57 protein-coding genes and 1 pseudogene (2 of these 58 only partly in view) are annotated in these 55,418 nt (G+C 66.5%); 27 read left to right on the forward strand and 31 right to left on the reverse strand.

Going from position 1 to position 55,418, the window contains the following annotated elements; translation table 11 throughout:
- A protein-coding gene (locus AB4Y75_RS06940; RefSeq protein WP_441435108.1) for a LysR family transcriptional regulator crosses the window boundary here: on the reverse strand, positions 1–718 show its 5' portion. The gene continues 188 nt to the left of window position 1, outside the view; the window shows 718 of its 906 coding nt (coding positions 1–718); the start codon lies at positions 716–718; its stop codon lies beyond the left edge, outside the window.
- Positions 719–788: 70 nt separating this feature from the next.
- Here AB4Y75_RS06940 and AB4Y75_RS06945 point away from each other — a divergent pair, with 70 nt between their 5' ends.
- Positions 789–1,784 (forward strand): YeiH family protein, encoded by a 996-nt coding sequence (locus AB4Y75_RS06945; protein ID WP_441435109.1) that lies wholly within the window; start codon positions 789–791, stop codon positions 1,782–1,784.
- 21 nt (positions 1,785–1,805) lie between these two features.
- On the opposite strand, the gene AB4Y75_RS06950 is transcribed toward AB4Y75_RS06945, so the two are convergent.
- Positions 1,806–2,420 carry a TetR/AcrR family transcriptional regulator gene (locus AB4Y75_RS06950; RefSeq protein ID WP_441435110.1) on the reverse strand — a complete coding sequence of 205 codons (615 nt, stop codon included), beginning with the start codon at positions 2,418–2,420 and terminating at the stop codon, positions 1,806–1,808.
- Positions 2,421–2,492: 72 nt separating this feature from the next.
- Between AB4Y75_RS06950 and zapE the strand changes: the two genes are divergently transcribed.
- The gene (zapE, locus tag AB4Y75_RS06955) at positions 2,493–3,509 is read left to right on the forward strand and encodes a cell division protein ZapE (RefSeq protein ID WP_441435111.1); all 1,017 of its coding nucleotides are present in this window, start codon (positions 2,493–2,495) and stop codon (positions 3,507–3,509) included.
- 32 nt (positions 3,510–3,541) lie between these two features.
- Complete coding sequence (locus tag AB4Y75_RS06960) at positions 3,542–4,627, forward strand: AAA family ATPase (RefSeq protein WP_441435112.1); 1,086 nt, start codon at positions 3,542–3,544, stop codon at positions 4,625–4,627.
- 11 nt (positions 4,628–4,638) lie between these two features.
- Here AB4Y75_RS06960 and AB4Y75_RS06965 read toward each other — a convergent pair whose 3' ends face one another.
- Positions 4,639–5,517, reverse strand: a complete 879-nt coding sequence (locus AB4Y75_RS06965; RefSeq protein ID WP_441435113.1) for a LysR family transcriptional regulator ArgP — start codon at positions 5,515–5,517, stop codon at positions 4,639–4,641.
- A 70-nt stretch (positions 5,518–5,587) separates the two neighbouring features.
- Between AB4Y75_RS06965 and AB4Y75_RS06970 the strand changes: the two genes are divergently transcribed.
- On the forward strand, positions 5,588–6,205 hold the full coding sequence (locus AB4Y75_RS06970) for a LysE/ArgO family amino acid transporter (protein WP_441435114.1): 618 nt from the start codon (positions 5,588–5,590) through the stop codon (positions 6,203–6,205).
- Between the two features lie 33 nt (positions 6,206–6,238).
- Here AB4Y75_RS06970 and AB4Y75_RS06975 read toward each other — a convergent pair whose 3' ends face one another.
- Positions 6,239–6,604, reverse strand: a complete 366-nt coding sequence (locus AB4Y75_RS06975; RefSeq protein ID WP_441435115.1) for a VOC family protein — start codon at positions 6,602–6,604, stop codon at positions 6,239–6,241.
- Between the two features lie 32 nt (positions 6,605–6,636).
- On the opposite strand from AB4Y75_RS06975, the gene AB4Y75_RS06980 reads away from it, so the two are divergent.
- Complete coding sequence (locus AB4Y75_RS06980) at positions 6,637–7,542, forward strand: DMT family transporter (RefSeq protein ID WP_441435116.1); 906 nt, start codon at positions 6,637–6,639, stop codon at positions 7,540–7,542.
- Positions 7,543–7,555: 13 nt separating this feature from the next.
- Here the strand turns inward: AB4Y75_RS06980 and AB4Y75_RS06985 are convergent, their stop codons facing one another.
- The 3 genes from AB4Y75_RS06985 to AB4Y75_RS06995 are packed head-to-tail and all read right to left on the reverse strand — an operon-like array spanning position 7,556 to position 8,775.
- Positions 7,556–7,882, reverse strand: coding sequence for an antibiotic biosynthesis monooxygenase family protein (locus AB4Y75_RS06985; protein ID WP_441435117.1), 327 nt, complete (start codon positions 7,880–7,882; stop codon positions 7,556–7,558).
- Between the two features lie 21 nt (positions 7,883–7,903).
- Entirely contained in the window at positions 7,904–8,629 is a 726-nt protein-coding gene (locus AB4Y75_RS06990; protein ID WP_441435118.1) for a hypothetical protein, read from the reverse strand.
- Positions 8,626–8,775, reverse strand: coding sequence for a ribbon-helix-helix protein, CopG family (locus tag AB4Y75_RS06995; protein WP_441435119.1), 150 nt, complete (start codon positions 8,773–8,775; stop codon positions 8,626–8,628). Before AB4Y75_RS06995 ends, AB4Y75_RS06990 begins: the two co-directional genes overlap by 4 nt.
- Positions 8,776–8,879: 104 nt before the next feature.
- Here AB4Y75_RS06995 and AB4Y75_RS07000 point away from each other — a divergent pair, with 104 nt between their 5' ends.
- Positions 8,880–9,470: a hypothetical protein gene (locus tag AB4Y75_RS07000; RefSeq protein ID WP_441435120.1), complete on the forward strand. Its 591-nt coding sequence runs from the start codon at positions 8,880–8,882 to the stop codon at positions 9,468–9,470.
- Here AB4Y75_RS07000 and AB4Y75_RS07005 read toward each other — a convergent pair.
- Complete coding sequence (locus AB4Y75_RS07005) at positions 9,436–10,344, reverse strand: helix-turn-helix domain-containing protein (protein WP_441435121.1); 909 nt, start codon at positions 10,342–10,344, stop codon at positions 9,436–9,438. The two genes, AB4Y75_RS07000 and AB4Y75_RS07005, sit on opposite strands and share 35 nt — an antisense overlap.
- A 228-nt stretch (positions 10,345–10,572) precedes the next feature.
- Between AB4Y75_RS07005 and AB4Y75_RS07010 the strand changes: the two genes are divergently transcribed.
- Positions 10,573–11,970 carry an MFS transporter gene (locus AB4Y75_RS07010; protein WP_441435275.1) on the forward strand — a complete coding sequence of 466 codons (1,398 nt, stop codon included), beginning with the start codon at positions 10,573–10,575 and terminating at the stop codon, positions 11,968–11,970.
- 24 nt (positions 11,971–11,994) lie between these two features.
- Here AB4Y75_RS07010 and AB4Y75_RS07015 read toward each other — a convergent pair whose 3' ends face one another.
- The 4 genes from AB4Y75_RS07015 to AB4Y75_RS07030 all read right to left on the reverse strand — a co-directional run bounded on the left by AB4Y75_RS07015 (position 11,995) and on the right by AB4Y75_RS07030 (position 16,856).
- Positions 11,995–12,462, reverse strand: coding sequence for a DUF3237 domain-containing protein (locus tag AB4Y75_RS07015; protein ID WP_441435122.1), 468 nt, complete (start codon positions 12,460–12,462; stop codon positions 11,995–11,997).
- Positions 12,459–12,953 carry a MarR family winged helix-turn-helix transcriptional regulator gene (locus AB4Y75_RS07020; RefSeq protein WP_441435123.1) on the reverse strand — a complete coding sequence of 165 codons (495 nt, stop codon included), beginning with the start codon at positions 12,951–12,953 and terminating at the stop codon, positions 12,459–12,461. The genes AB4Y75_RS07015 and AB4Y75_RS07020 overlap by 4 nt, the downstream gene beginning before the upstream one ends.
- A complete protein-coding gene (locus AB4Y75_RS07025; protein ID WP_441435124.1) occupies positions 12,950–14,200 on the reverse strand; it encodes a flavin-dependent oxidoreductase in 1,251 nt (416 codons plus the stop codon). Before AB4Y75_RS07025 ends, AB4Y75_RS07020 begins: the two co-directional genes overlap by 4 nt.
- A gap of 172 nt (positions 14,201–14,372) precedes the next feature.
- Complete coding sequence (locus AB4Y75_RS07030) at positions 14,373–16,856, reverse strand: glycogen/starch/alpha-glucan phosphorylase (RefSeq protein WP_441435125.1); 2,484 nt, start codon at positions 16,854–16,856, stop codon at positions 14,373–14,375.
- A 157-nt stretch (positions 16,857–17,013) separates the two neighbouring features.
- Here AB4Y75_RS07030 and AB4Y75_RS07035 point away from each other — a divergent pair, with 157 nt between their 5' ends.
- Positions 17,014–17,568, forward strand: coding sequence for a hypothetical protein (locus AB4Y75_RS07035; protein WP_441435126.1), 555 nt, complete (start codon positions 17,014–17,016; stop codon positions 17,566–17,568).
- A 120-nt stretch (positions 17,569–17,688) separates the two neighbouring features.
- Positions 17,689–18,600 carry a helix-turn-helix transcriptional regulator gene (locus AB4Y75_RS07040; RefSeq protein WP_441435127.1) on the forward strand — a complete coding sequence of 304 codons (912 nt, stop codon included), beginning with the start codon at positions 17,689–17,691 and terminating at the stop codon, positions 18,598–18,600.
- A 53-nt stretch (positions 18,601–18,653) separates the two neighbouring features.
- Here AB4Y75_RS07040 and AB4Y75_RS07045 read toward each other — a convergent pair whose 3' ends face one another.
- The 3 genes from AB4Y75_RS07045 to AB4Y75_RS07055 form a co-directional block, all read right to left on the reverse strand.
- Entirely contained in the window at positions 18,654–19,013 is a 360-nt protein-coding gene (locus AB4Y75_RS07045; RefSeq protein WP_441435128.1) for a cyclophilin-like fold protein, read from the reverse strand.
- A gap of 146 nt (positions 19,014–19,159) precedes the next feature.
- Positions 19,160–20,401 (reverse strand): MFS transporter, encoded by a 1,242-nt coding sequence (locus AB4Y75_RS07050; protein ID WP_441435129.1) that lies wholly within the window; start codon positions 20,399–20,401, stop codon positions 19,160–19,162.
- A 179-nt stretch (positions 20,402–20,580) separates the two neighbouring features.
- Positions 20,581–21,054, reverse strand: a complete 474-nt coding sequence (locus tag AB4Y75_RS07055; RefSeq protein WP_441435130.1) for a hypothetical protein — start codon at positions 21,052–21,054, stop codon at positions 20,581–20,583.
- Between the two features lie 339 nt (positions 21,055–21,393).
- Between AB4Y75_RS07055 and AB4Y75_RS07060 the strand changes: the two genes are divergently transcribed.
- Entirely contained in the window at positions 21,394–21,807 is a 414-nt protein-coding gene (locus AB4Y75_RS07060; RefSeq protein WP_441435131.1) for a DUF6924 domain-containing protein, read from the forward strand.
- 604 nt (positions 21,808–22,411) lie between these two features.
- Here the strand turns inward: AB4Y75_RS07060 and AB4Y75_RS07065 are convergent.
- The 3 genes from AB4Y75_RS07065 to AB4Y75_RS07075 form a co-directional block, all read right to left on the reverse strand.
- Complete coding sequence (locus AB4Y75_RS07065; RefSeq protein WP_441435132.1) at positions 22,412–23,011, reverse strand: hypothetical protein; 600 nt, start codon at positions 23,009–23,011, stop codon at positions 22,412–22,414.
- Positions 23,012–24,314: 1,303 nt separating this feature from the next.
- Positions 24,315–24,710 carry a hypothetical protein gene (locus tag AB4Y75_RS07070; RefSeq protein WP_441435133.1) on the reverse strand — a complete coding sequence of 132 codons (396 nt, stop codon included), beginning with the start codon at positions 24,708–24,710 and terminating at the stop codon, positions 24,315–24,317.
- Positions 24,711–24,896: 186 nt separating this feature from the next.
- Positions 24,897–25,319: a MerR family transcriptional regulator gene (locus tag AB4Y75_RS07075; RefSeq protein ID WP_441435134.1), complete on the reverse strand. Its 423-nt coding sequence runs from the start codon at positions 25,317–25,319 to the stop codon at positions 24,897–24,899.
- 81 nt (positions 25,320–25,400) lie between these two features.
- On the opposite strand from AB4Y75_RS07075, the gene AB4Y75_RS07080 reads away from it, so the two are divergent.
- The 4 genes from AB4Y75_RS07080 (at position 25,401) to AB4Y75_RS07095 (ending at position 28,135) form a co-directional block, all read left to right on the forward strand.
- Complete coding sequence (locus AB4Y75_RS07080) at positions 25,401–26,000, forward strand: DUF998 domain-containing protein (protein WP_441435135.1); 600 nt, start codon at positions 25,401–25,403, stop codon at positions 25,998–26,000.
- A gap of 373 nt (positions 26,001–26,373) precedes the next feature.
- Positions 26,374–26,868 carry a GNAT family N-acetyltransferase gene (locus AB4Y75_RS07085; protein ID WP_441435136.1) on the forward strand — a complete coding sequence of 165 codons (495 nt, stop codon included), beginning with the start codon at positions 26,374–26,376 and terminating at the stop codon, positions 26,866–26,868.
- A gap of 112 nt (positions 26,869–26,980) precedes the next feature.
- Entirely contained in the window at positions 26,981–27,361 is a 381-nt protein-coding gene (locus AB4Y75_RS07090; RefSeq protein WP_441435137.1) for a lipopolysaccharide assembly protein LapA domain-containing protein, read from the forward strand.
- A 333-nt stretch (positions 27,362–27,694) separates the two neighbouring features.
- Positions 27,695–28,135: a hypothetical protein gene (locus tag AB4Y75_RS07095; protein ID WP_441435138.1), complete on the forward strand. Its 441-nt coding sequence runs from the start codon at positions 27,695–27,697 to the stop codon at positions 28,133–28,135.
- 69 nt (positions 28,136–28,204) lie between these two features.
- Here the strand turns inward: AB4Y75_RS07095 and AB4Y75_RS07100 are convergent, their stop codons facing one another.
- The gene (locus AB4Y75_RS07100) at positions 28,205–30,193 is read right to left on the reverse strand and encodes a penicillin-binding transpeptidase domain-containing protein (protein ID WP_441435276.1); all 1,989 of its coding nucleotides are present in this window, start codon (positions 30,191–30,193) and stop codon (positions 28,205–28,207) included.
- Between the two features lie 158 nt (positions 30,194–30,351).
- Between AB4Y75_RS07100 and AB4Y75_RS07105 the strand changes: the two genes are divergently transcribed.
- The 4 genes from AB4Y75_RS07105 (at position 30,352) to AB4Y75_RS07120 (ending at position 32,587) form a co-directional block, all read left to right on the forward strand.
- Complete coding sequence (locus tag AB4Y75_RS07105; RefSeq protein ID WP_441435139.1) at positions 30,352–30,636, forward strand: GlsB/YeaQ/YmgE family stress response membrane protein; 285 nt, start codon at positions 30,352–30,354, stop codon at positions 30,634–30,636.
- A gap of 72 nt (positions 30,637–30,708) precedes the next feature.
- Entirely contained in the window at positions 30,709–31,839 is a 1,131-nt protein-coding gene (gene rlmC, locus AB4Y75_RS07110; protein WP_441435140.1) for a 23S rRNA (uracil(747)-C(5))-methyltransferase RlmC, read from the forward strand.
- A gap of 26 nt (positions 31,840–31,865) precedes the next feature.
- Positions 31,866–32,255 (forward strand): DUF3054 domain-containing protein, encoded by a 390-nt coding sequence (locus AB4Y75_RS07115; RefSeq protein WP_441435141.1) that lies wholly within the window; start codon positions 31,866–31,868, stop codon positions 32,253–32,255.
- 50 nt (positions 32,256–32,305) lie between these two features.
- Complete coding sequence (locus tag AB4Y75_RS07120; protein ID WP_441435142.1) at positions 32,306–32,587, forward strand: Lrp/AsnC family transcriptional regulator; 282 nt, start codon at positions 32,306–32,308, stop codon at positions 32,585–32,587.
- A gap of 112 nt (positions 32,588–32,699) precedes the next feature.
- On the opposite strand, the gene trpD is transcribed toward AB4Y75_RS07120, so the two are convergent.
- Positions 32,700–33,758 carry an anthranilate phosphoribosyltransferase gene (trpD, locus tag AB4Y75_RS07125; protein ID WP_441435143.1) on the reverse strand — a complete coding sequence of 353 codons (1,059 nt, stop codon included), beginning with the start codon at positions 33,756–33,758 and terminating at the stop codon, positions 32,700–32,702.
- 161 nt (positions 33,759–33,919) lie between these two features.
- Between trpD and ctaE the strand changes: the two genes are divergently transcribed.
- The 4 genes from ctaE to qcrB all read left to right on the forward strand — a co-directional run bounded on the left by ctaE (position 33,920) and on the right by qcrB (position 38,267).
- On the forward strand, positions 33,920–34,558 hold the full coding sequence (ctaE, locus tag AB4Y75_RS07130) for an aa3-type cytochrome oxidase subunit III (RefSeq protein WP_441435144.1): 639 nt from the start codon (positions 33,920–33,922) through the stop codon (positions 34,556–34,558).
- A gap of 85 nt (positions 34,559–34,643) precedes the next feature.
- On the forward strand, positions 34,644–35,432 hold the full coding sequence (gene qcrC, locus AB4Y75_RS07135; RefSeq protein ID WP_441435145.1) for a cytochrome bc1 complex diheme cytochrome c subunit: 789 nt from the start codon (positions 34,644–34,646) through the stop codon (positions 35,430–35,432).
- Positions 35,433–35,527: 95 nt separating this feature from the next.
- Positions 35,528–36,598: a cytochrome bc1 complex Rieske iron-sulfur subunit gene (qcrA, locus tag AB4Y75_RS07140; protein WP_441435146.1), complete on the forward strand. Its 1,071-nt coding sequence runs from the start codon at positions 35,528–35,530 to the stop codon at positions 36,596–36,598.
- Positions 36,576–38,267 carry a cytochrome bc1 complex cytochrome b subunit gene (gene qcrB / locus AB4Y75_RS07145; RefSeq protein WP_441435147.1) on the forward strand — a complete coding sequence of 564 codons (1,692 nt, stop codon included), beginning with the start codon at positions 36,576–36,578 and terminating at the stop codon, positions 38,265–38,267. Before qcrA ends, qcrB begins: the two co-directional genes overlap by 23 nt.
- Positions 38,268–38,442: 175 nt before the next feature.
- Here qcrB and AB4Y75_RS07150 read toward each other — a convergent pair whose 3' ends face one another.
- Entirely contained in the window at positions 38,443–39,237 is a 795-nt protein-coding gene (locus AB4Y75_RS07150; RefSeq protein WP_441435148.1) for a GntR family transcriptional regulator, read from the reverse strand.
- A 91-nt stretch (positions 39,238–39,328) separates the two neighbouring features.
- On the opposite strand from AB4Y75_RS07150, the gene AB4Y75_RS07155 reads away from it, so the two are divergent.
- Positions 39,329–39,604, forward strand: coding sequence for an HPr family phosphocarrier protein (locus tag AB4Y75_RS07155; RefSeq protein ID WP_441435149.1), 276 nt, complete (start codon positions 39,329–39,331; stop codon positions 39,602–39,604).
- 79 nt (positions 39,605–39,683) lie between these two features.
- Here the strand turns inward: AB4Y75_RS07155 and AB4Y75_RS07160 are convergent, their stop codons facing one another.
- The 5 genes and pseudogenes from AB4Y75_RS07160 to AB4Y75_RS07180 all read right to left on the reverse strand — a co-directional run bounded on the left by AB4Y75_RS07160 (position 39,684) and on the right by AB4Y75_RS07180 (position 44,610).
- Complete coding sequence (locus AB4Y75_RS07160) at positions 39,684–40,085, reverse strand: cytochrome c oxidase subunit 4 (RefSeq protein WP_441435150.1); 402 nt, start codon at positions 40,083–40,085, stop codon at positions 39,684–39,686.
- Positions 40,082–41,767 (reverse strand): aa3-type cytochrome oxidase subunit I, encoded by a 1,686-nt coding sequence (gene ctaD / locus AB4Y75_RS07165; protein ID WP_441435151.1) that lies wholly within the window; start codon positions 41,765–41,767, stop codon positions 40,082–40,084. Before ctaD ends, AB4Y75_RS07160 begins: the two co-directional genes overlap by 4 nt.
- 10 nt (positions 41,768–41,777) lie before the next feature.
- Positions 41,778–42,650 (reverse strand): aa3-type cytochrome oxidase subunit II, encoded by an 873-nt coding sequence (ctaC, locus tag AB4Y75_RS07170; RefSeq protein ID WP_441435152.1) that lies wholly within the window; start codon positions 42,648–42,650, stop codon positions 41,778–41,780.
- Positions 42,651–42,792: 142 nt separating this feature from the next.
- A pseudogene (locus AB4Y75_RS07175) lies at positions 42,793–43,050 on the reverse strand (HesB/IscA family protein); the annotation flags it as partial.
- A gap of 156 nt (positions 43,051–43,206) precedes the next feature.
- The gene (locus AB4Y75_RS07180) at positions 43,207–44,610 is read right to left on the reverse strand and encodes a dipeptidase (protein ID WP_441435153.1); all 1,404 of its coding nucleotides are present in this window, start codon (positions 44,608–44,610) and stop codon (positions 43,207–43,209) included.
- Positions 44,611–44,670: 60 nt separating this feature from the next.
- On the opposite strand from AB4Y75_RS07180, the gene AB4Y75_RS07185 reads away from it, so the two are divergent.
- The gene (locus AB4Y75_RS07185) at positions 44,671–45,252 is read left to right on the forward strand and encodes a DUF3043 domain-containing protein (RefSeq protein WP_441435154.1); all 582 of its coding nucleotides are present in this window, start codon (positions 44,671–44,673) and stop codon (positions 45,250–45,252) included.
- A gap of 131 nt (positions 45,253–45,383) precedes the next feature.
- Here the strand turns inward: AB4Y75_RS07185 and AB4Y75_RS07190 are convergent, their stop codons facing one another.
- Complete coding sequence (locus tag AB4Y75_RS07190) at positions 45,384–46,451, reverse strand: quinone-dependent dihydroorotate dehydrogenase (RefSeq protein ID WP_441435155.1); 1,068 nt, start codon at positions 46,449–46,451, stop codon at positions 45,384–45,386.
- 102 nt (positions 46,452–46,553) lie between these two features.
- Between AB4Y75_RS07190 and AB4Y75_RS07195 the strand changes: the two genes are divergently transcribed.
- Entirely contained in the window at positions 46,554–47,507 is a 954-nt protein-coding gene (locus AB4Y75_RS07195; RefSeq protein WP_441435156.1) for an alpha/beta hydrolase, read from the forward strand.
- A 34-nt stretch (positions 47,508–47,541) separates the two neighbouring features.
- Positions 47,542–48,633 (forward strand): alpha/beta hydrolase, encoded by a 1,092-nt coding sequence (locus AB4Y75_RS07200; RefSeq protein ID WP_441435157.1) that lies wholly within the window; start codon positions 47,542–47,544, stop codon positions 48,631–48,633.
- Here the strand turns inward: AB4Y75_RS07200 and AB4Y75_RS07205 are convergent.
- From AB4Y75_RS07205 to leuA, 3 genes are all read right to left on the reverse strand, one after another.
- The gene (locus AB4Y75_RS07205) at positions 48,600–49,400 is read right to left on the reverse strand and encodes an isoprenyl transferase (RefSeq protein WP_441435158.1); all 801 of its coding nucleotides are present in this window, start codon (positions 49,398–49,400) and stop codon (positions 48,600–48,602) included. The genes AB4Y75_RS07200 and AB4Y75_RS07205 overlap by 34 nt on opposite strands.
- Positions 49,401–49,418: 18 nt before the next feature.
- Positions 49,419–50,174, reverse strand: coding sequence for a DNA repair protein RecO (gene recO / locus AB4Y75_RS07210; protein WP_441435159.1), 756 nt, complete (start codon positions 50,172–50,174; stop codon positions 49,419–49,421).
- 121 nt (positions 50,175–50,295) lie between these two features.
- Entirely contained in the window at positions 50,296–52,035 is a 1,740-nt protein-coding gene (leuA, locus tag AB4Y75_RS07215; protein WP_441435160.1) for a 2-isopropylmalate synthase, read from the reverse strand.
- A 241-nt stretch (positions 52,036–52,276) separates the two neighbouring features.
- On the opposite strand from leuA, the gene AB4Y75_RS07220 reads away from it, so the two are divergent.
- Positions 52,277–54,229, forward strand: coding sequence for a M13 family metallopeptidase (locus AB4Y75_RS07220; protein ID WP_441435161.1), 1,953 nt, complete (start codon positions 52,277–52,279; stop codon positions 54,227–54,229).
- 79 nt (positions 54,230–54,308) lie between these two features.
- Here the strand turns inward: AB4Y75_RS07220 and AB4Y75_RS07225 are convergent, their stop codons facing one another.
- A protein-coding gene (locus AB4Y75_RS07225) for an LCP family protein (RefSeq protein WP_441435162.1) crosses the window boundary here: on the reverse strand, positions 54,309–55,418 show its 3' portion. It continues 447 nt past the right edge of the window; only the last 1,110 of its 1,557 coding nucleotides appear in the window; its start codon lies off the right edge, out of view; its stop codon occupies positions 54,309–54,311.

Genomic DNA, 55,418 nt, shown 5'->3' on the forward strand with positions numbered 1-55,418 from the left:
CGGCCGCGACGCTCGCCACGAGGGCGGCATTGCTGCCCACTTCCAGGCGCGACGGCGCGTCCCCGCCGTCGGCATGAGCCGCCAGGGCCCGCTCGGCCACCTGGCGTGTGCCCGAGCCCGCTTCCCGGACCACCAGGGTGGTGCTGGTCAGTTCCCGGACGCCCACATTCTGAGTCGTGGCCCACGGATGCTCCCGGGGCACGACGACCACCAGGTCATCCCGCAGCAGATCGAGGTAGTGGAAACCGGTCTCGATGGTGGGACCCTCGACGAAGCCGAGGTCCACGCTGCCCTCCCGGAGCCGTTCGAACACTGACGCGGAATTTCCGACGTCGAGAGTGATGGAAAGGGTGGGGAGCCGCTGCCGGGCCGTGGCGAGCCAGGAGGGCATGAGATGTTCGGCTACCGTCAGGCTGGAGCAGATGTGCAGGCTGCCGCCCTGGCCCGCGAGTGCGTCCACGGCATGAGTCACGCGCGTCGCGGCCGCCAGCACTTCAGACGCGAGTCCGGCCAGCACCAGGCCCCGGTCGGTGAGGCGGCTTCCACGGGCGGAGCGCTCCGCCAGAGGGAAGCCCGCGCTTCGTTCCATGGCGTCCAGCAGGCGCGACGCATTGGGCTGCGCCAGCCCGAGAAGGCGTGCCGCCGCCCCGATGCTGCCGGCCTCGGCCAGAGCGTCCAGCAGCCGGAAGTGGCGCAGTTCCCAGTCTCGTACGGTCATATCACCAGCATATGACTCCATGCCCGATTGCCGTCTACTGGACTTCCGACCCCGTTGACAGCATGGAAACATGCCTACCCCTCTGCAACGCTCCGGCCTCCTGCTGGCCGGCGCCGTGGCCCTCGTGTCCTGCCTGGTCGCTCACCTGATCCCCGGGGTCAGCGCCTTGCTGATCGCGATCGTCCTCGGCGTCGCCGCGCGGAACGTGGGTATCCTGCCGCAGTGGGGTGACCCCGGGCTCGCCTACGCCTCCCGGGTGCCGCTGCGCCTGGGAATCGTGCTGCTGGGACTTCAGCTGTCCCTGCCCGATCTCTTCGCCCGCGGCTGGGGGCTTCCCGCGCTGGCGGTGCTCGTGGTGGGCCTGGGAATCCTGGGAACGCTCGGCCTGGCCAGGATCCTGGGTGTGGAGCGGAAGCAGGCACTGCTGGTCGCCTGCGGCTTCTCGATCTGCGGCGCCGCGGCCGTCGCCGGAGTGAAGTCGAGCGTGGACGCCCGGGAGAAGGAGACCGTGACCGCCGTGGCTCTCGTGGTCTTGTTCGGCACCCTTATGATCCCCCTGATTCCCGGCGCCGCCGCACTCCTCGGTCTCTCCACGGAGCAGACCGCTCTCTGGGCAGGCGCCTCAGTGCACGAGGTCGGACAGGTGGTGGCCATCGGCGGCCTCCTGGGCGGGGGAGCGCTCGGCCTGGCGGTCAGCATGAAACTCGCCCGGGTGCTCCTGCTGGCTCCCGTGGCCGCCATCCTGGGCGCCGGATCGCGGACATCTGAGGCAGGAACCCACGACGCGCGGGAGACCCCGGCGAAACGTCCTCCCCTCGTCCCGCTGTTCCTGGTGGGGTTCGTCCTGGCTGCGGTGCTGCGCAGCGTGCTGCCGGTCCCGCAAGAGGTGCTGACCGTCGCCTCGCTGCTGCAGGAGTTCCTGCTGGCGACGGCGATGTTCTCGCTCGGCGCGGGCGTTCACGTCAGGACACTGCTTTCGGGCAGTGGCAGACTGATCGCGCTCGCAGCCGGCTCCACCCTCCTGGTCACCGTCCTCGGACTGGGCGGAGCGCTGGCCATCGCGTGACCCGGCCGGCCGGCGTCGTACTCAGGCGTCCGAGCCCTCCGGGCCGGGGCGCAGCAGCCTCTCCAGATGCCGCTCCAAGCGGGCGGCCAGGGCGGCAGGGTCCGGACCAGGAGCGTCCTGATCGTCAGGACCAGTCCACAGCTCCTCAGCCACCAGGCCCTCCAGAAACGTGATGAGGTCACGCGCAGCCTCGCGGGGCTCCCTCGCCCCCAGGGCCGCGAGAAGACCTTCAGCCAGCTCCGCTGAGAAAAGACACCGGGACAGGTCCCTCCGGAGATCGACCGGCAACCGGCTCTCACCGAGGAGTGCCGTGCGCGCCAGGGCCTGGTCCCGACGGACCGCCAGCAGCTCCGCCACCTGAGCCCCGATCACCTCGGCCGCTTGGCGGGGTCCAGGCGGGCCCGTCTGGACCTCAGTGGACAGGACCAGGTTCAAGGACGCCCTGGATTGCAGGGCGATCCAGCGCGCCGTGGCCTCGAGCAGAGCGTGGCGGGTCCTGAAGTAGTAGGAGGTGGACCCGAGCGGCAGGCCGAGGTGCCTGTCCACCGCATGGTGAGTGAGCCCGCGCGCACCGTCCCGGGCCAGGAGAGCGGTAGACGCCTCGCAGATGGCCTCGCGGCGATTCGATGCCGTCACGGCGATCCTTCCTCCGGTTCCTCTGCCCACTGCTTCCTCTACCGTGGGCCTCTATAGCTGTAGAGTACCGCTATGTTCTCGCGATGGCTCCGCCACTCCGCCAACTCCGGAGTGTCACCCGATGCCGCGGCCGTCCGGGGCCGCGTGGAGGAGCAGGGCGTCACCTTGGACTCCCCTCAGCTGCGGACCCTCGACCGGCTCGAGGAGGCAGCAACCAGGTCCCTCTACCTCTGGGGCGGCGTGGGCAGGGGTAAGTCCTGGCTCCTCGCGGAGTACTTCGCCCTCCTGCCCGAGCCCGCCAAGCAACGCCTTCACTTCCACGCCTTCCTTGGAAGACTGCACACGGCACTCGTCGCCGATCCCGCCCACGCGGAGCAGGTGCTGTCCGGGTACTGTGCCGAGTCCCGCGTGCTGCTCTTCGATGAGTTCCATCTCCACGACGTGGCCGACGCCCATCTCCTGAACCGCTGGCTGCCCCGGGCGCTCGCCGGAGGCCTCCGGATCCTCGCCACGTCCAACTACCCACCTCAGCACCTCCTTCCGGACCCCCTCTTCCACGAGGCGGCGCTGCCGACCATCCGTGCGATCGAGTCCGTTTTTCACGTCATCGAGCTCACCGGAAGCCGGGACTACCGCTCACTCTCAACGGACGGAGGAAACCCCCTGTCCGGATGGACCCGTGACCGATCCGCAGTGGAGGTCCCGCGGGCCGCGCAGAGCGTCCCTCTGGGCCGTGGCGGCCGGCAGCTCGCCGTGGAGGTGTCGGAGGACGGGACGCTCGTGGCGCCGTTCTCCCGGCTCTGCGAAGAACCATTGTCCGTCCAGGACCACCTCGTGCTGGCTCGGCGCTGGCGGCGGTGGTTCGTCACCGAGGTCCCGGCGGTCGACACCATGCACCGGGAGTCCGTGCAGCGCTGGGCGAACCTGGTCGATGTGCTCTACGACGAGCGGGTGGACGTCGTCTTCCAGGCCGAGGGCGCCTTGCCGCCGGGTTCGGCCCTGACTGACCGGGTGCGGGACGCGTCACGGTTCGCCAGCAGACTGCATCATCTCGCCAGACGGCCATTCCTGAATTCACAGAATTCATAGAATTCACACAAACTCACCGCTAGACTCGACCCATGAAGAACCCGTTCCGGCCCACCGCAGGCGCCACGCCGCCCGAGCTCATCGGCCGCGAAGGGCTGCTGGACGAATTCACCTACGGCCTGCACCTGGGATCCGGCGCCCCCGGCCTGCTGACCATCTTCACAGGTGTGCGAGGCGTGGGGAAGACCGTGATGCTCGGAGCCGCCGAGGATGCGGCGCTGGAGGCGGGCTGGGCCGTGATCTCCGAGACCGCGACGCCGGGCTTCGTGGCACGGATCGGCGAACACATGCGCCGCCTGACCCAGGAGCTGGGGGAGGGGCGGGCCGCCCGCCGGGTCACCGCGCTCTCAGTCGCGGGATTCGGGATCACCACACAGCTCGCACCCGAGGACCAGGTCCAGTGGCGTGATCAGGCCATCGCCCTCCTCGCTCTTCTCGCCCGCAACGGAACCGGACTCATCCTCACGGTGGACGAGATCCACGCCGCGAATCGCTCCGAGCTGGCCCTGCTGGCCGCCGATGTGCAGCACCTGATCCGCGAATCACTCCCCATCGGCCTGGTGTTCGCCGGTTTGCCCTCCGCGGTGTCGGACCTGCTCAACGAAGGCGTGGCGACCTTCCTGCGCCGCGCGGACCGCATCGATCTGCACGCCGCCGCACTGGCCGACGTCGAACGCTCCCTGCGTGACACTCTCGCCGAGGGCGGGTGGACACTGGGCGCGGAACAGGCCGCGCGCGCCGCCGGGGCGACCGGCGGGTACCCGTTCCTCATCCAGCTGGTGGGGTACTTCCTCTGGAAGGAGGCGGAGGTCGGGCCGCTCGACGACGACGCCGTCGGCCGGGCGGTGGCGGCCGCGCGCCGTCGTCATGACCGGACCGTGATCGAAGCCGCCCTGGCCTCCGTCTCCGCCCGCGACCGGGAGTTCCTCGAGGCCATGGCGGAGGACCCGGACGGGATCTCCACGAGCGGCGACATCGGCCAGAGGATAGGCATGAGGGCCAGCGCGATCGGAAATTACCGCACCCGGCTGATCGACGCCGGGCTCATCGAGGCCGCAGGGCACGGCAAGCTGCGCTTCGCGATCCCGGGCATGACGGAGTACTTCCGCGGCGAGTGAGGGCGCGTGGGTCAGCGCAGGACGCGCCCGGCCGCCTCCCGCAGGGCGGAGGCCACGGCGTCCAGGGCTGAGGAGCCCACCGCCCATTGCTGCCAGTGCAGGCTCACCTCGACCGCGCCGTCGTCATCCAGGACCACCAGGCGACCGGCCGCGAGCCCCTCTTCGGTCTGGATGTCGGGCAGCATGGCCCAGCCGAGTCCGAGTTCGGCGGCCCTCACGAATTCCGAGCTGGACGGCACGTGGGTGCAGGGAGGATCGAGCGTTGCCTGGGGGTCGTGCCGTCGCAGATAGCGGTCCTGCAGGCTGTCCTTGCGGTTGAAGTTGAGCATGGGCGCACGCGAGAGGCTGTCCGCGTCGAGGCCGTCGGGGAACCAGCGGTCACGGAAGCCCGGACTCGCCATGGCGCGGTACCGCATCACTCCCAGCGGCGTCACCCGGCATCCCGGGACCGGGCTCGTGTCCGAGGTGATGGCCGCCATCGCGACCCCTTCACGCAGCCAGGCCGTGGTGTGGTCCTGATCGTCCACCAGGATCTCGAAGCTCACACCAGGCACGGTGGCCAGGGCCGGGAGCACCCAGGTGGCCAGGGAGTCGGCATTGACCACCAAAGGGATGCGGGCGCCCCGTGGGTCATCCAGGCCCAGCTCGACCGCGGTCTCCTGTTCCAGGAGCGCGACCTGACGCGCCAGGCGCAGGACGGCCCGGCCGGGCTCCGTGGCGACCGCCGGCTTGGAGCGCAGTAGGAGGACTTTGCCCACCTGCTGCTCGAGTGCCCGGATCCGCTGACTGATCGCGGACGGGGTCAGGTGCAGTGCTGCGGCCGCGGCGTCGAAGGTGCCATGCTCGACGACGGCGCTCAGTGCGCGGAGCTGATCTGGATGAGCTATCACATGAATGATTCTAATGATCCTGAAGAATGATTAGCTTCACTTTGGATTTTGTCCTGGATAGCGTGAACGGGTGAATCTGACTGACTTCCCCGTACTCCTGGCCGGCTTCGGCGCCGGACTCTCGCTCATCATCGCCATCGGCGCGCAGAACGCCTTCGTGCTGCGCCAGGGTCTGTTGCGCGAACACGTGGCCCCCGTGGTGCTGCTGTGCATGACCAGCGACGCCGTCCTCATCCTGGCGGGGATCTCGGGGGTGGGGGCGGCGATCCAGGCTGCGCCCTGGATCCTTTTCCTGGCCCGCTGGGCCGGCGCGGCGTTCCTGCTGGCTTACGCTTTCACGGCGGCACGGAGGGTCATGAGCAAGAGCTCACTGGTGTCCGCCGAGCGCACGGGAGGGACGGGACTCTGGGCGACGCTGGGCACCGTCGCCGCGCTGACCTGGCTGAACCCTCACGTCTACCTCGACACGGTCCTCCTGCTCGGGTCCTTGGGAGCCGCGCACGGTGAGGCCCGCTGGTCCTTCGGAGCGGGCGCCGCGGCGGCGAGTGTGGCGTGGTTCAGCCTGCTGGGCTTCGGCGCGCGTTTCCTGGCGCCCGTCTTCGCCCGGCCGATGGCCTGGCGACTGCTCGATGCGGCGATCGCCGTCACCATGGTGATCATCGCCCTGCAACTGCTGCTCATGCCGTAGCTACGGCCCGGCGACCAGCTCCACCTCGAAGCCCTAGTCGTTCACGAGGTACAGCGCGGTGTGCTGCGGCCCGCCGGCATGAGGGTAAACGTCTGCGAAGAGTTCATTCCAGCCGTGAGCGGCCGCATCACGACGAAGGTCGTCGAGGAGCTCGCGGCCCGACACGGTGAAGGCCACATGATTCAGGCCCGGACGGAGCCTGTCGTGTGGCACGTCCATCACGTGCGGAGACTGTTCCAGGACCAGGTAACTCCCGTCCGGGTCACGCCAGATCCGGCCCTGGATCCAGCCCGCGGGGTCGTCCTTGGTGAAACCGAGACGGACCAGCAGCCAGTCGAACGACGGTTCGGCCCCGGACAGATCACGGGTCCAGAGCTCAAGGTGATGCAGGATGGGCACAGGGGAATTTTAGCGACTCTGAAGGAGGTCCCATGGCCGATGGCCTCTCTCACCGTGCGGGCGTGCTCAACGTCTTGGCGGCCGCACTCCTCTGGGGAACGACCGGCACGGCCTCCGCACTGGCGCCTGCGGTGAGTCCGCTGGCCATGGGGGCCGCCTCCATGGGCGTCGGGGGACTGCTGCTGGCGGCGACGGCGGTGGGCCCGATGCGTGCCCAGCGGGGTCTTCTCCGGCGTCACTGGCGGCTGGTGGCCATCGGCGGTGTGCTGGTGGCTTTCTACGCACTGGCCTTCTACACCTCGATGCGCTGGGCCGGTGTCGCCATCGGCACCACGGTCACCATCGGCGCGGCTCCACTGTTCGCCGCTCTGCTGGAATGGATGCTCGACGGGCGGCGGCTGAGCCGGCGCTGGGCCGTCGCTGTGACGCTCGGCGTGGGAGGCATGGCGGCCCTTTCCCTGTCCCGGCACGAGAGTGCGGGGGAGGGGCTCGTGATTCCCGGCATCGCGCTGGGTCTCCTCGCTGCGGCGTGTTACGCGGGATACTCCTGGACATCGCACCGCCTCACCGGACAGGGGGCGGGGTTCAGGGTCACCATGGGCGCCACGTTCGGGGCCGCCGCGATTCCACTTCTACTGGTTCTCCTGGCTACGGGCGGCGGATTCACCACCGGCCGGGGAGCGATCGCCGCTGGCGTCTACTTGTCCGTGGTCCCGATGTTCCTGGGCTATCTGCTGTTCGGCAGGGGCCTTCAGAGGATCGGCCCGGGTACCGCCACGGCCGTGACACTGGCCGAGGTGGTGGTGGCGGCCGTGCTCGCGTCCCTGGTCCTGCACGAGACGCTGTCCTGGGTGGCCTGGGCGGGCATCGTCCTGATCCTGACCGCCCTGGTCCTCCTGGGGGGATCAGGCGAACGGCCACGGGAGAACACCCCGTGACCGTTCGCTGAGGTCACTCTCCGCTGCCGAGGTCCGCGACGCTGTAGCTCCACAGCTCCGCCGAGACGCCCACCGGGCGCTGGCGGACGCCGTCGTCGGCTCCGGACGGGCGGTGGCCGTGTCCGAACGACGCCGACTCGCGCCAGGCGTTGAAGCTCTCCTCATCGGCCCAGCGGGTCAGAACGAGCCAGACGTTGCGGCCGTCGGACGGCTGGAGAAGCTCGAAGCCCTCGAAGCCGGGCTGGCCATCCACCGAGGTGGCGCGGGCGGCGAAGCGCTTGGCGAGCTCGTCGCCGGAGTCTGCGGGAACGGTGATGGCGTTGATCTTGATGACACTCATGAATCCATTCTGCCTGCTGGGTCAGGGATGCTGGACGGCGCCGACGGGATCCTCGTCCGGCTGGGAGATCCAAAGAGTGCTCCCCTCCGGTCCAGGGCAGGGGACGCGCAAGGTCTTGCCGAACGTCTCATCGATGATGTCGTGCTGAATGCCGACGTTCAGGAGGCGGTGATGGCAGAGCTGCAGATCGGACGTTCCGACGGCGAATCCGGCGGCGGGCGCTCCGGCCTCTCCGATGTGGACCAGGACAGTTCCCTCGGCGGCGCGCAAAGTGATCGTCTGGCCGTTGGTTTCGGTCAGGTGCCTGCGCAGCCCGAGGAGCTCGAGCTCCTCGGCCGCCACCGGGACGTCGGCGGCGATCCGCAGGGCTTCGGTCCAGGTGTCAAGGCCGGCGTTCCCGGCACCCGAGGGCGTCGTGGGATCGATCAGGAAGCGGAGGCCGTCCGCCGTGGTGACCTGGACGGATTCCCCATGGCCCGCCTGGTGGGTCTCGACCCGCACGGCGGGGGTGGACGGAACGGCAGCGAGAAACGCCTCCAGGCTGTCCGTTTCGAATCCCAGGCTGACGGCGCCGTCCGGGTATCCGTCCTCAGCCGCGTGGAGCGCGACCCGGCCGTGCCGGAACTCGAGCACGGTCCATGCGGGGTCGTCGGTCAACCGGACCGCTCCGAGGCACTCCAACAGGGCCAGCCACTCGTCTCGGTGTGACGTGTAGATGATGGGTCTGACGATCAATTCCGGGATCATTGCCGCTCCTTCAGGTATTCCGCGAGGGCGTTCTCCACCAGGGACGAAAGCGAGAGGCCCTCATCCACCGCGCGATGCTTGACCGCCTTGATCAGTTCCGGCGGAAGGTAGACATTGAACTGCACCTTCGGCTGCTTCTCTGCCATGCAAGAATGCTAGCAAATTAGCATGTGGAGGGGAAGGGGCGTTCTGTTCCGGGTCTTGCGTGAACCCTTGTCGGCGCGCGGCCGAGCTGCCAGACTGGGCCGCTATGGAGGGTTTGACCTGGGCGGAGGCTGACGAGACACGCCGGACCACCGCGGTGCTTCTCGAAGGCGTCAGCGACGTCGCCGCGGTGCGGGAGATCGCCCTGCGCCAAGGTGTGGACCTCGAACGGGTCAGCCTCGTGGACCTCGGTGGCGTGACGAACGTCCGCCGGGTGCTCCTGCAGATTCTCGCCGTCACGCCCAGCGCCGAGATTCTGGGTCTCTGCGACGCCGGTGAAGCGCGATTCGTGATGCGCGCTCTCGAAGCCGCGGGACGACCCGTCGACCACGAACAGGAGCTGCCGTCTCACGGATTCTTCGTCTGCCGCGCCGACCTGGAAGAGGAACTGATCCGCGCGCTGGGCGCCGGCCGCACCGTGCAGGTCATCGAGAGTCTGGGCCTCGGCGCCAAACTGCTCACCTTGCAGCAACAACCCGCTTGGCAGGGACGGCCTCTTGAGGAGCAGCTTCACCGCTTCTGTGGCGTGGCCTCCGGCCGCAAGGAACTCCTGGCCGGGGCACTCGCCTCCGAGCTGCGGCCCGGGGAGGAACCGGAACCGCTCAGGCTGCTGGTGGAGCGGTTGACCCGCGTTTGACCACAGGCAAGTCTGAGTCAGCCGCGTCGGAGCCCACCAGAATGCTCAGGAGCCTGAGCGATTCCTCCGACGCACTGCCCGGCTCCGCCGTGTACATCAGGACTCGATGGCCGGAGCCGTCGGGGGAGTCCAGCACCTCGAACCAGAGTTCCAGCTCGCCCAGCTCCGGATGACGCAGGTGCTTGACCCCCGAGACACAGTTCTTCACCGGGTGCCTGGCCCACAGCCGCGCGAAATCCTCGCTGCGGAGCGAGAGGTCACCCACCAGCGAGGCCAGCGCGCCGTCGTCGTCCCGGCCGGCCAGGAGGCGCAGGGAGGCGACGGCCCGGGACGCCTCGTCCGGCCACCGTGAATAGAGTTCCCGCGTGTGGGGGTCGAGAAAGAGGAGTCGGTGCAGATTGGGCCGTGTCTCCGGCGATCGGGGCGAATCGGCGTCGAGATGTCCCGCCAGCAGACGGTGCCCCAGCCGATTCCAGGCGAGCACCTCGCCGTGCCGGTTCAGGACCACGGCCGGCACCCCTGCCATCGCCTGCACCAACCGGAGCGTGCCCGGGCGGGCCGAATCCGGCCGGGTCGCTCTGCGCCGCGCCACCTTCTGCGGGGCACGGGCCAGGTCGAAGAGGTGGAGGCGCTCATCGGCGCTCAGGCTCAGCGCCCGGGCAAGTGACTCCAGGACGGCATCCGAAGCGTTGGAGCTCACGCCCTGTTCCAGCCGCGTGTAATAAGTCAGGCTCACCCCGGCGAGCATCGCGAATTCCTCACGCCTCAGCCCGGGAACACGCCGGGTCCCGTGGTGCAGCACGCCGACGTCCTCCGGACGGAGAGCGGCGCGACGGAGGCGGAGGAAGTCCCCGAGCTCGCTGTGTGGGTTCATGCAAGCCATTCTGCCTCGCGCGGACGAGCCTGTCCTGTCCCTGGCAGTGCTAGGCAGAACGGGGTCTGGTTGCCTCCGGGACATCGCCTCAGGGTGGAAGCACCGGTCCAGCAGGACCGGCCCGACCACGAGTAAGGAGATCTCAGCATGACCATTCCCTCGGGCCCTGCCGCGGACACGATGGCGTCCGGCACCACGCCGACGCTCGACGGCGGCACGCGGGTGACGATGACGCCGCACCAGCGCGTCGCCCTCCTGGTCCTCCTGACGGCGGGATTCACCCTCGCGGTGGACTTCTCGATCCTCAATGTCGCGCTCCCGGCGATCGGGGCGGACGTCGGTTTCGCCCTGGAGAACCTGCAGTGGATCGCCACCGCCTTTTCACTGTGCGCTGCCGGACTCACCCTGTTGTCCGGGCGGGTGGCCGATGTGCTCGGCCGCCGTCGCGTCTTCTTCTCCGGCATGATCCTGCTGGGTGCCGCATCCTTGGCGGGAGGGCTGGCGACCGGGCCTGCGCTGCTCCTCGTGGCACGCGTCGGCCAGGGAATCGCTACGGCGATGGTGATCCCCTCGGCTCTGGCCCTGCTCCTGGCAGCCTTCGACGAAGGCCCTCTCCGCGAGAAGGCGCTCGGGCTCAATGGTGCTCTCATGGCCGCCGGGTTCACCACGGGGGCGGTGCTCGGAGGTCTGCTGACCGATCTGCTCAGCTGGCGCTGGGCGTTCTTCCTCAATGTGCCCGTGGCGCTGGCCGTCCTGGCGATCGGTCCCGCGGTGCTCCGGGAGAGCCGCCCGGCCGAACGCCGGAAGCTGGATGTCCCGGGAGCCATCACGGTGACGCTCGGCCTGTCGGCGCTGGTCTTCGGTCTGAGCCAGGCGGCCGAGGAGGGCTGGGCCGCGCCGTCCACTCTGCTGCCGCTGGCTGGCGCGCTGGTCCTTCTTGCCTCATTCATCCTGGTGGAACGGAGAGCTGCCGCTCCCTTGGTGCCATTGCAGACCGTCCGGCGACCGGCCATCGCCTGGGGCAATCTGGCCGGGCTGATCGCTTTCGCCACGGAAACCTCCCTGGTCTTCCTGCTGACTCTCTACCTCCAGCGCGTCCTCGGGTACAGCGCCTTGGGCGCGGGGCTCTCGTTCGCGGTGCTCGGCCTGGGCACGGTGCTGGGTGGCCTGGTGGGTCCGCGCGTGATCGGCCGGGTCGGCACCCGCTGGGCCATGGCCGGTGGTTTCCTCGTGCAGGCCGCCGCGACCGCTGCGCTGGTGCTGCTGCGTCCTGATCCGCTGTCTATCGTCCTGCTCCTGGTCGCCACCTTCATCGGAGGAGTGGCCAATCTGGTGGTGATCGTGGGGTTCACGGTGACGTCCACGTCGGGCCTGCCCGCCGAGGAGCAGGGGCTGGCGACCGGGCTGGCGACCATGAGCCAGCAGATCGGGATCACACTGGGGATCCCGATCATGAGCGCCATCTTCACCGCCCGCTTGTCCGTCGACGTTCCGACGGGACCGGAGCCGATTCTGGCGAGCCTCTCGACGGCCGTCGCCGTCAACGCCGTGCTGTGCCTGATGATGGCCGTCCTGCTCGCCGTGGTTCTGCGGAGGCCCGCTGCGTCCGCGCATGATGCGACGTGAGGCGCGACGGCGGCGCCGCCGTCGTCAAGTGACCCGGTAGGCGGTGTAGCGCACCGTGTCAGCTTCGCGCAGACCCGATGCCACGAACAGCGAACGCTCCAAGTGAGCCCATCGTCCGGACGATGCCTCAAAGGAGACCGTGGTTCGGAAATAGAACTGCTCCGGACCTGGCTGCTCGCCCCGGAGCAAGGCGGCAGCCGCCTCCGGAGCGGGGATGCGGAGACCCTCGGCGCGGAGGTACAGAAGCTCGCCGTCAGGCGTCACCGCGCTGTAGCGGGCGTCGATCTCGCAGCCCCCGTCCGGGCGGATGCGCTGCCAGTCTGCGCCGCCTGGCAGGATCTCGGCGTCCAGGCCGCCGTAGATCCCGCCACCGATGATCGGCACGACCCGGCGGTGCCCGGCCCGCGTCACGCCGTGGTCAGCAGGGAGACCCACGCGGACCTCGACGCCGAACGCGGCTTCCAGCCCCGGAACAGGAGGCTGGGCCGTCACCGTCCCGCCTCCGTCATCCGTCGACCGCCCGAAGCGCCTGGGGCGGACCCCTGGTCGCCCTCCGCGACCAGGTAGCGCAACTTCTCCAGCACGGGCACCGCGTCAGCGAGAACAACCTGCTCTTCCGGTGCCAGCCGCTCCACGGCCTCCAGGATCACGACCGTGGAAGTGGCGTCGAAGGATTCGAAATGGCGCAAGGCGTCCGGGGAGGCGAGGACCTCCACTCCACGCCCGTCGTCCGGGCTGGGGCGGCGGCTGATCAGTCCGGCCCGCTCCATGGCGGCGAGCAGATTACTCACACTGGACCTGCGGAGGCCCAGGGAGGCGGCGAGCTCGCCCGGGGAGGCCACCGTTCCGCGCGGCAAGGCCCGCAGGACCTCGACTTGTGCATCCGGGATGTCCGGGAGATCCGCCCGGGATCGAGTCACGGCCAGCAGCGTCCTGCGGAGCGGTGAGATGACGGCGGCGAGCCGCGCGGCGTCGATGATCATGCGCCGAGCCCGACACTCAGCGAGGCCCGCGTGTTCAGCTCATCCGGGTGGAAGCCCGCGGCGCGCTTGTAGGACGCCGCGATCTCTTCCAGTTCCGCCGCAGGAATCACGTGATGGATGTCCTCGAAGCCCTCCGGCGCGCGTTCCTGAGTTAGTTGCATGACTCGCTCCGGACCAGTCCGGCGGGTCATTTCGAGGAGCCGGGCAGTGACAGGGCGGCGGTCTTCCTCATAGGCCCATAGCGCCTGGTCGACGGTCTCCGCTGTGGCGAGGTGATGCGCCAGGGTGCGGGCGTCGAGAACGGCCTGTGATCCGCCGTTGGACCCGTTCGGGTACATGGCGTGGGCGGCGTCCGCGAGCAGCGTGGTCCTGCCGTAGGTCCAGCGGGGGAGTGCCTCGCGGTCGACCATGGGATATTCAAGGATCTCCTCGGCATCGGCGATGATGCCGGGGACGTCGAGCCAGTCGAAGGACCAGTCACGGAAGAGTCCGGCGATGGGCACGGAGTCGACGGCGCGGTTCCAGTCGGCGTCAGTGGAGCCCGTGCCGCGGCGCTCGGCGATGAAGTTCACGCGCTGGGTGCCGGTGGCCGGGTCGAGCGGTTCGAGAGGATAGGCGACGAACTTCTGCTCGCCGTCGCCGGCCATGATCATCGTGTGGCCGTCCAGGAAAGGGACGACCCGGGCGGTTCCTCGCCAGAGTGTGAGCCCGCTCCAGACGGGCGCGCCATCTTCGGGATAGCGGAGGGCACGCAGTGCCGAGTGGATCCCGTCGGCGCCGATCAGCACATCGGCCTCGACGTCCACCTGACCGTCGGCCGTGGTGAAGGTGGCGGTGACGCCGTCCGGGCAGTCCCGGATCGCCGACAGCCGGTGACCCGTGCGCACTACGTCGCCCAGACGCTCCCGGACCGCCTCGTAGAGGCCGAGCTGCAGCCGGCCGCGGTGGACGGACAGTTGGGGCCAGCGGTATCCAGCGGCCAGCCCACGAGGTTCGGACCAGATCTGCTGGCCGTGGCGGTTGAAATAGCTCAGAGCCTCCGGCTCCACGCCGAGTTCCCGGATCCGGGAGCCCAGTCCGAGCTCGTCCAGTTCCCGCACGGCGTGGGGCAGCAGGTTGATCCCGACGCCCAAGGGCCGGATCTCACGGCTGCGTTCATACAAGACGACGTCCCGGAGGCCTGCCGCCTCGAGACTGAGGGCGAGGGCCAGGCCGCCGATGCCGGCCCCTGCGATGGCGATGCGCATGAAGACTCCTTCGTCTGTGATCTGCACCACGGGTGATGAAGATAGTTTTGCACCTGAACTACTTTGTCGCAAGAGGGAGCCTGGGAGAAGACGTGGGGGAGCGGGCACAGCAGAGCCCCGGGTGCCAGGCGGCATCCGGGGCTCTGCTGTGCGCACTGGTGCGCGGGCCGGTCTAGAGCGACGGCGGCGTGTGCCAGATCCGCTCGATGTAATCGCGCATCGAGCGATCCGACGAGAAGAAGCCGCAGCGCGCCACGTTCAGGATCGCGGACCGGGTCCACGCGTCCTGATCGGCATATGCGGCGTCCACAGTGCGCTGAGCCCGGATGTAGGAGCCGTAGTCCGCCAGCACCATGAAACGGTCATCGTAGAGAAGATTGGAGACGATCGGTTCGAAGGTGGAGCGGTTACCACCGGAGAATGCCCCGGAGGCAATGAGGTCCATCGCACGCCGCAGTTCCTCGTTCTCCTGGTAGAAGTCGCTCGGGCGGTAACCCTTGGCCCACAGCGCGGCGACTTCCGGTTCGGTCATGCCGAAGAGGAAGAAGTTGTCATCGCCCACCAGTTCACGGATCTCGACGTTCGCCCCGTCGTCCGTGCCGATGGTCAGGGCGCCGTTCAGGGCGAACTTCATGTTGCCCGTGCCCGAAGCCTCCTTGCCGGCCAGGGAGATCTGCTCCGAGAGGTCTGCGGCCGGAATGACGCGCTCGGCGAGCGTGACGTTGTAGTTGGGCGGGAAGAGCACCTTCAGGCGGCCCTCGACGCGAGGATCCGAGTTGACCACGGAGCCCACCGCATTGATGAGGTGGATGATCCGCTTGGCCATCGCGTAGCCCGGCGCGGCCTTCGCACCGAAGATGAACGTGCGAGGGGTGATCTCGGACGCATTCACCCGGCCGGACTGCACGCCCTCGTAGAGAGTGACGATGTGCAGGACCTGGAGCATCTGGCGCTTGTACTCGTGAAGTCGCTTCACCATCACGTCCAGCAAGTGACCCTCACCGACCACCAGCCCGTCACGGAGCAGGAGCTCGTCACGCAGACGGTCCTTGTTGTGCGCCTTGACCTCGGCGAAGGCGGCGCGGAACGCGGGATCCTCAGCGTGCGGTTCGAGTTCCTTGAGGCGATCCAGATCCGTCTCCCAGCCGGAGCCGATCGTGTCGGAGATGAGCGAGGACAGGCCGGGGTTGGCCAGACGGAGGAACCGGCGAGGGGTCACGCCGTTGGTCACGTTGGTGAACTTGCCGGGGAAGAACTCCGCGAAGTCCGGCAGCACCTTGTCCCGGAGGAGCTGGGAGTGCAGTTCGGCGACGCCGTTGACCTTGGCCCCGGCGACGGTGGCCAGATAGGCCATGCGGACCGAGCGCTCGGGGTGCTCGCCGATGATCGACATGTTACGGATCCGCAGTTCGTCATTGCCGAACTGCTCCCGCACCGCCAGCAGGAACTCCTCATTGATGCGGTAGATGATCTCCAGGTGGCGGGGGAGCAGGCGTCCCAGCAGGTCCACCGACCAGACTTCGAGGGCCTCCGGCAGGAGGGTGTGACAGGTGTAGGCGAAACACTGGCGGGTGATCTCCCAGGCCTCAGCCCATTCGAGTCCGCGCTCGTCCACCAGGACCCGCATGAGTTCCGGCACGGCGATCACCGGGTGGGTGTCGTTGAGCTGGAAGATCACGCGTTCAGGCAGGTTCTTCAGGTCGAAGCCATCGGCCAGCTGGCGGTCCAGGAAGTCCCGGATGGATGCCGCGACGAAGAAGTACTGCTGCTGGAGGCGCAGCTCCTTACCCTGAGGAGTGGAGTCCTCCGGGTACAGGACCTTGGAGATGTTGGACGCGAAGGTCTGAGCGCGCACCGCCTCGGAGTAATCACCGGAGTTGAAGGTGCGCAGGTCGAAGGCGTTGGTGGCCACGGCGCTCCATAGACGGAGCGTGTTCACCCGGCCGTTCCGGTATCCCGGCACCATGTAGTTGTACGGGACCGCCTGGACGTCCCAGGCCGGGATCCACCGCGTGCGGAGGGTGCCGCCGTCGTCGTACGTCTCAGTGTGCCCACCGAAGGAGATGGTCTGGGCGGCTTCCGGGTGCGGGAACTCCCACGGCGAGCCCATGGCGAGCCACTGGTCGGGCTGCTCGGCCTGCTGACCCTCCACGAAGGTCTGGCGGAAGATGCCGAATTCGTACCGGATGCCGTAACCGATGGACGGCACGCTCATGGTGGCGAGGGAGTCGACGAAGCAGGCTGCGAGCCGGCCGAGACCGCCATTGCCGAGTCCCGGCTCCACCTCGAGGCGGCGGAGTTCGTCGATGTCGATACCGCAGGCGGCCAGCGCCTCGGTCGCGATCTCGTTCAGGCCACTGGCCAGAAGATTGTTGTCCAGCTGACGGCCGAGGAGGTATTCGGCGGAGAGGTAGCAGACACCCTTGGCCTGGCGCTCGAACTGACGCCGCTGATCCTCCAGCCAGCGCGCCATGAGGTAATCGCGCACGGTCTCCGCCAGCGCCAGGTAACGATCATTGTCGCTCGATGTGGACAGTGCCACACCCTGACGGAAGTTGAGGTTGTTGAGGAATTCTTGGACGAACCCGTCCACGGTGCCGGCGGGCGGGGCCACCGGCCCGAGAGCGAGCGGATGAGAAACAGGATTGTCAGGCATGGCATGACGCTATAGGACGCATGTGTCCGCGAAAGTGTCTCGGCAGAATATTTCGGGCGGCTGTCATGTAACGATCCAGGTGAGCGGCGAACGAGCAGAAGCAGGCAGGGGAGGGGCTGTAGGGGGTGGCGAGCTCCCTGCGCACTACATTGATCGCATGAGTGATTCTGCAGAGGCAGCCCTCGACGTGCTTCGCGAGGCGAAGGTGCCCCTGGACCCCGGGCTGTCGGCGTCGCAGATCGGCATCCTGGAGGACCGCTTCTCGTTCCGGTTCGGCCCTGATCACGCAGGTCTTCTGAGCCTTGCCGTGCCTCGCGGACCGGGATGGGTCGACTGGCTGGGTGATCGCACGGAGATCGACGCGAGATTCTCGGCGTCGGTCGACGGCGTGCTGTTCGACGTCCGGCACAACGTCTTCTGGCCCGAGGAATGGGGCGACCGCCCCTCCGACGTCTTCACGGCTCTGCGCGAGGCCCGGGAACATCTCGCGGACACACCGAAGCTCGTCCCTTTGTATGCACACCGTTTCCTCCCGGCGGCTCCGGCGCCTTCCGGCAGCCCTGTCCTGTCCGTCCACCAGACGGACGTGATCCACTACGGCAGCGACCTTCTCGCTTACCTCCAGAAGGAGTTCCTCGGCATCCCGGACAAGCAGCAATCGGAACATCACGTCGAATTCTGGTCCGATCTGGCCGATGGTCGGTGGCTCTGAGCAGTCGGACCGCGGTGGCGACTGACAGGAGATCACGCCTCGCCCCGTGGCGGGAGTCCTTGGTGAGAGGGGTACTCCGAGGGACTCCCTGGGCGCAGGTGCGGAGGCTACCGTGGATTCATGGATATTCGTGCCGAGGTTCGTGACTTCCTGATGTCCCGGCGTGCCAAGGTCACGCCGCAGCAGGTCGGCCTTCCCGGTGGTTCGAACCGCCGCGTCGCAGGCCTGCGCCGCAGCGAAGTGGCGATCCTGGCCGGGGTCAGCGTGGAGTACTACACGCGCCTGGAACGGGGCGGGGTCGGGGGAGCGTCGCCCGAAGTCCTGGACGGCATCGCCAAGGCCTTGCTGCTGGATGAGGCGGAACGTGCCCATTTGTTCAATCTCGCCCAGGCCACCGGCCCGGTGGGTCGTGCAGTCCGCCGCCGGAATCCGAAGAAGTGGATTCCCCATGAGAGCTTGCAATGGCTGCTCAATGCGTTCACGGAGGGACCTGCCTTCGTCCGCAACAGCCGGATGGACCTTCTGGCCTGCAACCCCCTGGCCCGGGCCTTCTACCAGGAGGTCTACGACATGCCTGGGACTTCGCCGAACATCGCCCGCTTCACATTCCTCGATGAGCGGGCCCGAGATTTCTATCCGGACTGGGAGTTCTTCGCCGACGTCACCGTGGCCATTCTGCGCACGGAGGCCAGCCGCGATCCGCACAACAAGGATCTTCAGGATCTCGTGGGAGAGCTCAGCACTCTCAGCGGAGAATTCCGCACGGCGTGGGGCCGCCATGACGTGCGTCATCACGGCACTGGTTTCAAGACCTTCAACCATGCCATCGTGGGAGAGCTGACGCTGGCCTATGAAGGACTGGCTTTGGAGTCCGAGCCCGGGCTCAACCTGACGATCTACACCGCGGAGCCCGGCAGCCCCTCCGCGGACGGGCTGAGAATGCTGGCGTCCTGGGCCGCCGGTGAGTACGGCCAGGCGACGCCGTCCGGGCCGGTGCCTGAACCGGATGCCGGGAAGCGACTGAACAGCTGACCTCCCGGCCCCGGCCGAGGTGCCGCTCCCGGCTCATCTCGAGCCAGGCGGGTTCAGCCGCCGACGGCGATCGTGACGTCCCGCCCTTCAAGCAGGCGGATCTTCTCCACGTCGTCGGTGTGACCCAGCCGCGCCAGGTCCCGCGAGTATCCGGGGTTCTCCACGCGGTAGAAGAAGCCGAGATTGCCCCACGGCCTGTAGGAGAACAGCACTCCGGGCTCAGGGGTCATACCCTCCGAACCGCCGTAGTCGAAGCGGTGCGGGGGAGAGGCGACCTTCTCCTGGCCCCCGAAGTCGCTGAACCGCAGGGTCATCGGGAGCATGGCCAACAGGGAGCGCGTGGCCGGCGAATCCTCGTCGAGGGTCGCCCGGACCACGGTGGATCCGGCGGTGAAGGTGAGGCTGGTTCCCACGATGTTCTCCTTGCGTGAGCTGTCAGATGAGGGGGAGCGCCTGGTCGTGGCCGGCGGCCCTGAAGGATCGGGCGCCGCCGGGGGAGCGCAGGCCGTCAAGGCGGCGAGGGTGAGGCTCAGCGCGACGCTGATCGCCGTCGTCGTCCTCATGCTGCGGTTGGTTGCGGACTCACGCGGGCGGTCACCAGAGCCAGGACTGCCGCGAGAATCAGCACGACGGCGGAGACCAGGAAGGTGCTCTGATAACCGGAGTGGTCGAAGAGCAGGCCTCCGACGGTGGACCCCAAGGCGATGCACGTCTGGACGGTGGCCACCATGAGTCCGCCTCCGAGCTCGGCATTCCGGGGCATGGCTTCGGCGACCCAGCTCCACCAGCCCACGGGCGCGGCGGTGCTCAGCAGCCCCCACAGCCCGAGCAGGATGACGACGGCGGTGAACCACCCACCGGTCGGGATGAGCACGACGGCGAGCACCGCCATGAGCGTCGGGATCACGGCGAGCGTACGGTACAGACCGCGGCCGAGGAATCGCCCGATGAGCACCGTTCCGAGGAATCCGGTGGCCCCCAGAACCAGGAGGACGACGGAGATGGCGGTCACGTCGATCCGGGGGACGGTCTCCAGGAAAGGCCTGATGTAGGTGAACAGGATGAACTGGCCCATGAAGTAGGCGCCGCAGGCGGCCATGCCCCAGGCCACGGACCTGTTCCTCAGCAGGGTGAAGATGACGAAGATGTCCCTCAATCCCGGCGGGGGCGTGCCGGTCGGAGCCGGAGGAACCTCAAGGGAGGGCAGGCTGAACCAGAGCCAGACGATGCAGATCAGCGAGACGGGTACCAGGCAGAAGAACGCACCTCGCCAGCCGATGATCGATCCGAGGTAGCTTCCCAGGGGCGCGGCGAGGACGGTGGCCAGGGCGTTGCCGCCGTTCACGATCGCCAGGGCGCGGGGGACACGGGCAGCAGGCACCAGGCGCATGGCGGTCGCGGCAGACATCGACCAGAAGCCGCCGATGACGATCCCGATGAAGGCCCGGCCGATCATGAACGGAGCGTAACCAGGGGCCAGCGAGATGAGGGCGCCCGAGACGCCCATCAGGGCCGCCAGGCTGATCAGGAGTGTCCTGCGGTTCAGGCTCCGGATCAGGGTGGAGATGGAGAGACTGGTCAGCACGGCGAACAGGCCGGAGATGGCGATGCCCTGGCCGATCATCCCCTCGGAGACCTGCAGATCCGCGGCCATGGGGGTGAGCAGGCTGACGGGCATGAATTCAGAGGCGACCAGGGCGAACGCACCGAAGGACAGGGCGAAGACGCCGCCCCAGCGTCCGGCGCGCGGTGCATGGCCAGACGTGTGGCGTTCGGGGGCTGTGGTGCTGCCGGGCGGCATGGGTTCCTCTCGTCGGAGTCGAAGGCTGATCTCCATCCGACCACGCGGCGTGCCACCGGGGGAGTCCCGCCTGAGAGAGGTACTCGGAGGGCCCCTCTGGCGGTCACGGTCATGACTGAGCACGGCGTAAAGGCAGCCCTCGGGGTCCCGCGGCCGCCCAGGTACCTCGCGGAGCGAAGCTAGTCAGATGTATAGGTGCTGACCAGAACGACACCGTCTGCGACGTCGAGCCGGTCTGGCAGATAGCGCAGCTTGACCCGTTGTCCCACCCTGAGAACGTCTTCGATGGACTGCGCCGTCCGGCGGATCCGGCCGTCATGGTCGATGAAAACGACTGTCACCACGGTGCCTATCGTGTCCTCGGAACCCTCCTGGCCCTGCCTCCGCCACGGCTCTGATCTCTCGACAATTCCTATTGCCTCAATCCCGCCGCTCGCGACCCGGTGTCGTCGCCGAGCCTGCCGAATGAAGACTGCGGCCACTGCGCCGATGACCTCGGCAACGACCACCCAGACGGCGACGTCGACGAACGAGTCAGGCCAGAGCACATGCACCATGAACAGAGAGCCGGAGATGATCACGAGCACGCAGAGGAGTGCCAGCCAGCTCACCCCGACGGACGTGTCCGGCGTGATCTCATGATCCGTTGTCATTGAAGAACGCTCCGTCCCGTGCAGGATCTCAGCACCTACTGGTTGGTACGGCTCGTGGAGCCCGAGAGGCAGGCCGTCAGCACGCTGAGAGTGCCGACCCCAGCGATCTATGCCTGGTCATTGCGCCAGACTAGATGAGATCTTCACGCACGACCAGAGCTGCACAGGCTAGACCGTGAAAGGCGGAGTTCACTGGGCCTGACGGATGCGTTCAAGGGCAGTCACCGCCCCCTAATAACTGGCATGCGCGGATATTGGTGGGCCGGGATTAACACCCTTGCGGTAAGAACATCGAGTCGTCTCTCTGACCGGCCCTGATTCGCGTGGTTGGATAGCGGCATGCCGATTCTTCCAAGCACAGAGAATTCAGTCTTGGTCCGTACGAGCTTCACCGATGCCGAAGCTTGGGCCGATGCCCTTTCCGTTCTCGAGACTGAGAACGAAGACGGTTTCCGTGCTTATGTGGAAGTCGTTGACGATAATGCCTGGGAGGACGCCGATTGGGAGCAGGTCCGTCATTCGGCTCTGGCAGCCGACAAACAAGCGGCCGTCCTGTTCATTGTGGACAGCGCCGCTCTAGGACCGGACTATCCGGTGTTGGTTGTTGACTTGGGCGACTTGTCGCATGAACCGTTCCGGTGCGTTGCTAGTGAACTTTGGGGAGTCGATAACAACCTGAACATCGCCAACATGGATTGGGAAGAGTTCGCCGACATGGCCGAGAGTGATGGGGTTTTTAGGGGCTTTGTCTGACAGCTCTTGTTGCAGCGACATATTGAGCGTAAGCGACTGCCGAGTCTGTGGCGTGGCGTGGCGTTCGATGGTGGTGGGGGAGTAGCCGAGGGTTTCGGCGATGATGGCCACGGGTGCGAGTTTGGTGAGCTCGTGGAGAGTTCCCAGGCGGGCGGCGCGGGTGCTGAAGAGTTTGCTGAGGCGTGTGGTGAGGTGTCCTGGGTTGATGTGGCACCCGGGTGATGCTCCGCGGAACACCCATTTGGTCTTCGGGTGCGCGGCGGTCAGCTCGTGGCCCGGGTTTGCGGCGAGCTCTCGCCACGGCTGTGCAAGGGGATCTGGCAATGCGATCTGGAGAGTCCCCAGTTGAACGGTGACCAGTTCGTCGGTGACGCGGACGTCGTCCCAGGTTAGCCGTGCGATGTTCTCTGCCTGTTGTCCGAAGACGAGGATCAGGATGGCCGCTGCGCGGTCGCGGGTTTCCAGTTCAGAGGAAGCGCTCAGCGACGCGCCTGGTCGTGGGTCCTTCGGCTTGCCAGACGTCAAGGTGGGGTTGCTGCAGGTCGAGGAGCTTGATGTCATGCCTGGTGAGCCAATTGAGGAGGTCAATGGCGACGGTGACTTCCTACTTGGCACGAAGAAAAGTGCCGCGCGTAACTTCGTCCATGAGGTTCATCCGCCGTTGGTGATGCCAGTGGATGTAGCGGCGGATCACGTCAAGGTTCTGCGGGTCACTGACGCGTTCCAGGGCTTGCGTGGCCCAGGCTTGGTAGCGCACCAGGTAAGCATCGCGTTGGGGCCGCACACCGTGTTCGATGAGAAGGCCCCGGACGTATTCGCGGGTGCGTGAATCAGGGAGTTCGTCGAATGTGTCGTGATTGATTTTGGGTGCGGCCGCGAGGTTTCGAAGGAAGGCCGTGACGTGCTTTTGCCGGATCCAGGTCATCCCGCTGTTGGCCCGTTTCAATGACTTCAATGGCGCTGCCAGCGGGATCAGTTTCGTAGCCATGATTCCCGTGGCCGGATTAGTTAGCAGGTTGTCAACGATGTCGCCGAGGACGCAGGCCCGGCAGCGTGCACCGGCATAGAGTTCGTCTTCGGCGCCGCAGCTTCGGCAGTCGAAATTGAGCCGAACGCCTGAGCAGCTGCGGCATGCCGGCTGCTCATCGATGATTCCGGGCAGGACGCCTTCGTGGCCGTAGGCGTAGCAGACCTTGAACGCCACCGAGTCCCGGAACATCGTCTATGTACGTGAGTCCTCGCAGCTACTTCTACTCCCGTACTTCAAAGCACCGATAATCTACATTATGTCAACTAATTATCCGAGAACCGTATCCGATGCGCGAGCCGCCCCTATCCCACACTGACGGTCTCGTCGTCGATCAACCGCGAGAAGCACGCCCGATAGTGGGAACTCGTCGCACAGCAACAGCGCGGATTCTCAGTGACGAAGCAGCAGATTCAATCCAGCGAACAGGAACCCGGCACCCATGAGTGCCGCCAATATTCCAATCGTCAGCCAAGCGCCCGGAGATGTCGCCTCTCCGAGGGAATGCCTCGGCCGTATGCCCATGAGGCTCAACCGCCTGCGGAGCATCTCCGTCCATCGCCTGTGTTGCCTGGAAACGGCTGAACGGAAGATGGCAAGGGCCAGGCCGTCGAGAAGAAACACCGCGCCGATCAATGCGAGTGCGGATCCTTGCCAGATCATCGCCGCTCCTACGGGTCGACGTCGGGTTATTGCGCATACCATGCCAGGGCAAGGCTACGCTCACGCTGCTCTCAGTTTTCCCGGAATGCGGCGAGGAACATCGCTCGGCGATTCCCCGTGGATCCCCCGCTCCCCCTCACCGGGCGTATCCAGCCTTCGGCGACCGGAGTTGCGACTCACGTACTGCGCCGCCATCGCATGACGTACTCTGATGCCAGTTGCGGAATCTGACCGCGTTGATCGGGCACGGTGCGAGGAGGAAAACGATGGGCGTTGTATTTCCAGAAGGACCGGTCTCGATCACGACCGCGAACGGCGACATCGTCCTCATGCACATCTGCGACCTGTGTGGCGCGGCCGTCGTCGAAGCCGACGGCACGGACCTCGCATTCCACAAACGTTGGCACCGGATCACCGGCTCCGGGAACTGGGTCGACCCAGAAACCGGCCGACACCACGGTCCTCGGAATCCGTTTGTCCCAGGCGGATCATCCCGCTGAAATCTCGGGACTGCGCGACCTCCCCGGTATGGCACTGATTCAGCGCCTTTCCTTCGGACGGGCCGCTCGCCGGCGATCCGGACACATCCCGCTCCACCCGCATCGTTTGTTTCAGGACGTGACGGTCAATCGCGGTAACCCCTATCCCCTCAGACAGAAATAGCCCATCCCCAGTACGCCTCGGTAGCCATCTTCATAAGCGGCGCGCTGTTCCTCGTGCCCTCTCCCCCGGCCCATGGTCCGAGCCCGGCGAAGGTGGCGGATCGTCGTCGGATCCGAATTCTTCCGCGGGCCCGCTCGGAACCCTGACGGGCGGTTCAACCGACCCGTTCCGCGGTGCTGGTCCACTTTCCCAGGCTGGCATCGCCGCATTTCGCGCCTGCGACGAGCGGGGCATTCAACTCCGGGTGGGCCGGATCGACGCACACGGTGAATGAATCGCCGGAGATCTCACCATCGATCGAAATCGCGGAGGACCGATAACTGTGTCCGTCCGCCACATAGGTGTAAGTGAGCGTGTAGTCACGAGCCGGCATTCCGGTTCTGGGCCGTAGCTGCCGATCGATGACCGTGGCGGCGGCCTTCATCGTCAGTCCCTGTTGGGGCTTCTGATTGAACTGCGGCCAGAGCAAGGCCAGGGCTCCGCCCAGGAAGAGCACGAGAATGACGATGATGGTGGCAACGGTGACCCCTGCTGACCGGCGCTTATCCACGGCTCCAGGCCCCCTCCACGCTGTCGCGGCACAGTCCCCCGGGCGCGACCGATCGCACACGACGACGCCCCTGGCAGAGACGCGCGGCACGCGATTCCTGCGCAATCACTTCTGACACGGGGTCTCCTTCGACGGTATGAACCCGAGTATGGCACGGGCTCGGCCACTGGACGTTCCGCGCCCTCATCACGCCTTCAGCCCCTCGTGTGCCCGCAGCGAACCACAGCCGGGCGGCCTACTCGGCACGACGTCTCCCCCGCAACGTCTCCCCCGCAACGTCTCCAGCGCCAATCGTACGGTTTCCCTGGCGCTCACGAGTTCCGCCAGCCGCCCGTCGATGACCTCGAGTTGTTCTTCCAGGAGCGCCGCGCGGTCATCGTCACCCATGTCCTCCCAATGCGTCATGCGTTCCCGCATCTGAGCCAGCGAAAACCCTGCCGCGCGGCCCGCGAGGATCAGTTCCACCCGGCGCTGAGCCTCGAGCGTGTAGTCCCGGTAGCCATTGGCTTGCCGGTTGACCTGGCCCGGGCTGAACATGTCCCGGTCCTCGTAGAAACGGATCGCCGACGGGGCCAGACCCGTGCGGCGGGCCAATTCGCTGATCCTCATCACTTCCCCCTTGACCTTCAAGTCACTTGAAAGTTTAGCGTCAGAGACGGCACCTCCGCCCATGACTCCGAGGAATCCACCATGACGCACTTCTTTGCCGGTATTGCCGTTGCCCTGTTCTCACTCCGGCTCCTGCTCTTCCTCCTGCTGCATGTCCTGCCAGGCGGCATTCACCCGATTCACGACACTGTCAGTGACTATGCGGCGTCTTCCGAGAGGCGAACCCGTCTGCTCGCCGCCACGGCATCGTGGACTGCGGCCGCGGCCTGGCTTGCACTCGGCGCCGGCGTGCTGTCCAGCACCGGCAGACCGGACCTCGCACTGGCCGGATGGCTCCTCGGAGTTGGCACCCTCCTTGCGGTCATGCCCTTCGTGCCGACCGACCGCAGCGGAAGCACCACGACCAGACGCGGCAGGATGCACCTCCTTCTCGCGATCGCATGGTTCACCATCGCCTACTCGACCATCGGCCCGCTGGGCCGGCTGATCGCTGGCTCACCCGTCGCTGCCGACCTGCTCCGCCACCTGGACACGATCGCCGCCGCGTCCTTGGCGGCGCTCATCGTTGCCTTGCTGGCTCGCCCCTTGCGACGGCGGTTCTTCGGCCTCAGCGAACGTGTCTTCATCGTGACGGTCACCCTCGCGCCGCTCGTGGCCGCTGCGGCCCTCGCCACCGCCTGAACCCGCTATTGATACGGTCGCAGCTTCCCTGGACGTCAACTGAGGTCAGGATGGTTGACCGCGTGATGGCTCCGGATATGTTGCCGAAGCAACGACTGACAGCAAGCCAGCAGGCCGCCGCAGTCCCGTCCATCACCGGAACGGGGATCTCGTTGCCGGTCGCGGGCTTCTTCGGACTTGCGCTGGGCGCCTATCCTTTTCGCGTCGAGTGCACCCCTGCGCGCCGCGACCTGGATTCCGGTCCTCGGAATGTGTGCGGTCACTCTGATCGTCATCGGGGTCTGTGCGGTGCTGATAGGCAGGAGTTCATCCCCGGGCTGTGAGGTCTCCGCAGCACCGCCGCGTGCGGATCGCAGGCCGGTACGCTGAGGACATGACCGCCGCTCCCCCGTCACTGCCGCCCGCCGAACTTCTGCCCGGCTTCACGGCCCGCAAGGCGGTCCGCGAAGATCTGCCGGCGCTGATCGACCTGCTGCATGACGACATCCTGGGTCAGACGCGCGAACGGCACGACGACGACGCCTACCTCCGCGGCTTCGAAGCGGTAGACGCCGACCCGGCTCAGTTCCTCGCAGTCGTCGAAGACTCCGGGGGAACCGTCGTCGGGATGCTGCAGCTCAGTCTGATCCCGGGGATCTCCCGCGGCGGACGCCTGCGGCTGAACATCGAAGGAGTCCGCATCGGCCGCACGCTGAGGGGCCAGGGAGTGGGGTCTGCCATGATCACCTGGGCGCTCGAGTTCGGACGCCTGAACAAGGCCGGGCTTGTCCAGCTCACCACCGACGCTCGGCGAACGGATGCCCAGCGCTTCTACGCGCGTTTGGGGTTCGTCGCCAGCCACATCGGGATGAAGTTCGAACTCGACTGACGGCGCACAGGGAGGAACGGAAAATACTTCTCCCCCACACCGTGCAGCCTCCTCTATCAGGCGTAGGCTGAAAGTGACGCCGAGCCTCCAACCACTAGAGAAGGAGCGCATCATGGCCTCATCAATACCCCAGGATCCTCTGGCGCGGTCCTCCGCAGCGGAGGCTGCAGACGACGCGGTCGTCGAAAGGGACACCGCCTCAATCAGATCGAGCCCGAAGCCATCGGCCAGCACTGCGACGCGGGCCGGCACGGTCTGGGTGGCCGTCGTCGTCGCGCTGATCCTGCTGGTCCTGCTGATCATTTTCATCCTCACCAACCAGGTCCCGGTGAACATCATGTTCCTGGGACTCGAGAGTTCCCTTCCTCTTGGAGTGGCGCTTCTGATGGCCGCCGTCGCGGGCGGACTGCTGGTGGCTGCGGCAGGTGTCGCGAGGATCCTCCAACTCAGGCTGAAGGCGCGCCGGGTCCGCAAACTCCACGCGGCAAGCTGAACCCTTCAGTGACCCACCATCTGAAAGGGCGGAACCCATCATGAAGGGACACCAGCCCCACGAATCCGGTTCTACGGAACACGGACCGTCGTCTGCGCGTGAGGACACGGACCACGGAGCCGCGACGAGCGGCGCCTCTGACGACGTCGAAACCTGGGACAACGAAGGTGGACATGATCGGACGGCGTCCGAGGACCAGCGCCCACACACCGCACCGGACTGAACGGTAGGCCAGGGACGCACCACGCGGCACGGAGCACCTGGACTCCGACCCCTCGACTCCGCCCACCGACGGAATCGGCACACACTTATGAGAAACGCAGGCGATACGCCATGAACACATCCCAGCATCAGACCATTCAGGAGACGCCCATCCTCACCCTCGAGGGGGTTCTCGCCTCCGCGTTGCCGGACGGCATCGGCACGGACAGCGGGCCGGCACGGTACACCGTCCCTGCGGTGTTCTCCCGGAGACCGTTCCCCCGGGAACTGGAATTGATCAAGGACTTCGGGATCGCGGGCCGGCTGGCCGAAGCGGGCTACCCCGGCGTGGAACTCGAGGTTTCGGACCGGAGGCTCCTCATCCTCAACACGAACCTCGACGAACTCAAGAGTGGTCTCGCGTCCTTGGTGGGGGCCGTCCTCCGCGAGCTGTCCGAGCAAACATTGAGGGAACGCCATGCCGAGGAAGACGAGCTCGACGCCTTGGGACGGCGCGAAGAGAGCCGCCGGGAGGAGATCCGTCAGGCGGCGGCCGAAATCCACTTCCATTGATCCACGACATGGCTGTGGCCAGGCCCGAACGGACCTGACCACAGTGCTGAGCGGCCCCGCCGGTTGCTCTCAGCCGGCCGCGCCCACCAGGAATTTCTTCAGGAGCGGACCGCTGGTGTCGGCGCCGAGTCCCCCGTCTTCGACGAACACCGCAACGGCCAAGTCGCCATGCGTGGCAACGATCCAGGCGTGGGTTTTCGGCGGGTTGTCCATACCGAACTCCGCCGTTCCGGTCTTCGCGCCCACCGGCGCTCCGGGAACATCGGCCAGGAACCCGGCGTGGCCTGAGGTGACCACAGCTCGCATGAGGTCTTTGAGCTTCGTGGATTCGGCCGCGGTGATCGGCTTCTCAATGGGCGCCGCCGAGGCCGAAGGGGACGGAGAGCTGCTCGCCGTCGCGCCCGGAGCGGGCTCCGGAGCGTCGGAGTTCAGCACCAGCTTCGGCGTCACCGGGGCGCCCTTGCCGACCGAGCCGGCCATCACGGCGGCGGCCAACGGCGAGAGCAGGACCTTGCCCTGGCCGATCATCGACGCTGCATGTTCCGTGCCCTCGGCCGAGGACGGAACGTTTCCGAGATAGCCGTCGAAGGCGAGCGAATCGGACGGAAGCCCGACCCCCAGCGACTGAGCGGCGGCGCTCAGCTGCGCCTGCGACACCTTGTCCCGGGCGTTGATGAAAGCGGTGTTACAGGAGTGTGCGAAGGCGTCACGGAGCTGAATCGACCCCACCTCGGAGGCGGGGTACAGCGGAGCATTCTTGAACGTGCGGCCGTCCACGGACGCCGTGGCGGTGCAGGACACCGTGCTGTCCGGGGTCATCCCGTTGCGGATCATCGCGAGGGAATCCACGATCTTGAAGGTCGACCCCGGAGCGTACTGCCCGATCATCGCGGTGTTGTACCCGTTGCTCCCCGGGCCGGATGCCGAGGCGAGGACGGCGCCATCGGAAGGCCGCAGCGCCACGATGGCGGAAGCGGGAGCGATGTCCTTGAGCGTGTCTTCAGCCAGCGACTGAAGGCGCGGATCGAGAGTGGTCTTGAGGGGGGCGCCGGCCTTGGCCGCGATCTGGAAGAGAACGCGGCCTTCATCCTGCCCGGGGTTCTCCGTCGTCGATCCGGATGCCGGCGCCGAGGCCTTGGCGCGTACCACCACGCCCTCCTGGCCTCTCAACTGGGCGTCGTAGCGGGCCTGAAGCCCGCCCTGACCGGCGACATCCCCGGCTTTGAGGGCTCCCTTGGACTTCTCCACCTGTTCGGCGGTCACCTCCCCCACGGTGCCGAGCACCGCACGGGCGAAGCCGCGGCTCGGAGCCAGCGGCAACGTGCCCGGCACCGTCCGCGCACCGGGAATCTGTGCGAGTTTCTCCGAGGTGAGCGCCTTGGCCTCGGCCGAGTCTGCCCGAAGTGTGATCGCCGAGACGAATGCCTGGGGCCCGGCGGCCTTGACCTGCGCCGCGAACCCGCCCGGATCGACATCGGCGAGTCGCGCGACCTGCTCGGCCGACGCGCCGGCGTCCTTGCCGTTGAGACGTGACTTGTCGATGCCGAGATTCACCACGGGACGGTTGGTGACGAGGACCTTCCCGCCGGCACCGAGGATGTCCGCCCGCGGAGCCGCCTGACGTGCCGTCTCCAGCACCTCGTCATCCTTGAGCTCCGGCGCCACCAGGGCGGGAACCCACTGGGCGGCCCACTCGCCGTTGCTCTTCTTGAGCGCTGCCTCGGTCGAGTAACTCCAATGAGCCCCGGACAAGGTCCAGTCGAAGGAGAGCTTGGCGGTCCCCTTGTCCCCGTCCACCGTCACGGCATCGACCTTCACTGCGGGCTTGTTGTCCGGCAGCCCCTTCACGATGGCCTTCAGTTTCTTATCCGCCTCTGCGCCGTCGACTCCGTCGAACCGGATCGAGCCGACGCTCAGGCCGGACAGACCGCCCGCCAGCTGCTGAGCATAGGACTCGGCGCCCTTCCGTCCGTCGTCACACGCGGACAGTGAGCCGAGCAGAATGACGGAGGCGGCCAGGACGCTGAGTGTTTTCGTTGATTTCCCCACGAGCGTCATTATGCCAAGCCGCACTGACATTCCTGGTCAAGCGGCCCGGCTTGCACTTGACCGCACGTCTTGACACGGTCTGGTATAAGCGGCCCGGCGGGCGGATAATGGAATCAGGTCATGGCACCCGCCACGTACCAGCAGGAACAAGGGAAAGGGGAACCGTCATGGGCTTTGTGGCATTCCTTATTCTGGGTCTCATTTGCGGTGCGATCGCCAAGATGATCATGCCCGGTGAACACGGAGGAGGGTGGGTCTCCACTCTGATCCTCGGTGTCGTCGGCGCGCTTCTGGGCGGCTGGATCGGGGGCATCGTCTTCAACGTCGGACTGGCCGGATTCTGGAGCCTCCAGACGTGGATCCTGGCCATCGTCGGTTCGGCGATCGTGCTCTTCGTCTTCGGGCTCGCCAGCCACAGCGGACGCGGCGCCGGACATCGCACCAGTCATTGAGTCGACAGCAGGTCGGGGGCCGGAGCACAGGATGCTCCGGCCTTTGCCGTGTCCACCTACACTGGAAGGGCTATGCAGTGTGACTACTTTGACGCCGGAACATGCCGCTCCTGTACCGAGATGGGTGTTCCGTACCTCGTTCAGGTGGCGCGGAAGGAAGAGCACCTGCGCCATCAGCTGAGCGCCTTCCCCGGCGTCGAGTGGCTCCCCTCCTTCTCCGCGGCGGAGTCCGGGTTCCGGAACAAGGCGAAGATGGTCGTGTCCGGGGACAGCGTCTCCCCCACCCTGGGAATTCTCGACGCCGACGGCCTGGGCGTCGATCTGCGCGCCTGCGGGCTGTGCTCCCCCGGCCTGACCGCCGCGTTCCCGGTCCTGGCGGACTTCATCAGTTCGGCGGGCCTGACCCCGTATGACGTCCCTCGTCGACAGGGCGAGCTGAAGTACATCATCCTCACGGAGTCACCGGACGGCGAGTTCATGCTCCGCTTCGTGCTGCGCAGCACACTGCAGCTCGCACGGCTGCGCGACACTCTGCCGCGGCTGCAGGCGGCACTTCCGACCGCCGTCGTGATCTCCGCCAACATCCATCCCGAGCACAAGGCGACGTTGGAGGGCGAGGAGGAGATCATCCTCACCGCCCAGGAATCCCTGCCCATGCGCCTCGACGCCCTGACGCTGCACCTGAGGACGCGGAGCTTCTTCCAGACCAACACCGCGGTGGCCCGGGAGCTCTACCGGCAGGGCACGGTCTGGGTCGATGAGGTCTCGCCGGCGTCCCTCTGGGATCTCTACTGTGGCGTGGGAGGGTTCGCCCTTCACGCGGCGCGGCCAGACCGGGAGGTCACCGGCATCGAGGTGAGCGCCGAGGCCGTGGCCAGCGCACGTCTGAGCGCAGAGGAGGCCGGACTGACCAGGACCGATTTCGTCACTGCTGACGCCACCACTTTCGTCCGGGACGCCGGGTCGGTACCGGACCTGGTCATCGTGAATCCGCCGCGCCGCGGCCTGGGCGCCGAACTCGCCGGGCTGCTCCAGAACTCCGGGGTCCGGCATGTCCTCTACTCCAGCTGCAATGCCGTGAGCCTGGCCAAAGACCTCGCGAGGATGCCCGGTCTCTCCCCCGTCAAGGTCAGGCTCATGGACATGTTCCCCCAGAGCCACCACTACGAAACCATGGTGCTGCTCGAGCGCCGTGACGCCTGATCAGTTCCCTACCCTGGAAGACAGCGATGAACTCCCCCACGAAAACCGTCCTGACCGCTGCGATCGTCCTGGACGTCGCACTGATCCTGCTCTTTGCAGGGATCGGGCGCGACGCCCATCATCGCGAGCAGGGCTTCCTGGGTGTCTTCGTCACGGCGTGGCCTTTCCTGGCCGGCGCGGCGGCCGGGTGGCTCGTGCCCCGCGTCTGGCGCTCACCGCTCCGCCTCTGGCCGGCCGGGGTCTCAGTCTGGCTGGGAGCACTGGCCGGAGGCATGCTCCTGCGTGCGCTCACCGGGCAGACGGTGGTTCTCGCCTTCATCATCGTGGCCACGCTTTTCCTGGCGCTGGTGCTTCTGGGGTGGCGCGCGGTCTGGCTGCTGGTGGCCCGGCTCCGGTCGAAGCGCGAGGCCCTGTAATAGAGTTCCCCTAGAGCAAGCACCGGAACGTGACACCAGGAAGGACCACCGTGATCACCGCATTCGTCCACATCAAGACGGACACCTCCTCCATCCCGGAATCCGCGCAGCAGATCGCGGCCATCGAGGGGATCTCCGAGGTCTACTCGGTCACCGGCGACTGGGACCTGATCGCCATCGCCAAGGTCAACAAGCACGAAGACCTGGCGGACGTCATCGCGGACCGGCTCTCCAAGGTTCCGGCGGTCGTCCACACGACGACGCACATCGCCTTCCGCTCCTACTCCAAGGAAGATCTCGACGAGGCCTTCTCCATGGGCTTCGACGGCTGACGTCGCCTGGGAGCAATCCTCAACAGACTCCCTTAACAGACAGAGCGAGGGCTCCCGGATCTCCGGGAGCCCTCGCTCTGTCTGCTTGTCCGTTAAAGAAGGAGGCCCGGACTCAGCGCCGCGTGGCCTCGACCCAGCGCTCCAGGACGTCGGCGGCCGCACCGGAGTCGATCGACTCCTCCGCGACACGCTGGGCCTTTTTCAGCCGTTCCTGCAGCGGCGCGTCGTGTCCGGCGTCGGCGGCGACCAGGCCGGCCGCCGCATTGAGCACGACAGCGTCGCGCACCGGCCCCTTCTCCCCCGCCAGGAAGCGGCGCACCAGATCGGCGTTGCTGTCGGCGTCGGCTCCCTTGAGTGCCTCGACGGGAACCAGCTCGATCCCGAAGTCCCGGGGATCCAGCCGGTGGACCTCGATCTCTCCGTCGCGCACCTCCCACACGGTCGAAAGCCCGGACGTCGTGATCTTGTCCCGGCCGTCGTCGCCCCGGAACACCAGCGCCCTGGTCCCGCGGCGGGCGAGCACGCCGGCCATCAGGGGCGCCATCCGCTCATTCGCCACGCCGAGCGCCTGGGCCGTCACACCGGCCGGGTTGGTCAGAGGTCCGAGGACGTTGAAGGCGGTCGGGATGCCGAGGTCGCGGCGCACGCCGCCGGCATGACGGAACGACGGGTGGAAAACTTGAGCGAAGCAGAGGGTGATCCCGACCTCGGCGGCGATCTCCGCGACCCGCTGAGCCGGAAGATCCAGCCGCACCCCGAGGGCTTCGATCACATCGGCGGAGCCGGCCTTGGTGGAGGCACCTCGGTTGCCGTGCTTCACCACGGTCCGGCCGGCGCCCACCACCACCAGGGAGGACATGGTGGAAATGTTCACCGTGTCCAGACCATCTCCACCGGTGCCGACGATGTCCAGCGTCTCGCCGGGGACGGAGATGCGTTCGGCGCGCGCCAGCATGGTGCCCGCCAGTCCGTCGATCTCCTCCACCGTCTCGCCCTTGGCCCGGAGGCCCACCAGGAATCCGGCCAGCTGAGCAGGATTCGCAGCGCCGTCCATGACTTCGGCCATGGCCCATGCGGTGGCCTCGGACGGCAGATCTTCGCCGCGGACCAGCGCGCCGATCAGGAGCGGCCAGGTCCAGGGAACTCGCGGGGTCTGAACGTCGTTACTCACGTACAGATCCTATCGACGCAACGCCGCCGGACCCGCAATGTGAACTGCAGCACCTCTCCTGGTGCGGAAAACCACGGTAGTTTTCGCAGCTCTGTAGAAAAAGTGGGCCGAAACGGCGCTTTGCGTTGGGCAGCGCGCCGTTTTGCAGACATAATGTCTATGTGACCACAGCGACTCATGCCCCCAGTACCCCGGCGCATCCCACGCTGAACAGGCCAAACATGGTTTCCGTTGGGACCGTGGTGTGGCTGTCCAGCGAGCTGATGTTCTTCGCCGGCCTTTTTGCCATGTACTTCACCCTGCGCTCCACCTCCGGTGAGCTCTGGGCCGAAGAGACTGCGAAGCTGAACTTCCCCTTCGCCCTGGTGAACACCATTGTTCTGGTGCTCTCCTCCTTCACCTGCCAGATGGGCGTCTTCGCCGCAGAGCGACTGCAGCCCCGCCGCACCGGCAGCGTCTTCCAGTTCACCCGCTGGGGGATGAACGAATGGTTCATCCTGACGTTCCTCATGGGTGCTTTCTTCGTGGCCGGCCAGGCCACCGAGTACGCCATGCTGACCAGCGAGCACGTGACCCTGAACGCGAATGCGTACGGTTCCGCCTTCTACATGACCACGGGCTTCCACGGCCTGCACGTCATCGGCGGTCTCATCGCCTTCCTGTTCATCCTGGGGCGTTCGTACGCGGCCAAGAAGTTCGGCCACTTCGAAGCCACTTCGGCGATCGTGACCTCTTACTACTGGCACTTCGTCGACGTCGTGTGGATCGGCCTCTTCCTGGTCATCTACGTCCTGAAGTGACCGGTGCCTTGAGCACGGAACACGGCAAAGAAAACAACGCACCTGCCTGGCTGGCAAGTGCACGATCGATCAAAGGAACCACCAAGTGAAGGCACTCTCCCTGAAGCGACGTCATCCGCTCGCGGCAATCGCCTTGCTGTTGTTGGGTCTGCTCTTCACTGGTGGCCTCTACGCGGCGGCTTCCACGGCCAACCAGGCCAAGGCCGAGACCCAGAGCTACAGCGCCGGCGATGCCGCTGAGGGCAAGAAGCTGTTCGTGGCTAACTGCTCCACCTGTCACGGCATGGGCGCCGCCGGCACCAAGGACGGTCCGTCCCTCGTCGGCGTCGGCGCTGCCGCCGTCGACTTCCAGGTCGGCACGGGCCGTATGCCCATGCAGATGAACGGACCGCAGGCACAGATCAAGCCGAAGCAGTTCAACGAGGAGCAGACCCGCCAGCTCGCCGCCTACGTGGCATCGCTGGCTCCGGGCCCGAGCGTTCCCGACGCGCACATCCTCGATGAGAAGGGTGACGCCGCCAAGGGTGGCGAGCTCTTCCGCGTGAACTGCGCCATGTGCCACAACGCCGCCGCCGCCGGTGGCGCGCTGACGCGGGGCAAGTTCGCCCCGACCCTGCACGGTGTGGAAAGCAAGCACATCTACGAGGCCATGGTCACCGGCCCGCAGAACATGCCCGTTTTCAGTGACGCGAACATCTCCCCCGAGGGCAAGCGCGACATCATCACCTTCCTGAAGACCATCGAGAACAACCCGTCCCCGGGTGGTGCCGACCTCGGCGCCCTGGGTCCGGTCTCCGAAGGCCTCTTCGTGTGGACTGCGGGTCTGGCCGTCATCATCGGCTTCACCATCTGGCTGACCTCGCGCAGCAGCTAACAGCGCGAGCGAACACTTTGCCGCTGTCACGACGGCGGCGCTGAAATTGAAGATCTTCGGCAACTGCCGAACTCAGAGAGGGAAAAAGGGGAACCATGGGCAACCATAGTGACGGCAGCTCGACAGGCTCGGGCACCGTAGCTACGGCTGGTCAGCACGATGAGGGGACATTCCAGGATCCTGGAATTCCTCCTCACCGTCCTCGACTCGCCGACAAAGACCCCAAGGCCGCCAAGCGGGCGGAGCGGCAGGTCGCCATCCTGTTCATCGTGTCCGTCATCGGCACCTTGGTCTTCCTGGTGGCGTACTTCGCCATCGATCTGACCAACAAGTCCACGACGCGTGACATCAGCCTGCAGAACATGCTGCTCGGCCTGGGTACCGCCTTCGCGATGCTTGGCATCGGCACGGGCATCGTGCACTGGGCGAAGACCCTGATGCCTGATCACGAAGTCTCCGAGGAACGCCATGAGCTGCGTTCCGAGGATGACCGTGTGGCCGCCGTGGCCATCGCGGACACGATCATCGAGGAATCCGGCATCAAGCGCCGCCCTCTGATCCGGAACACCCTGCTGGGTGCGGTCGCGCTGGCTCCCCTGCCCGCTCTGGCCGTCTTCGGAGACCTGGGACCGCGTCCGGACGACAAGCTCGCACACACCATGTGGGCCCCCACGGACGGCAAGCTGAAGCGCCTCACCCGTGACCCCGATGGCACCCCGATCAAGGCATCGGACGTCACCATCGGCTCGGCGTTCCACGTGATCCCCGAGGGTCTCAACGAGCTGGAGCACGGCAAGCTGAACGCGAAGGCCAAGGCCGTCGTCCTGCTGATGCGCCTCAACCCGGATGAGCTTCACCCCTCCCCCGGACGTGAGAACTGGGCTTACAACGGCATCGTCGCCTACTCCAAGATCTGCACCCACGTCGGCTGCCCTGTCGCTCTGTACGAGCAGCAGACGCACCACCTGCTGTGCCCGTGCCACCAGTCGACCTTCGACCTGACGCACGAGTGCGAGGTCATCTTCGGCCCGGCCAGCCGTCCGCTGCCGCAGCTGCCGATCTCAGTCGACGAAGAGGGCTACCTGGTGGCCACGAGCGATTTCCATGAACCTGTCGGACCGAGTTACTGGGAGCGTGACGAGCATGAGCGCCGCCTCAACAGCTGAGCAATCCACCTATCAGGCGGAGACCAAGTTCGGCCGCTTCACTGACTTCGTCGATCAGCGTGTCGGTGGATCCGGCATCCTGAAGGAGTTCGGCCGCAAGGTCTTCCCGGACCACTGGTCCTTCATGTTTGGCGAGGTGGCACTGTACTCCTTCGTCATCCTGCTGATGTCAGGCACGTTCCTGACGTTCTTCTTCGATCCGTCAATGGCGGAGACCCACTACCAGGGCAGCTACTCGCCGCTCTACAACGTCGAAATGTCGGTGGCGTACAACTCGTCGCTGAACATCTCGTTCGAGGTCCGTGGCGGTCTCTTCATGCGTCAGGTCCACCACTGGGCGGCACTGCTGTTCGTGGCCTCCGTGTCCGTGCACATGCTCCGCGTGTTCTTCACGGGTGCATTCCGCAAGCCGCGTGAGCTCAACTGGGTGGTGGGCGGTGTCCTGCTGATCCTGGCCATGGCCGCCGGCTTCACCGGTTACTCCCTCCCCGATGACCTGCTCTCCGGCAACGGTCTGCGCATCATCGACGGCGTCATCAAGTCGATTCCCGTGATCGGCACCTGGATCTCCTTCTTCCTCTTCGGTGGGGAGTTCCCGGGCACCGCGATCATCGGCCGCCTGTACGTGCTCCACATCCTGCTGGTCCCGGCTCTCATCCTCCTGATGGTCGCCATCCACCTGTTCATGGTCGTGGTCCACAAGCACACCCAGTACCCCGGCCCGGGACGCAACGACCGCAACGTCGTCGGCTACCCCCTCGGCCCGGTCTACGCGGCGAAGGCCGGTGGCTTCTTCTTCATCGTCTTCGGCGTGATCGCCCTGATGGCAGGCTTCTTCACGATCAACCCGATCTGGAACTACGGTCCTTACGACCCCTCCCCCGTGTCCGCAGGCACCCAGCCTGACTGGTACATCGGCTGGGTCGACGGCGCGCTGCGTCTGATGCCCGGTGTCATCGGTGCGATCGGCGGATACCGCCAGCACTTCGAGTTCATCATCTTCAACCACACGCTGAGCCTGAACGTGCTGCTGCCGGCCCTGGTGCCCGCAGGCATCGTCTTCACCGTGCTGTTCACGTACCCGTGGATCGAACGGTGGATCACCAAGGACAACCGCGAGCACCACGTGCTGGACCGCCCGCGCAACGCTCCGACCCGTACCGCCATCGGCGTCGCCGGCATCGTGTTCTACTGCGTGATGTGGGCCGCCGCCAGCTCCGACCTCATCGCCACCCACTTCAAGGTGTCGCTGAACGACGTGACCTACTGGCTCCGCGCCCTGTTCTTCATCGGCCCGATCATCGGGTTCATGGTGGCCAAGCGCGTGGCTCTCGCCCTGCAGCGCAAGGATCGTGAGATTGCCCTGCACGGCCGCGAGACCGGCCGTATCGTGCGCCTGCCGCACGGTGAGTTCATCGAGGTCCACGAGCCGCTCAACGAGTACAAGCGCTACCGTCTGGTCGCCTTCGAATCCCCGAAGGCACTCCCGGCACAGCCCAACGCACAGGGTGTGGTGGACCGCAAGGAACGCCGCCGCGCGAAGTTCTCCAAGTGGTTCTTCGAGGATCGCGTCGCTCCGGTCACTCCGGCGGAACTCGAGTCGGCTCACGGCCACGGCCACCATGCCGAGGTCGAGTCCGGCGAGGAGACCAAGAGCCTGAGCCACTGATTCAGCATCAGAGCTGACTCAGCGGCACTGAGCAGATCAGCGGCACTGAGCAGAAAGGGCTCCATCCAGGAAACTGGATGGGGCCCTTTCGCTGTCCCGGGGCTGTGGGGGCCGGCCTGTGTCCGGATGCGGAGTGGGAGACCAGGCCGGTCCCCCATCCGCCAGGCAGCGCGGCTCAGGGACGCGGCGGCGGGGCGGCCCGGTAGTTGCGGGGCGACTTCTTCCCCTGACGCTGCAGAGGGACCCGGAGCGAATAGCGATCGGCCCGGTAGTACGAGACCGAATAGTCCACCACGGTGTCCGCCACATAGGCGTGCCGCTGGATCTTCAGCAGCGGTGACCCGATGTCGACTTTGAGGAGCGTGGCCACGGAGGGACTCGCAGCCGTCGCCTCGACGATGTCCTCACCCCAGTCCATCACCAGGCCATAGTTCTGTTCGAGCTCGCCGTACAGGGACACCGGCGCCTTCCCCGCCGTGATCCCCGGCGCCCTGGAGGACACGATGAAGTTCTCATCGACGCTCATCGGTTCATTGTCGGCCAGCAGGAGCCGCCTGAAGCGCACCACGGCGGTGCCCTCGGGAACCTCAAGCTCCCGGGCCAGGTGTGCGTTGGAATGGATCTCCTCGAAGCTGAGCACACGGGACGTCGGCACCATGCCACGGCGCTGCATCTCCTCGCTGTACGAGGTCAGCTTGAGCTGAAGGTCCATCTTCGGACGGTGCACGAAGGTCCCGACCCCCACCATGCGGTCGACCACATTGTCGCGGGCCAACGAGTCGAGTGCCTGCCGCACGGTCATCCGTGCCAGACCGAAACGCTCACACAGGGTGCGCTCAGAGGGCAGCTCAGTGCCCGGCTGGCACTTGGTGTCGATGAAGACCAGCAGCAGCGATTTGAGCTGCTCATAGAGCGGCACAGGGCTCTCCCTGTCGATCTCTCCACTGATGGCTGACGCACTGGGGGGCATGCTGTTCTCCGCAACGAAACGTGGACCATGGGACAGCTACTATTCTTGTTCAGATAGCTGTACCGGTCTAATGAATCCCCGAGGAGTCCCTGTGCCCGTTGTCCGCGCCCGAATCGCTGCCGCCATCGGCTTGCACGCGCGCCCGGCCGCCCAGTTCGTCCGTGCCGTCGCCGAAACCTTGCTGCCGGTGACCATCACCCAGCAAGGGCAGGAACCGGTGGACGCCCGATCGCTCCTGGAGGTCATGACCGCGGACTTCACTCAGGGCACCGAGGTTCTGCTGGGGCTCGACGACGAACGGTACGGCACACCGGAGGCGCTGAGCACGCTGGAGAGCCTCCGCGATCTTCTCGAGTCCCAGGACTAGGCGACGGCGCCGCAAGGCGCCTGACGGGGCTCACACTCCCCCACAGACGAAAACGACGACGGCGGCGTGAGCCGAGTGATCAGTGAGCGTGATCGCCGCGGCTGTACTCGAACACCCAGCCGACCAGGGCCACGACCGCGAGGCCTGCTGCGATGAACAGGATCCACCAGCCGACCGCCAGGCCGAGGAAACCGCCGGCACAGGCCAGGCCGAGTACCAGGGGCCACCAGCTCCAGGGGCTGAAGTGACCCTGCTCGCCGGCGCCCTCATGGATTTCGGCATCCTCGCGGTCCTCGGGACGCATGCCGACACGCTTGCCGGTGAATCCGAGGTAGAAGCCGATCATGCCGGCCAGGCCACCCACGAGCAGGATGCCCAGGATGCCGACCCACTCGGTCCAGTTGGTCAGGACGCCGTAGACGATGGAGACCGGGACGAAGAAGAAGACGCCGGTTCCGAAGAGCCAGGACTCGATTTTCACTTGGCCACTCCCTTCGAGACTGCGGAGGTGTGCGCGGGGGCCAGCTCCGGGTGGTGCAGGTCAAGCGCGGGACGCTCGGACCGGATGCGCGGGATGGAAGTGAAGTTGTGACGCGGCGGCGGGCAGGACGTGGCCCACTCGAGCGAAGCGCCGAAGCCCCACGGGTCATCCACGGTGACCTTCTTGTCGCTGCGCCAGGTGATGTACACGTTCCAGAAGAACGGGATCAGCGAGGCGCCGAGAACGAAGGAGGAGATGGTGGAGAACTGGTTCATGAACGTGAAGTTGTCCTGCGGCATGTAATCCGCGTAACGACGCGGCATGCCGAGCACACCCAGCCAGTGCTGGATCAGGAAGGTGCCGTGGAAGCCCAGGAACAGGAGCCAGAAGTGGATCTTGCCGAGGCGCTCGTTGAGCATCTTGCCGGTCCACTTCGGCCACCAGAAGTAGAAGCCTGCGAACATCGCGAACACCACGGTTCCGAACACCACGTAGTGGAAGTGCGCCACCACGAAGTAGCTGTCGGAGAGGTGGAAGTCCAGCGGCGGGGAGGACAGGATGATGCCGGTCAGACCGCCGAAGAGGAAGGTCACCATGAAGCCGAGGCTCCAGAGCATAGGCGTCTCGAAGGTGATCGAACCGCCCCAGAGCGTTCCGATCCAGTTGAAGAACTTCACGCCGGTCGGAACCGCGATCAGCATCGTCATGAAGGAGAAGAACGGCAGCAGCACGGAACCGGTCACGTACATGTGGTGAGCCCACACGGTGACGGACAGGGCGGCGATGGAGATGGTCGCGTAGACCAGACCCTTGTACCCGAAGATCGGCTTGCGGCTGAACACCGGGAAGATCTCGGAGACGATGCCGAAGAACGGCAGGGCGATGATGTACACCTCAGGGTGTCCGAAGAACCAGAACAGGTGCTGCCAGAGGACAGCGCCACCGTTCTCAGGATCGAAGATGTGCGCACCGAAGCGACGGTCGGCGCCGAGGCCGAACAGAGCGGCGGCCAGCGGCGGGAAGGCCATCAGGACCAGGATCGCGGTGATCAGCGTGTTCCACGTGAAGATCGGCATGCGCCACATGGTCATGCCGGGGGCACGCATGCAGATGATCGTGGTGATGAAGTTGACCGCACCGAGGATGGTGCCGAAGCCGGAGAGACCCAGGCCGAAGACCCAGAGGTCACCGCCCACGCCCGGGGAGAACGTGGTGTTGGACAGCGGCGCGTAGGCGAACCAGCCGAAGGAGGCGGCGCCCTGCGGGGTGATGAAGCCGGAGACCGCGATGGTGGAGCCGAAGAGGAAGAACCAGAAGGCCAGCGCGTTCAGACGCGGGAAGGCCACATCGGGAGCACCGATCTGCAGCGGCATGATGACGTTGGCGAAGCCCGCGAACAGCGGGGTGGCGAACATCAGGAGCATGACGGTGCCGTGCATCGTGAACAGCTGGTTGTACTGCTCCTTGGTCTGCAGGATCTGCATACCGGGTTCAAACAGCTCCGCACGGATGAGCAGCGCCATGACGCCACCCAGGCAGAAGAAGATGAAGGAGGCGATCAGGTACATGTAGCCGATCGTCTTGTGGTCGGTCGACGTGATCCAGTTGACCACGATCCGGCCCTTGGATTTCGGCACGACGGGTGCCTCCAGGACCCCGGAGGGTTGAGTGTAGGTAGCCACGAGACGTCCCTTACTTCTTTTCGTTCAGATTGGGGTTGCGGTCGTACTTGGAGCCAAGCTCGCCCGTGTTGCCCTGCTTGCGGAGTTCATCCATGTGAGCCTGGAACTCGGTCTCGGAGACGACCTTCACGCGGAAGAGCATCTCGGAGTGGTACTCACCGCAGAGTTCGGCGCACTTACCGTCGTAAGTGCCTTCCTTGGTGGGGGTGAAGTTCAGGTAGTTCGTCTTGCCGGGGATCATGTCGCGCTTCTGCAGGAAGGCGGGAACCCAGAAGGAGTGGATGACGTCACGGGAGTTCAGCTCCAGCTCGACGCTCTTGTTCACCGGGAGGTACAGCGTGGGGAGCTTGTCCTTGTCCACTTCCTGGCCGGTGAGGTGCGCCTGGACGCCACCTTCGTAGACCGGCTGCTGGACGACATTGCCCTGCTTGTAGTTGAAGTCCCAGGCCCACTGCTTGCCACGGACGTCAACCACCACATCGGCCGGCTTGGACCGGTCATCGATGGCCTGCTGATCACGGTCGGTGAAGTAGAAGAACACCAGGACCATGAAGAGCGGGATGGTCAAGTAGAAGACCTCGAGCGGCAGGTTGTAGCTCAGCTGCTTGGGGAATCCGGTGGTGCCCTTGCGGCGCCGATAGGCGATGATGCACCAGATGATCAAACCCCAGGTGACAAACCCAACGGCGATGGCGGCGATCCACGAGTTCACCCAGAGGTCAATGATCCGGCCAGTGTGATTGGTGACGTCCTTCTCCGACGGCAACCACCCCCTGGCGACCTCCGATGAACATCCGGTCAATGCCAACGCACCGGCCACGGCGACGCCGGTGATCGCCGTGATCTTACCGCGTCGGCTGCCGGTTCGGTTCTGCGAACTCACAGACGGCCCTTCCTCTTTGTTTCAGCATGTGGCGCCGTTTTTTGGCACCACCGCGTGGAGTTTTACTACCCGATGTAGAGCTTACCGCGATGGGCCGCGTTTTGCTCACACAACAGCCGTGTGCCTCGCACATTCTTGATGAGGTGCGAACCACGACCTCCACGCCGTCGAAGTCCCGGACGGCGTCGCCGTCGAGCAGACGCTCGTCGAAGTAGAGCTGGTAGATCAGGCCGGAGCAGCCACCGGGCTGAACGGCGACGCGCAGACGCAGATCCGTGCGGCCCTCCTGCTCCAGGAGGCTGCGGACCTTGCCAGCGGCTACGTCGCTGAGCTGGACCTCGTGGGTGGGAAGCTCGTCATCCGTGGTGACAGCGACATTCTCGCTGGTGCTGGTGCTCATGGATCTCTCCTCTTTCACTTTTCCCAAGGCCTGTCATGACCCCAGGACACTGCTGGCTCTCCTACTATGCTACGGCGGATCACGGCGCAGCCTTAATAGGAGTCAACGCGGGAACGGCCCGCGTTCTTCCCGGCCGGTGCCGCACCGGCTTCCGATTCAGCCGTTCAGATCCGCCAGGAGCAGCGCCTCGGCCAGGATGGCCTTGCGGAACTCCTCGAGATGCAGCGACTCGTTGGCGCTGTGTGCGCGTGAATCGGGGTCCTCCACGCCGGTGACCAGGATCTGGGCCTGGGGGTAGACCTCCACGAGTTCCGCGATGAACGGGATCGAGCCGCCGATGCCGGTTCCGACGGAACCGGTCCCCCATGCTTCGGCGAGAGCGGCCATCATGGCGGACGCCGCCGGCGACTGCATGTCCACGGCGAACGGGTTGCCCATCTCCCCCGGTGTGAATGTGACCTGCGCGCCGAACGGCGCGTGAGCCTTCACATGCTCCTCCACCGCCTTCATCGCGGACACCGGGTCCTGACCGGGAGCGATGCGCAGGCTGAACTTCGCCCGTGCCATCGGGAGCAGCGTGTTGCTCGCCACGTCGATGCTCGGAGCGTCGATCCCGATGATCGAAAGCGCCGGCTTGGTCCAGATACGGGAGGTCAGGCTGCCCTCCCCCGCGAGCTGGACGCCCGGCAGGACGGAGGCGTCGGCCCGGAAGTCCTCCTCCGGCATGTCGACGTCGGAATCATCGCTCGAGACCAGACCCTCGATCGCGACGTTTCCGCGCTCGTCATGGAAAGTGCTGATGAGGCGCGCCAGAAGCGTCGGCGCGTCGAGCACGGGACCGCCGAACATTCCCGAGTGCACCGCGTGATCCAGGACGCGGACCTCGACCACGCCGTCGACGAGGCCCCGGAGGCTGGTGGTCAGGGCCGGGATGCCGACCTTCCAGTTGCTGGAGTCGGCCACGATGATGACGTCGGCTTCGAGCTCGGCCTGATGCTCCTCCAGGAAAGTGCGGAACGTCGGCGAGCCGGCCTCCTCCTCACCTTCGATGAACAGCGTCACACCGAGACCGAGTTCGTCACCGAGCACCTTGGCGACGGCGGCGCTGGCCGACAGGTGCACCATGATGCCTGCTTTGTCATCCGCCGCGCCGCGGCCGTACAGGCGTCCGTCGCGCTCGACGGCCACGAACGGCTCGGACTCCCAGAGCGCCGGCTCCCCCGGCGGCTGGACGTCGTGGTGTGCGTACAGCAGGACGGTCGGCTTGCCCTCCGCGGCGGAGCGGCGGGCGACGACGGCGGGCCCGCCGGGAGTGCCATCGGCTTTGAGGGCGCGGTGCACGGCGACATCGGGGAATCCGGCGGCCGAGGCGAGGGCCGCGACGGCCTCGGCGCTGCGGTCCAGCTGGGCGGCGTCGAAGCTCGCCCAGGCGATCCCGGGAATGGCGACGAGGTCCTTGAGGGTCGCCACGGTGGAGGCGAAGGATTCGTCGATGGCGGCGCGCAGGGCCGCGCTGTGGCGACCGGCTGCGGGCAGGCTGTTTTCCTCGTGAGAAGTCATGCTGAAAGACTACCGAAGCGGCGTGCCAGCCGAGCCACCGGCACCGAGTATCCTTGTGGGGTGTTTGGACGTAAGAAGGATGAGCCCCTGCCCGCCGAGCCGGAGACCGGTTCCGAAGCTCCTGTGATCGGCAAGGGAGCCCCGACCCCGAAGCGGAAGGACCAGGTCGCCGCACGGAAGCGGCCCCTGGTTCCTGAGGACCGCAAAGCCTCGAAGCAGGCCGAGCGGCTCGCCGTGGCCGAGCAGCGCGCCAAGGTGCGCAGTGCGATGGACACCGGTGACGAGCGTTTCCTGCCGGTGCGTGACAAGGGACCGCAGAAGCGCTTCGCCCGCGACTTCGTGGACTCCCGCTTCAGTGCGGGTGAGTTCCTGATGTTCGGTGCCCTGATCTTCGTGGTGGCGTCCCTGGTGATCCCGCAGCGCAGCGACTCGCAGTTCATCGTCCTGGGCGCGTTCTGGGTCATGTTCCTGGTGGTCTTCGTCGACACCTTCCTGCTGAGCCGTCGACTGAAGAAGGCCCTGACGGCCAAGTTCGGCTCCGTGGAACGCGGCACCATCTGGTACGGCTCCATGCGGGCTCTGCAGTTCCGCAAGCTACGCCTGCCGAAGCCGCAGGTCAGCCGCGGCCAGCGTCCCAGCTGACCCCGCGACGGCCGGACAGCCGTCTCCTTCCATCGAAAGGGCCCCGGCCGTGATGTTCACGGCCGGGGCCCTTTTTCGACATCCGAACCCTTTCGGCGATCCGGGTCCGGCGGCGGAGCCTGAGCCTGGACTCAGCGGCGGAGCTTGGCGAGGCCCTTGTTGATGTGGCCGGCCCAGAACGGACCCTCGTAGAGGAAAGCGGTGTAGCCCTGGACCAGGTCGGCTCCCGCGTCGAGGCGTTCCTGGACGTCGGCAGCGGTCTCGACGCCGCCCACCGAGATGATCACCATGTCGGCAGGGACCTGACCCCGCAGTCGGCGCAGGACATCCAGGGACCGGGCCTTGAGCGGCGCCCCGGACAGCCCGCCGGCGCCGCAGGCCTCCACCTTCTCGGCCGGCGCGCTCAGGCCTTCCCGGCCGATGGTCGTGTTGGTGGCGATGATGCCGTCCAGTCCGAGGTCGATCGCCAGGCGAGCGACGTCGTCCAGGTCCTCGTCGCTGAGGTCCGGAGCGATCTTGACCAGCAGGGGCACGTGGCGGCCCGCACTGCGATCCGCTTCCGCCGACACGGCCTCCAGAAGGGGGCGAAGCGATTCCACGTTCTGCAGAAGCCGGAGACCCGGCGTGTTGGGAGAGCTGACATTCACCACGAGGTAGTCGGCGTGGGGGGCCAGCGCGCGGGTGCTGACCAGATAGTCCTCCACGGCATGCTCGAGCTCGACCAGCTTGGTCTTGCCGATGTTCACACCGATCACAGGCCGTACGCCCGGGTGACGGCGGCTCAGTGCCGCACGAGCGGCGGCGATGCGCGGCGCGACGTGCTCGGCGCCGTCGTTGTTGAATCCCATCCGGTTGATGACCGCGCGGTCCTCCACGAGGCGGAACAGACGCGGCTTCTCATTGCCCGGCTGCGCTGCACCGGTGATCGTCCCCGCTTCGATGTGACCGAATCCCATGGCGGCCAGCGCCTCGATCGCGAGTCCCTCCTTGTCGAAGCCGGCTGCCAGCCCGAACGGCGAGGGGAAGTCGATCCCCAGAACCCTGGTCCGGAGCGACGGATCGGGGCGGTTGAGTCGGTGGAGAAGCCCCGCGGCTCCGGCCTTGTTGAAGAACCGGATGGCCTGGTAACCGATCCGATGAGCCTTCTCGGGATCCATCCAGGAGAAGGCGACACGGAATACGGTGGGATAGATGCGCATGACCCTATTTTTTCCGTTCCGACCTGTCCGCACAAATGAGCCCACGTCACGGGCCCGGGCATAGGATGAAAACACGGGTCGGAACGGCTCTGAGGAGGAGACATGGAGTGGCAGCCGGACATCCTGGGGCCGTCGTTCGAGTCTCTGGAACTGCGCACCCTGAGGGACGGCGCGCAGCAGACCGCCACCCTCATCCGCCACCTGGGCAAGACCGGCGGCTCTTCACCGGAGCGCCGAGGAACGGTGCTGTTCCTCCATGGCTGGAGTGACTACTTCTTCAACCGCGAACTGGCGGAGTTCTTCGCCGCTCAAGGTTTCGCGTTTTACGCACTGGACCTCCACAACCATGGCCGGAGCCTGCGCCCGGACCTTCCCGGGGGCTACGTCGCCGATCTGGCGCACTACGATCTGGACATCAGAGCAGCGTTGGAGATCTGCGGGCAGGACCGTGCGCCCGGCCATCCCTTGCTTCTCATGGGGCATTCCGCCGGCGGTCTGGTGGCCAGCCTGTGGGCCGCCGGCCATCCAGGCCAGGTGGACGGCCTGATCCTCAACAGCCCCTGGCTGGAGATGCATGGCAGCCCTGTGGTCCGTCACGCCGCGCGATCGCTCCTGGCCCCGCTGTCCCTGGTGCGCCCGAAGACCGTGCTGCGGCTCCCGGAACGGGGGTTCTACTGGCGGAGTATCAGCTCCGAGGCGGAAGGCGAATGGGAACTGGACGACCGCTACCGCCCTCCCCTCGCGTTCCCGGTCAGGGCGGGCTGGCTGAGTGCCATCCTGAGCGGCCAGAGCAAGGTGGCCAGGGGGCTGCGGCTCTCCGTGCCGATCGTGGTCCTGCTGTCCGCCTCCAGCTCCAACGGCCCTCTGTGGCGGGAGGACATGCGGCGGAGCGACGCCGTCCTGGACGTCAACACGATGGCTGTTCGCGCCCTGGAACTCGGCACCTCGGTCACCCTCGAGCGGGTCGACGGCGCGCTGCACGACGTCTTCCTCTCCCCCGCCCCGGTGCGCGAGGAGGCCTACGATCGACTGAGACGCTGGCTGAGGACCTTCTGACAGCGACGACCGACCCGGTGAAAGGACTTCCCCGATGACGCGCTCCACGCCGCCTCTCCGCACGTGGCAGCAGGACGTGCTGTTCAACGACTTCGAACAGTGCCTGCTGCCCCTGAATCCGGACGACGAGGGCGCCGTCTCCGCGACGCTCGTCCGGCGGAAGGCCAAGCGCGAACTGTCCACCGCGGCGCGTGAACACTACTGGCCGTCCTGGCTGGCGGCCGTCCGGCAGCGCCGCGAGCTCCGCCATGACCATGAGGACCACAACGTGGTGCTCTATCTGCACGGCTGGGCCGACTACTTCCTCCAGACGGAACTCGCCGACTACTTCGAGGACCACGGCGCGAGCTTCTATGCACTGGATCTGCGCAAGTTCGGCCGCAGCCTGCACGAGTATCAGACCGCCGGCTTCACGGATGATCTGGACGTCTACGACGAGGACATCGAGGCGGCCCTCACGGTCATCCGCGAGGAGGCGGCCTTACGAGGTGTGCCGGAGGACCGCCTGCGGGTGCATCTCATGGGCCATTCGCTGGGTGGACTCATCGCCGCGCTCTGGGCCGACCGGAATCCGGGACGCCTGGCCAGCGTGATCCTGAACTCCCCCTGGCTCGAATTGCAGGGCAGTTCCCTGGTCCGGAGCATCGCCGCCCAATTGGTGGAGCCCTTCGCAAGGGCGGACCCCAAGCACGCCTTCCCGCTCCCTGAGATGCCCGCGTACTGGAAGAGCGTCAGCGACAAGGCCTACGGCGAATGGCACATCGTCTCCGCCTGGCGGCCCCGGGAGTCGTTCCCCATCCGAGCCGGGTGGATCCGAGCCGTCATGAACGGCCACTCGCGCGTGCAGCACGGCCTGCACATCGACGCGCCGGTGCTCATCATGCTGAGTGAGCGGAGCAAGATCCAGACCGGATACACCGACGAACTGCAGACCCTGGACGCCGTGATCGATGTGCAGGAGACCGCCAAGCGGGCGCTGGGGATCAGCCGCCGGGTGGCCGTCTTCCGCTATCAAGGCGCCATCCACGACATCTTCATGTCCTCCCGGCAGGTCCGCGAGCAGGCCTACAAGGAGTCCATGGACTGGCTCGTTCAGACCGCCGCCGAGTCGACCGCCGCGCCGTAGCGCCGGTCGCGACGGGCGTACGTCTCCACCGCTCGGTACAAGGTGGTGCGGTCCACGTCCGGCCACAGCTCGTCCAGGAAGACGAACTCCGCGTAGGCGGACTGCCAGGGCAGGAAGTTCGAGAGACGCTGCTCGCCCGACGAACGCATGAACAGGTCCACGTCCGGCAGATCGGGCTGGTAAAGGTGCCGCTGAATGGTCTTCTCGGTGATCTTGCCGGGCTTCAGGCGTCCGGCCGCCACCTCTTCCGCGATCCGGTTGAAGCCGTCCACCAGTTCCGCCCGGCCGCCGTAGTTGATGCACATGGTCAGCACACAGCGGGTGTTGGCACGGGTGAGCTTCTCCGCCTCCTCGAGTTCCCGGATCACGGAACCCCAGAGCCGCGGACGACGTCCGGACCAGCGCACCTGGACACCCCAGCGGTTCAGCTGGTCCCGCTGGCGGCGTAGTACGTCCTTGTTAAATCCCATCAGGAAGCGGACCTCCTCGGGGGAACGCTTCCAGTTCTCCGTCGAGAACGCGTACACGGTGACGTACTTGACGCCCAGCTCGATAGCCCCCGCGACGACGTCGAGCAGCGCAGGCTCGCCCGCCTTGTGCCCTTCGATCCGCGGCAGGCCCCGGAGATTCGCCCAGCGGCCGTTCCCGTCCATGACGATCGCCACATGCTCGGGGACCAGCTCCGCCGGGATGCGAGGCGGCGTCGCCCCACTCGGGTGGGGGTACGGGAATTCGTAGCCCTGCTGGGCGGAATCAGAGAAGGACACGTGTGTTAATTCCTCAGTTCAGGATGACCGGTCGACATGCTGCAAGGACTTCACCCTGCGTTCCAGGTGCCATTGTAGATAGACGGACACGAGACCGGCCGCCTCGGCGCGGGAGCGCTCCGTCGATTCCCCCGCCGTGTCCCAGTCCCCGCTCAGCAGTGCCGCGAGCAAGGTGATGGTCTCCGGCGCCGGGGCGGGTGATCCCGGAGGACGGCAGTCCGCGCAGACCATGCCGCCCAGGGACGCGTTGAATGCCGTGTGCGGACCCGGCGCGTCACACCGTGCGCATGAGGTGAAGCTCGGGGCCCAGCCGCCGGTGGACAGTGCCCGGAGCAGATAGGAATCGAGGATCAGGCCGGGGGCATGGGCGCCGCGGCTCAGCGCGGCCAGGGCGCCTACCAGGAGGAGGTACTGCGCCGTGCCGGAATCGCCGTCGACGTCGGTCAGCTTCTCCGCCGTCTCCACCATCGCGGCGGCCACGGTGTAGCGCGAGTAGTCGGACGCGATCGCATGTCCATACGAGCCTTTGCTCTGTGCCTGGGTGACCACTTCCAGGCTGCGGCCCGGAACCAATTGCAGATCGGCCACCATGAACGGCTCCAGCCGTGAACCGAAGCGGCTGCTGGTCCGCCGGACCCCGCGGGCCACGGCGCGGATCTGGCCGTGGTGCTTGGTGAGCAGGGTCAGGATCCGGTCCGCCTCACCGAGCTTATGGGTGCGCAGCACGACGGCGTCGTCGCGGTACGCACGTGAAGTGAAGCTCGCCTCTGCCACGGTTCCATTCTCCCACTTCCGGGCGCCGAAAAGCCCCCGGCGGCGCTCCGGGAGCCGGAGCGCCGCCGGGGCCGGCGGTGTTTCAGTCCCACGCCCGTGAAGCCGGGCGGCGAGGACGTTCTCAGATGGAGCGGTCCCGGATGGCCCGGTTGACGGCGGAGATGACGGCCTTCAGGGACGAGGTGCTCGTGTTGGAGTCGATACCGGTGCCCCACAGGACGCGCTCCCCCACCGCACACTCGACGTAGGCGGCTGCGAGGGCGTTGCCGCCCTCACTCAGGGCGTGCTCGCTGTAATCGAGCACCCGGACGTCGACGCCGTCCTTGCTCAGGATGTCCAGCAGAGCGGCGATGGGGCCATTGCCGTGGCCCGTGCGCTCCACCTGCTGACCGTCGACGCGCATCGCGGCGTGAAGGGTCACCGCGCCGTCCTCGTCGGACTCGGTGCGCGTGGCGCCGAGGGCATAGCGCCCCCACTGCCCGGCAGCGTCCTTGGAGGGCAGGTACTCGTCCTGGAAGGCCTTCCAGAGTTCATCGGCGCTGACTTCGCCACCGACGGTGTCCGTGCGGCGCTGGATGACGCCGGAGAACTCGATCTGAGCACGGCGGGGCAGGTCCAGGTGATGCTCGGACTTCAGCAGGTAGGCCACGCCGCCCTTGCCGGACTGCGAGTTGACGCGGATGACCGCTTCGTAGCTCCGGCCCACATCCTTGGGATCGATCGGCAGGTACGGGACCTGCCAGGTGAACTCGTCCACCTCGACACCCGCTGCTTCGGCGTCCTGTTCCAGCGCTTCCAGGCCCTTCTTGATGGCGTCCTGGTGCGAACCGGAGAATGCCGTGAAGACCAGATCGCCGCCATAGGGCGACCGCTCAGGGACCGGCAGCTGGTTGCAGTACTCCACGGTCCGGCGGATCTCGTCGATGTCCGAGAAGTCGATCATCGGATCCACGCCCTGGACGAACATGTTCAGGCCCAGCGTCACCAGGTCCACGTTGCCGGTGCGTTCGCCGTTGCCGAAGAGGCAGCCCTCGATACGGTCGGCGCCGGCCAGGTAGCCCAGTTCGGCGGCCGCGACGCCGGTGCCCCGGTCGTTGTGCGGGTGCAGCGAGAGGATGATGCCCTCACGCGGGTGCAGATTGCGGTGCATCCACTCGATCGAATCGGCGTAGACGTTCGGGGTGGCCATCTCCACCGTGGCCGGCAGGTTGATGATGACCTGGCGGTCCGCGGACGCCTCGAAGATGTCGGCGACCGCGTTGCAGACCCGCACCGCGTATTCGAGTTCGGTTCCGGTGAAGGACTCGGGCGAGTACTCGTACGTGACGTTGGTGTCCGTCAGCGTCTCCTCGTACTTCTTGCACAGCCTGGCGCCCTGCAGGGCGATGTCCAGAATGCCGTCCTCGTCCTGCTTGAAGACGACGCGCCGCTGCAGCGTGGAGGTGGAGTTGTACAGGTGGACGATCACGTTCTTCGCGCCGGTGATCGCCTCATAGGTGCGCTCGATCAGGTGTTCCCGAGCCTGCGTGAGCACCTGGATGGTCACGTCGTCCGGGATGTGGTTGCCTTCGATCAGCTGCCGGACGAAGTCGAAGTCGGTCTGGGATGCGGACGGGAAGCCGACCTCGATCTCCTTGTAGCCCATACGGACCAGCAGATCGAACATCTTCATCTTGCGGGCCGGGCTCATCGGGTCGATGAGGGCCTGATTCCCATCGCGCAGATCGACCGCGCACCAGCGGGGCGCCGTGGTGATCCGCTTGTCCGGCCAGGTCCGGTCCGGCAGATCGACGGTGATCTGCTCGTGGAACGGGGTGTAACGGTGAACGGGCATGCCCGAGGGCTGCTGTGCATTTCGCATGTGAATTCCGGTGCCTTTTCCTCGTGAGGGCTGTCAAAATGGCCGGGCGCAACAGACTCCGCGACGAGGGAGCCCAGCTTCACATCGGTAAAGAATCAGGCCTCGCCACGGCAGCTAAGAAGAAGCAACCCTGCATGCACGTTGTCAGGTTAGCACGTGCTTAGGATGAGGGTGTCCCGCATCACCACGATGTCCACCATGTGGCCCGACCAGGGCCATTGCGCGTAGGAGAGATACCCCCTTGAACCCCTCCGGTATTGAACTCGGCCATGTCGACCCCGGGACGAGAGCCCAGGACGATTTCTACCGCCACGTCAACGGCGCCTGGCTGTCCTCGACCACCATCCGCGATGACCGGTCCCTCGAAGGGACCTTCACCGCGCTCCGCGACGCATCGGAGGAAGCGGTCCGGACACTGATCGAGGACGCCGCGGCCCGCGGCCAGGACGACGGCGGCATCGCGGCTCAGATCGGCGGTCTCTACGCGAGCTTCATGGACGAAGAACGGGTCGAGTCCCTCGGCCTGGACCCGGTCCGTGACCGGCTTGCGTCCCTCGCAGCACTCGACGGCCCGGAAGCGATCATCCGGAGGGTCGGCGAGCTCTTCCGGTCGGACGTGCCCGGCCTCTTCTACCTCTACCCCTCCCCCGATGCCGGGGATCCCACCCGGGTGCTCCTGTATCTCGGGCAGTCAGGCCTCGGCCTTCCCGACGAGAGCTACTACCGCGAGGAGCAGTTCGCGGACACCGTCGCCAAGTACCAGGAGCATCTCGGCCGGATCCTGACCCTGGCCGAATGGGAGGACCCCGAGGGCGCCGCAGCCCGCATCGTCGCGCTCGAACGACGGATCGCGGCAGCGCACTGGGACAAGGTCACCCTGCGCGACCCGCAGAAGACCTACAACCTCCGCAGCGCCTCCGATTTCGCCGAGGTCTTCCCTCTGGCCGGAGCCTGGTTCGAAGCCGCCGGCATCGATCCTGCCGTCTGGTCCGAAGTGGTCCTCAGCACCCCCGAGTTCTTCCCGGCGCTGCTGGAGCTGCTCGCCTCCGAACCCGCGCAGAGCTGGAGGGACTGGCTCGCGGCACGGATCATCGGCTCCGCCGCTCCGTATCTCTCCTCCCCGTTCGTCCAGGAGAACTTCGCCTTCTACGGCACCGTGCTCAGCGGCACCCCGGAACTCAAGGAGCGCTGGAAGCGCGGCGTCGCCGTCGTCGAGGATGCACTCGGCGAGGCGATCGGCGAGCTGTACGTGCGCAAGCACTTCCCCGAGAGCCACAAGGCCCGCATGGAGGAGCTCGTGGGCAACCTCGTGGAGGCATACCGCAGCAGCATCACCGGCCTCGACTGGATGGGTGAGGCGACCAAGGAGCGCGCCCTGGCGAAGCTGGACTCCTTCCGGACCAAGATCGGCTACCCCGCCAAGTGGACCGACTACTCCTCCGTGGTCATCGACCCCGCGGACCTGCTCGGCAACGTGGAACGCGCTCACAGCGCCGACGTGGACCGCCACCTGGACGAGGTCGGCAAACCGGTCGACCACGAGAAGTGGCTCATGACGCCGCAGACCGTCAACGCCTACTACCACCCCGTCCTGAACGAGATCGTGTTCCCGGCCGCCATCCTTCAGCCCCCGTTCTTCCAGGCCGACGCCGATGACGCGGTGAACTACGGCGCGATCGGCGCCGTCATCGGGCACGAGATCGGGCACGGCTTCGATGACAAGGGATCACAGTACGACGGCGACGGGACGCTGCGGAACTGGTGGACCGACGCCGACCGTGAGGCCTTCGAGGGCCGGACCCGCCGCCTGGTGGACCAGTTCAACGCACTCGAGCCGTCGGAGGCGCCCGGCCACCACGTCAACGGTGAGCTGACCCTGGGTGAGAACATCGGCGACCTGGGCGGGCTCGGCATCGCTTACAAGGCCTATCTGGCCAGCCTCGACGGCGCCGCGGCTCCCGAGCTGGACGGACTCAGCGGAGCACAGCGTTTCTTCTTCGCCTGGGCCACGAGCTGGCGTCAGGTGATCCGCAGCGAAGAGGCGATCCGCCGGGTCACGGTCGATCCTCACTCCCCCAACGAGTTCCGCGCCAACGCGACCGTGCGGAACCTCGATGCCTTCCACGAGGCATTCGACGTCCAGGAGGGCGACGGCATGTGGCTGCCCGAGGAGGAACGCGTTCGCATCTGGTGACAGCCCGGGAAACGGCGAGGGCCGTGAAGAGGAATCCTCTTCACGGCCCTCGCCGTTTCCCGCAGCGGCTGCCGGACGGTCAGCCGCTGAAGGCCGTCGCGCAGGTCTGGTCCGCGGCGGTCTGACCGACGATGTCCTTGGGCAGCTGCACGGTCTGGTAGGCGGTGCCCGAGGTGAAGTCGGTGCCCACCGCGACCTGGACGCCCAGGATGTCCGCACTGGCCTTGAGCTGGGCCTGCGGGATGCCCAGCGCGGTGGCGACCTTCACCGCGGCACCGCGGTAGGCCGAGGAGTAATAGACCACGGTCTTCGCACTGGTGTCCGCCGGGACCGCCGCCTGCACCAGGAAGCCCTTGGCCAGCAGGAACGTGTTGAGCTCTTCGCTGCGGCCCTCGATGCCGGTCGCATTCGCCACGGTCACGGGTGCGGTCGACTGGTCGACGGCGGGAACCGTCGGCTTCTTCGTCGCGGTGGCGGAAGGCGTCGACGACGCGGTCGCGCTCGGCTTGGGCTTCGGCTTCGGCGCGTTGGGGTTGGTCAGGTCGATGCCCTCCCGCATGGCCTTGAACAGCTGGCCCGCATCGGGTTCCTTGGGCTGCACCCACGCCGTCGGGTTGATCACGGAAGGCTCCCACGGCACGGTGACGAAGGCCACCTTGGCGAGGTCCACCTTCTGCAGACGCTGTGCGATGGTGATGAGCGTCTGGGGGTTCGCCAGACCCTCATCCACCGTCAGGTTCTTGGTGACCGTGTCGGCGATGCCCAGGAGCTTCGGGAGGTTCGTCAGCGTGCCGTCGCTGCGCACCTTCCGGGCCAGCGACGCGAGGAACTGCTGCTGCGACTTGATGCGGGTGATGTCACTGCCATCCCCCACCCCGTGACGGTTGCGCAGGAAGGCCAGGGCCTGATCGCCCTGGACCAGGGACTTACCGGCAGGGAGCTTCAGGCGGGAATCCGGGTCGTCGATCGGGGCGTTGACGCAGACCTCCACGCCGCCCACTTCGTTGGACAGCTCCTTGACGGCGTTGAAGTCGGCCATCATGAAGTGGTCGATCTCGAGCCCGGTGAGCTTGTTGATGGTGTCCACGGTGCATCCCGGGCCCGCCTCAGACATCGCGCTGTTGATCTGCGCGTCCGGGCGGGGAGCTTTGACCTGCTTGGTCTTGGGATCGGTGCACTGCGGGATCGA

The sequence above is a fragment of the Arthrobacter sp. RAF14 genome (assembly GCF_052114185.1).
In the GTDB taxonomy this organism is placed as follows: Bacteria; Actinomycetota; Actinomycetes; order Actinomycetales; family Micrococcaceae; genus Arthrobacter_E.

Excerpts from the sequence above, each read along its gene's own strand:
- AB4Y75_RS06945 (WP_441435109.1), top strand. The coding sequence starts at position 789 with ATGCCTACCCCTCTGCAACGCTCCGGCCTCCTGCTGGCCGGCGCCGTG.
- zapE (WP_441435111.1), top strand. The coding sequence starts at position 2,493 with ATGTTCTCGCGATGGCTCCGCCACTCCGCCAACTCCGGAGTGTCACCC.
- AB4Y75_RS06960 (WP_441435112.1), top strand. The coding sequence starts at position 3,542 with ATGAAGAACCCGTTCCGGCCCACCGCAGGCGCCACGCCGCCCGAGCTC.
- AB4Y75_RS06980 (WP_441435116.1), top strand. The coding sequence starts at position 6,637 with ATGGCCGATGGCCTCTCTCACCGTGCGGGCGTGCTCAACGTCTTGGCG.
- AB4Y75_RS06985 (WP_441435117.1), bottom strand. The coding sequence starts at position 7,882 with ATGAGTGTCATCAAGATCAACGCCATCACCGTTCCCGCAGACTCCGGC.
- AB4Y75_RS06990 (WP_441435118.1), bottom strand. The coding sequence starts at position 8,629 with ATGATCCCGGAATTGATCGTCAGACCCATCATCTACACGTCACACCGA.
- AB4Y75_RS06995 (WP_441435119.1), bottom strand. The coding sequence starts at position 8,775 with ATGGCAGAGAAGCAGCCGAAGGTGCAGTTCAATGTCTACCTTCCGCCG.
- AB4Y75_RS07000 (WP_441435120.1), top strand. The coding sequence starts at position 8,880 with ATGGAGGGTTTGACCTGGGCGGAGGCTGACGAGACACGCCGGACCACC.
- AB4Y75_RS07005 (WP_441435121.1), bottom strand. The coding sequence starts at position 10,344 with ATGAACCCACACAGCGAGCTCGGGGACTTCCTCCGCCTCCGTCGCGCC.
- AB4Y75_RS07010 (WP_441435275.1), top strand. The coding sequence starts at position 10,573 with ATGACGCCGCACCAGCGCGTCGCCCTCCTGGTCCTCCTGACGGCGGGA.
- AB4Y75_RS07020 (WP_441435123.1), bottom strand. The coding sequence starts at position 12,953 with ATGATCATCGACGCCGCGCGGCTCGCCGCCGTCATCTCACCGCTCCGC.
- AB4Y75_RS07025 (WP_441435124.1), bottom strand. The coding sequence starts at position 14,200 with ATGCGCATCGCCATCGCAGGGGCCGGCATCGGCGGCCTGGCCCTCGCC.
- AB4Y75_RS07030 (WP_441435125.1), bottom strand. The coding sequence starts at position 16,856 with ATGCCTGACAATCCTGTTTCTCATCCGCTCGCTCTCGGGCCGGTGGCC.
- AB4Y75_RS07035 (WP_441435126.1), top strand. The coding sequence starts at position 17,014 with ATGAGTGATTCTGCAGAGGCAGCCCTCGACGTGCTTCGCGAGGCGAAG.
- AB4Y75_RS07040 (WP_441435127.1), top strand. The coding sequence starts at position 17,689 with ATGGATATTCGTGCCGAGGTTCGTGACTTCCTGATGTCCCGGCGTGCC.
- AB4Y75_RS07050 (WP_441435129.1), bottom strand. The coding sequence starts at position 20,401 with ATGCCGCCCGGCAGCACCACAGCCCCCGAACGCCACACGTCTGGCCAT.
- AB4Y75_RS07055 (WP_441435130.1), bottom strand. The coding sequence starts at position 21,054 with ATGACAACGGATCATGAGATCACGCCGGACACGTCCGTCGGGGTGAGC.
- AB4Y75_RS07060 (WP_441435131.1), top strand. The coding sequence starts at position 21,394 with ATGCCGATTCTTCCAAGCACAGAGAATTCAGTCTTGGTCCGTACGAGC.
- AB4Y75_RS07075 (WP_441435134.1), bottom strand. The coding sequence starts at position 25,319 with ATGAGGATCAGCGAATTGGCCCGCCGCACGGGTCTGGCCCCGTCGGCG.
- AB4Y75_RS07080 (WP_441435135.1), top strand. The coding sequence starts at position 25,401 with ATGACGCACTTCTTTGCCGGTATTGCCGTTGCCCTGTTCTCACTCCGG.
- AB4Y75_RS07085 (WP_441435136.1), top strand. The coding sequence starts at position 26,374 with ATGACCGCCGCTCCCCCGTCACTGCCGCCCGCCGAACTTCTGCCCGGC.
- AB4Y75_RS07090 (WP_441435137.1), top strand. The coding sequence starts at position 26,981 with ATGGCCTCATCAATACCCCAGGATCCTCTGGCGCGGTCCTCCGCAGCG.
- AB4Y75_RS07095 (WP_441435138.1), top strand. The coding sequence starts at position 27,695 with ATGAACACATCCCAGCATCAGACCATTCAGGAGACGCCCATCCTCACC.
- AB4Y75_RS07100 (WP_441435276.1), bottom strand. The coding sequence starts at position 30,193 with ATGACGCTCGTGGGGAAATCAACGAAAACACTCAGCGTCCTGGCCGCC.
- AB4Y75_RS07105 (WP_441435139.1), top strand. The coding sequence starts at position 30,352 with ATGGGCTTTGTGGCATTCCTTATTCTGGGTCTCATTTGCGGTGCGATC.
- rlmC (WP_441435140.1), top strand. The coding sequence starts at position 30,709 with ATGCAGTGTGACTACTTTGACGCCGGAACATGCCGCTCCTGTACCGAG.
- AB4Y75_RS07115 (WP_441435141.1), top strand. The coding sequence starts at position 31,866 with ATGAACTCCCCCACGAAAACCGTCCTGACCGCTGCGATCGTCCTGGAC.
- qcrA (WP_441435146.1), top strand. The coding sequence starts at position 35,528 with ATGGGCAACCATAGTGACGGCAGCTCGACAGGCTCGGGCACCGTAGCT.
- qcrB (WP_441435147.1), top strand. The coding sequence starts at position 36,576 with ATGAGCGCCGCCTCAACAGCTGAGCAATCCACCTATCAGGCGGAGACC.
- AB4Y75_RS07150 (WP_441435148.1), bottom strand. The coding sequence starts at position 39,237 with ATGCCCCCCAGTGCGTCAGCCATCAGTGGAGAGATCGACAGGGAGAGC.
- AB4Y75_RS07180 (WP_441435153.1), bottom strand. The coding sequence starts at position 44,610 with ATGACTTCTCACGAGGAAAACAGCCTGCCCGCAGCCGGTCGCCACAGC.
- AB4Y75_RS07190 (WP_441435155.1), bottom strand. The coding sequence starts at position 46,451 with ATGCGCATCTATCCCACCGTATTCCGTGTCGCCTTCTCCTGGATGGAT.
- AB4Y75_RS07195 (WP_441435156.1), top strand. The coding sequence starts at position 46,554 with ATGGAGTGGCAGCCGGACATCCTGGGGCCGTCGTTCGAGTCTCTGGAA.
- AB4Y75_RS07200 (WP_441435157.1), top strand. The coding sequence starts at position 47,542 with ATGACGCGCTCCACGCCGCCTCTCCGCACGTGGCAGCAGGACGTGCTG.
- leuA (WP_441435160.1), bottom strand. The coding sequence starts at position 52,035 with ATGCGAAATGCACAGCAGCCCTCGGGCATGCCCGTTCACCGTTACACC.